49 protein-coding genes and 2 pseudogenes (2 of these 51 cut by a window edge) are annotated in these 56181 nt (G+C 74.1%); 27 read left to right on the top strand and 24 right to left on the bottom strand.

Annotation, left to right across the window (positions count from 1 at the left end; translation table 11 throughout):
* A protein-coding gene (locus OHA30_RS01245) for a transglutaminase-like domain-containing protein (RefSeq protein ID WP_328911889.1) crosses the window boundary here: on the top strand, positions 1-312 show its 3' portion. Its footprint begins 291 nt before the window's first position; only the last 312 of its 603 coding nucleotides appear in the window; the start codon falls outside the window, past its left edge; its stop codon occupies positions 310-312.
* 20 nt (positions 313-332) lie between these two features.
* Here the strand turns inward: OHA30_RS01245 and OHA30_RS01240 are convergent, their stop codons facing one another.
* Both OHA30_RS01240 and OHA30_RS01235 read right to left on the bottom strand, forming a co-directional pair.
* Positions 333-1079, bottom strand: a complete 747-nt coding sequence (locus tag OHA30_RS01240; RefSeq protein WP_328911888.1) for a lysophospholipid acyltransferase family protein — start codon at positions 1077-1079, stop codon at positions 333-335.
* A 208-nt stretch (positions 1080-1287) separates the two neighbouring features.
* Positions 1288-1695: a DUF4395 domain-containing protein gene (locus OHA30_RS01235; RefSeq protein ID WP_328911887.1), complete on the bottom strand. Its 408-nt coding sequence runs from the start codon at positions 1693-1695 to the stop codon at positions 1288-1290.
* Between the two features lie 139 nt (positions 1696-1834).
* On the opposite strand from OHA30_RS01235, the gene OHA30_RS01230 reads away from it, so the two are divergent.
* The 4 genes from OHA30_RS01230 to OHA30_RS01215 all read left to right on the top strand — a co-directional run bounded on the left by OHA30_RS01230 (position 1835) and on the right by OHA30_RS01215 (position 5309).
* Positions 1835-2248, top strand: a complete 414-nt coding sequence (locus OHA30_RS01230; protein WP_328911886.1) for a TlpA family protein disulfide reductase — start codon at positions 1835-1837, stop codon at positions 2246-2248.
* A gap of 214 nt (positions 2249-2462) precedes the next feature.
* Positions 2463-3038 (top strand): flavin reductase family protein, encoded by a 576-nt coding sequence (locus OHA30_RS01225; RefSeq protein ID WP_405785983.1) that lies wholly within the window; start codon positions 2463-2465, stop codon positions 3036-3038.
* 415 nt (positions 3039-3453) lie between these two features.
* Entirely contained in the window at positions 3454-4239 is a 786-nt protein-coding gene (locus tag OHA30_RS01220; protein ID WP_328911885.1) for an electron transfer flavoprotein subunit beta/FixA family protein, read from the top strand.
* 107 nt (positions 4240-4346) lie between these two features.
* Entirely contained in the window at positions 4347-5309 is a 963-nt protein-coding gene (locus OHA30_RS01215; RefSeq protein ID WP_328911884.1) for an electron transfer flavoprotein subunit alpha/FixB family protein, read from the top strand.
* A gap of 82 nt (positions 5310-5391) precedes the next feature.
* On the opposite strand, the gene OHA30_RS01210 is transcribed toward OHA30_RS01215, so the two are convergent.
* A complete protein-coding gene (locus OHA30_RS01210; RefSeq protein ID WP_328917686.1) occupies positions 5392-6378 on the bottom strand; it encodes a LacI family DNA-binding transcriptional regulator in 987 nt (328 codons plus the stop codon).
* A 153-nt stretch (positions 6379-6531) separates the two neighbouring features.
* Here OHA30_RS01210 and OHA30_RS01205 point away from each other — a divergent pair, with 153 nt between their 5' ends.
* The 3 genes from OHA30_RS01205 (at position 6532) to OHA30_RS01195 (ending at position 10586) form a co-directional block, all read left to right on the top strand.
* Positions 6532-7500: an ROK family protein gene (locus OHA30_RS01205; RefSeq protein WP_328911883.1), complete on the top strand. Its 969-nt coding sequence runs from the start codon at positions 6532-6534 to the stop codon at positions 7498-7500.
* A gap of 514 nt (positions 7501-8014) precedes the next feature.
* The gene (locus tag OHA30_RS01200; RefSeq protein ID WP_328911882.1) at positions 8015-9295 is read left to right on the top strand and encodes an ATP-binding protein; all 1281 of its coding nucleotides are present in this window, start codon (positions 8015-8017) and stop codon (positions 9293-9295) included.
* Between the two features lie 256 nt (positions 9296-9551).
* Positions 9552-10586, top strand: a complete 1035-nt coding sequence (locus OHA30_RS01195; RefSeq protein ID WP_328911881.1) for an NUDIX hydrolase — start codon at positions 9552-9554, stop codon at positions 10584-10586.
* A 95-nt stretch (positions 10587-10681) separates the two neighbouring features.
* Here the strand turns inward: OHA30_RS01195 and OHA30_RS01190 are convergent, their stop codons facing one another.
* Positions 10682-12055, bottom strand: a complete 1374-nt coding sequence (locus OHA30_RS01190) for a dipeptidase (RefSeq protein WP_328911880.1) — start codon at positions 12053-12055, stop codon at positions 10682-10684.
* A gap of 113 nt (positions 12056-12168) precedes the next feature.
* On the opposite strand from OHA30_RS01190, the gene OHA30_RS01185 reads away from it, so the two are divergent.
* Positions 12169-13473, top strand: a complete 1305-nt coding sequence (locus tag OHA30_RS01185) for a geranylgeranyl reductase family protein (RefSeq protein ID WP_405785984.1) — start codon at positions 12169-12171, stop codon at positions 13471-13473.
* Between the two features lie 23 nt (positions 13474-13496).
* Here the strand turns inward: OHA30_RS01185 and OHA30_RS01180 are convergent, their stop codons facing one another.
* A complete protein-coding gene (locus OHA30_RS01180; RefSeq protein WP_328911878.1) occupies positions 13497-13967 on the bottom strand; it encodes a nitroreductase family deazaflavin-dependent oxidoreductase in 471 nt (156 codons plus the stop codon).
* Between the two features lie 136 nt (positions 13968-14103).
* Between OHA30_RS01180 and OHA30_RS01175 the strand changes: the two genes are divergently transcribed.
* From OHA30_RS01175 to OHA30_RS01165, 3 genes are read left to right on the top strand one after another with little or no spacing between them, the layout of a single operon-like run.
* Positions 14104-14856 carry a TetR/AcrR family transcriptional regulator gene (locus tag OHA30_RS01175; RefSeq protein WP_328911877.1) on the top strand — a complete coding sequence of 251 codons (753 nt, stop codon included), beginning with the start codon at positions 14104-14106 and terminating at the stop codon, positions 14854-14856.
* A 58-nt stretch (positions 14857-14914) separates the two neighbouring features.
* Positions 14915-16228 carry a sensor histidine kinase gene (locus OHA30_RS01170; protein ID WP_328911876.1) on the top strand — a complete coding sequence of 438 codons (1314 nt, stop codon included), beginning with the start codon at positions 14915-14917 and terminating at the stop codon, positions 16226-16228.
* A complete protein-coding gene (locus OHA30_RS01165; RefSeq protein ID WP_328911875.1) occupies positions 16225-16890 on the top strand; it encodes a response regulator transcription factor in 666 nt (221 codons plus the stop codon). Before OHA30_RS01170 ends, OHA30_RS01165 begins: the two co-directional genes overlap by 4 nt.
* On the opposite strand, the gene OHA30_RS01160 is transcribed toward OHA30_RS01165, so the two are convergent.
* Both OHA30_RS01160 and OHA30_RS01155 read right to left on the bottom strand, forming a co-directional pair.
* The gene (locus OHA30_RS01160; RefSeq protein ID WP_328911874.1) at positions 16851-17159 is read right to left on the bottom strand and encodes a DUF6332 family protein; all 309 of its coding nucleotides are present in this window, start codon (positions 17157-17159) and stop codon (positions 16851-16853) included. The genes OHA30_RS01165 and OHA30_RS01160 overlap by 40 nt on opposite strands.
* Before the next feature lie 283 nt (positions 17160-17442).
* Complete coding sequence (locus OHA30_RS01155) at positions 17443-18954, bottom strand: MFS transporter (protein ID WP_328911873.1); 1512 nt, start codon at positions 18952-18954, stop codon at positions 17443-17445.
* Between the two features lie 86 nt (positions 18955-19040).
* Here OHA30_RS01155 and OHA30_RS01150 point away from each other — a divergent pair, with 86 nt between their 5' ends.
* Positions 19041-19454: a MarR family winged helix-turn-helix transcriptional regulator gene (locus tag OHA30_RS01150; protein WP_328911872.1), complete on the top strand. Its 414-nt coding sequence runs from the start codon at positions 19041-19043 to the stop codon at positions 19452-19454.
* 126 nt (positions 19455-19580) lie between these two features.
* Here OHA30_RS01150 and OHA30_RS01145 read toward each other — a convergent pair whose 3' ends face one another.
* Positions 19581-20858 carry an MFS transporter gene (locus tag OHA30_RS01145; RefSeq protein WP_405785985.1) on the bottom strand — a complete coding sequence of 426 codons (1278 nt, stop codon included), beginning with the start codon at positions 20856-20858 and terminating at the stop codon, positions 19581-19583.
* 17 nt (positions 20859-20875) lie between these two features.
* On the opposite strand from OHA30_RS01145, the gene OHA30_RS01140 reads away from it, so the two are divergent.
* Positions 20876-22096 carry an ROK family protein gene (locus tag OHA30_RS01140; protein WP_328911871.1) on the top strand — a complete coding sequence of 407 codons (1221 nt, stop codon included), beginning with the start codon at positions 20876-20878 and terminating at the stop codon, positions 22094-22096.
* A 43-nt stretch (positions 22097-22139) separates the two neighbouring features.
* On the opposite strand, the pseudogene OHA30_RS01135 reads toward OHA30_RS01140, so the two are convergent.
* Both OHA30_RS01135 and OHA30_RS01130 read right to left on the bottom strand, forming a co-directional pair.
* Positions 22140-23426, bottom strand: a pseudogene (locus OHA30_RS01135) (MFS transporter); the annotation flags it as partial.
* Positions 23423-23902 (bottom strand): MarR family winged helix-turn-helix transcriptional regulator, encoded by a 480-nt coding sequence (locus OHA30_RS01130; protein WP_328911870.1) that lies wholly within the window; start codon positions 23900-23902, stop codon positions 23423-23425. The gene OHA30_RS01130 and the pseudogene OHA30_RS01135, both read right to left, overlap by 4 nt.
* Before the next feature lie 103 nt (positions 23903-24005).
* Between OHA30_RS01130 and OHA30_RS01125 the strand changes: the two genes are divergently transcribed.
* Positions 24006-24455, top strand: a complete 450-nt coding sequence (locus OHA30_RS01125) for a MarR family winged helix-turn-helix transcriptional regulator (protein ID WP_328911869.1) — start codon at positions 24006-24008, stop codon at positions 24453-24455.
* Between the two features lie 76 nt (positions 24456-24531).
* On the opposite strand, the gene OHA30_RS01120 is transcribed toward OHA30_RS01125, so the two are convergent.
* Positions 24532-25428, bottom strand: coding sequence for a DUF2797 domain-containing protein (locus tag OHA30_RS01120; protein ID WP_328911868.1), 897 nt, complete (start codon positions 25426-25428; stop codon positions 24532-24534).
* Positions 25429-25600: 172 nt separating this feature from the next.
* Between OHA30_RS01120 and OHA30_RS01115 the strand changes: the two genes are divergently transcribed.
* From OHA30_RS01115 to OHA30_RS01105, 3 genes are read left to right on the top strand one after another with little or no spacing between them, the layout of a single operon-like run.
* Positions 25601-25906 carry an SHOCT domain-containing protein gene (locus OHA30_RS01115; protein ID WP_328911867.1) on the top strand — a complete coding sequence of 102 codons (306 nt, stop codon included), beginning with the start codon at positions 25601-25603 and terminating at the stop codon, positions 25904-25906.
* Positions 25903-26700: an ABC transporter ATP-binding protein gene (locus OHA30_RS01110; protein ID WP_328911866.1), complete on the top strand. Its 798-nt coding sequence runs from the start codon at positions 25903-25905 to the stop codon at positions 26698-26700. Before OHA30_RS01115 ends, OHA30_RS01110 begins: the two co-directional genes overlap by 4 nt.
* Positions 26697-29258 carry an ABC transporter permease gene (locus tag OHA30_RS01105; RefSeq protein ID WP_328911865.1) on the top strand — a complete coding sequence of 854 codons (2562 nt, stop codon included), beginning with the start codon at positions 26697-26699 and terminating at the stop codon, positions 29256-29258. The genes OHA30_RS01110 and OHA30_RS01105 overlap by 4 nt, the downstream gene beginning before the upstream one ends.
* A 285-nt stretch (positions 29259-29543) precedes the next feature.
* Here the strand turns inward: OHA30_RS01105 and OHA30_RS01100 are convergent, their stop codons facing one another.
* Both OHA30_RS01100 and OHA30_RS01095 read right to left on the bottom strand, forming a co-directional pair.
* On the bottom strand, positions 29544-30050 hold the full coding sequence (locus OHA30_RS01100; RefSeq protein ID WP_328917684.1) for an ATP-binding protein: 507 nt from the start codon (positions 30048-30050) through the stop codon (positions 29544-29546).
* 212 nt (positions 30051-30262) lie between these two features.
* Entirely contained in the window at positions 30263-31666 is a 1404-nt protein-coding gene (locus OHA30_RS01095) for an aminotransferase-like domain-containing protein (RefSeq protein WP_328911864.1), read from the bottom strand.
* Positions 31667-32922: 1256 nt separating this feature from the next.
* Between OHA30_RS01095 and OHA30_RS01090 the strand changes: the two genes are divergently transcribed.
* Positions 32923-33732 (top strand): alpha/beta fold hydrolase, encoded by an 810-nt coding sequence (locus tag OHA30_RS01090; RefSeq protein WP_328911863.1) that lies wholly within the window; start codon positions 32923-32925, stop codon positions 33730-33732.
* 63 nt (positions 33733-33795) lie between these two features.
* Here the strand turns inward: OHA30_RS01090 and OHA30_RS01085 are convergent, their stop codons facing one another.
* Positions 33796-34266 carry an SRPBCC family protein gene (locus OHA30_RS01085; protein WP_328911862.1) on the bottom strand — a complete coding sequence of 157 codons (471 nt, stop codon included), beginning with the start codon at positions 34264-34266 and terminating at the stop codon, positions 33796-33798.
* Positions 34267-34291: 25 nt separating this feature from the next.
* A complete protein-coding gene (locus tag OHA30_RS01080) occupies positions 34292-35128 on the bottom strand; it encodes a DeoR/GlpR family DNA-binding transcription regulator (RefSeq protein WP_328911861.1) in 837 nt (278 codons plus the stop codon).
* A gap of 157 nt (positions 35129-35285) precedes the next feature.
* On the opposite strand from OHA30_RS01080, the gene OHA30_RS01075 reads away from it, so the two are divergent.
* The gene (locus OHA30_RS01075) at positions 35286-37691 is read left to right on the top strand and encodes a hypothetical protein (protein WP_328911860.1); all 2406 of its coding nucleotides are present in this window, start codon (positions 35286-35288) and stop codon (positions 37689-37691) included.
* Here the strand turns inward: OHA30_RS01075 and OHA30_RS01070 are convergent.
* The 3 genes from OHA30_RS01070 to OHA30_RS01060 all read right to left on the bottom strand — a co-directional run bounded on the left by OHA30_RS01070 (position 37661) and on the right by OHA30_RS01060 (position 41921).
* Positions 37661-40057, bottom strand: a complete 2397-nt coding sequence (locus OHA30_RS01070; RefSeq protein WP_328911859.1) for a right-handed parallel beta-helix repeat-containing protein — start codon at positions 40055-40057, stop codon at positions 37661-37663. The genes OHA30_RS01075 and OHA30_RS01070 overlap by 31 nt on opposite strands.
* 128 nt (positions 40058-40185) lie before the next feature.
* Entirely contained in the window at positions 40186-40776 is a 591-nt protein-coding gene (locus OHA30_RS01065) for an Rv1733c family protein (protein WP_328911858.1), read from the bottom strand.
* Positions 40777-41378: 602 nt separating this feature from the next.
* Positions 41379-41921, bottom strand: a complete 543-nt coding sequence (locus tag OHA30_RS01060; protein ID WP_328911857.1) for a DUF6643 family protein — start codon at positions 41919-41921, stop codon at positions 41379-41381.
* A gap of 196 nt (positions 41922-42117) precedes the next feature.
* On the opposite strand from OHA30_RS01060, the gene OHA30_RS01055 reads away from it, so the two are divergent.
* Positions 42118-43182: a Tellurium resistance gene (locus tag OHA30_RS01055; RefSeq protein WP_328911856.1), complete on the top strand. Its 1065-nt coding sequence runs from the start codon at positions 42118-42120 to the stop codon at positions 43180-43182.
* A gap of 43 nt (positions 43183-43225) precedes the next feature.
* Here OHA30_RS01055 and OHA30_RS01050 read toward each other — a convergent pair whose 3' ends face one another.
* Positions 43226-44395: a glycosyltransferase gene (locus OHA30_RS01050; protein WP_328911855.1), complete on the bottom strand. Its 1170-nt coding sequence runs from the start codon at positions 44393-44395 to the stop codon at positions 43226-43228.
* Between the two features lie 975 nt (positions 44396-45370).
* On the opposite strand from OHA30_RS01050, the gene OHA30_RS01045 reads away from it, so the two are divergent.
* Positions 45371-46129 carry a glutamate racemase gene (locus tag OHA30_RS01045; protein WP_328911854.1) on the top strand — a complete coding sequence of 253 codons (759 nt, stop codon included), beginning with the start codon at positions 45371-45373 and terminating at the stop codon, positions 46127-46129.
* Positions 46130-46175: 46 nt separating this feature from the next.
* Complete coding sequence (locus OHA30_RS01040) at positions 46176-46721, top strand: hypothetical protein (RefSeq protein WP_328911853.1); 546 nt, start codon at positions 46176-46178, stop codon at positions 46719-46721.
* A gap of 73 nt (positions 46722-46794) precedes the next feature.
* On the opposite strand, the gene OHA30_RS01035 is transcribed toward OHA30_RS01040, so the two are convergent.
* Positions 46795-47871, bottom strand: a complete 1077-nt coding sequence (locus OHA30_RS01035; RefSeq protein WP_328911852.1) for an O-antigen ligase family protein — start codon at positions 47869-47871, stop codon at positions 46795-46797.
* Positions 47872-48062: 191 nt separating this feature from the next.
* On the opposite strand from OHA30_RS01035, the pseudogene OHA30_RS01030 reads away from it, so the two are divergent.
* The 3 genes and pseudogenes from OHA30_RS01030 to OHA30_RS01020 form a co-directional block, all read left to right on the top strand.
* Positions 48063-48527, top strand: a pseudogene (locus OHA30_RS01030) (NUDIX hydrolase); the annotation flags it as partial.
* Positions 48528-49178: 651 nt separating this feature from the next.
* Complete coding sequence (locus tag OHA30_RS01025) at positions 49179-51959, top strand: AfsR/SARP family transcriptional regulator (protein WP_328911851.1); 2781 nt, start codon at positions 49179-49181, stop codon at positions 51957-51959.
* A 164-nt stretch (positions 51960-52123) separates the two neighbouring features.
* Positions 52124-52414 carry a hypothetical protein gene (locus tag OHA30_RS01020; RefSeq protein WP_405785986.1) on the top strand — a complete coding sequence of 97 codons (291 nt, stop codon included), beginning with the start codon at positions 52124-52126 and terminating at the stop codon, positions 52412-52414.
* A 110-nt stretch (positions 52415-52524) separates the two neighbouring features.
* On the opposite strand, the gene OHA30_RS01015 is transcribed toward OHA30_RS01020, so the two are convergent.
* The 4 genes from OHA30_RS01015 to OHA30_RS01000 form a co-directional block, all read right to left on the bottom strand.
* Positions 52525-52950 (bottom strand): PTS-dependent dihydroxyacetone kinase phosphotransferase subunit DhaM, encoded by a 426-nt coding sequence (locus OHA30_RS01015; protein ID WP_328911849.1) that lies wholly within the window; start codon positions 52948-52950, stop codon positions 52525-52527.
* Positions 52947-53624, bottom strand: coding sequence for a dihydroxyacetone kinase subunit DhaL (gene dhaL, locus OHA30_RS01010; protein WP_328911848.1), 678 nt, complete (start codon positions 53622-53624; stop codon positions 52947-52949). The genes OHA30_RS01015 and dhaL overlap by 4 nt, the downstream gene beginning before the upstream one ends.
* A gap of 94 nt (positions 53625-53718) precedes the next feature.
* Complete coding sequence (gene dhaK, locus OHA30_RS01005) at positions 53719-54711, bottom strand: dihydroxyacetone kinase subunit DhaK (RefSeq protein WP_328911847.1); 993 nt, start codon at positions 54709-54711, stop codon at positions 53719-53721.
* Between the two features lie 296 nt (positions 54712-55007).
* Positions 55008-55997 carry a dienelactone hydrolase family protein gene (locus OHA30_RS01000; RefSeq protein WP_328911846.1) on the bottom strand — a complete coding sequence of 330 codons (990 nt, stop codon included), beginning with the start codon at positions 55995-55997 and terminating at the stop codon, positions 55008-55010.
* A gap of 99 nt (positions 55998-56096) precedes the next feature.
* Here OHA30_RS01000 and OHA30_RS00995 point away from each other — a divergent pair, with 99 nt between their 5' ends.
* Positions 56097-56181 carry the start of a GlxA family transcriptional regulator gene (locus tag OHA30_RS00995; RefSeq protein WP_328911845.1) on the top strand. Its footprint extends 926 nt past the window's final position, so 85 of the gene's 1011 nt are visible here — the first part of the coding sequence; the start codon lies at positions 56097-56099; its stop codon lies off the right edge, out of view.

Raw genomic sequence — 56181 nt, 5'->3', positions numbered from 1 at the left:
ATCCCGGCCGGGCTGTGCTACCAGCGGCTCACCGAGGACGACGGCTCGCACCCGGTCGTCCACGGCCTCGTCGCCCTGCTGCTGCCCGGCCACGACCGCTGGGCCCGCCAGGACCCGCGCGGCAACAAGCCCGGCGTGGACGCCCGGTTCTCGCTCGACGGCGAACGGCTGGCCTGGCCGGTGCGGCCCGAACTCGGCGAGGTGGACTACCCGCTGCTCTACGCCGCGCCGCCCGCGCCCGTACTGGCCGCGCTGCGGGCTGCCGCGACCCGTACCGAACTGGCCGTGACGCTGCCCGCGGGACTGGACTGAGCGCGAAGGCGCGAAGCCCGTCAGCTCGCCTGCGGCTGGCTCTCGCGGTCCCGCGCCGCCGCCTCCTCCGGCGTGGGCGCGGTGCCGCCCAGGTGCGCCGGGAGCCACCAGCGGTCGTCCGGGCCGGAGGGACGGCCGGGATACGCCCGCTGGGCGTCCTCCAGCAGCTCCTGGACCCGCTGGCGCAGCCGCCGGGTGAGCGCGCCGGCCCGCTCGTTCTGGTGCGGCCGCATCTGCTCGCCGATCCGTACCGTGATCGGCAGCTTGGTGCGGCCCAGGTTGCGCGGGTGGCCCTTGGTCCACAGCCGCTGGGTGCCCCACAGCGCCATCGGCAGCAGCGGCACCCCGGCCTCCATCGCCAGCCGCGCGGCACCGGACTTGAACGCCTTGAGGGTGAAGGACTGCGAGATCGTCGCCTCGGGGAAGACCCCGATGATCTCGCCGCCGCGCAGCGCGTCCAGCGCGTGCGCGTAAGCGTGCATACCCTCCGAGCGGTCCACCGGGATGTGCTTCATCGCCCGCATCAGCGGCCCCGACACCTTGTGCCGGAACACCGACTCCTTCGCCATGAAGCGCACCAGCCGCTTGGACGGGAGAGCGCTGAGACCGCAGAAGACGAAGTCCAGATAGCCGATGTGATTGCTCACCAGCAGCGCGCCGCCCTCACGCGGCACATGCTCGGTGCCCCGCATGTCGAAGCGCAGACCCTGCGCCTTGAACATGGTCCGGGCGAAGCCGACGACCGGCGGGTAGACGAGTTCGGCCATGACGGGGGCACCTGCTCTCTCCGGGGCGGCGCGCCCGGCGGAAGTTACGCGCCCGTACGGAGTCGGCCGCTGAGCGATGGTGCCCCGGCGGCGCCCCCCGTGTCATCCCGCGCGCCCGCGGCGCGGCGAGATTCTTCTCACGTCGCAGGTGGGACGGGGGATCGGCGTCATCGGGTCGACAAATCGGCTTCTCGACACAGGGCAGCTGTCAGGCGGTGGCCCGCTTGAGCAGCAGGTACATCTCGCAGCCGAGGCAGTACGCGAAGGCCGCGTTGAGGAAGGCGGCGGCCAGCGCGCACGCGGTCGCGGCCAGCCCCAGCCACTGCGGACCGACCGCGTAACCGATCACCCCGACGACCGAGAAGACCAGCCCCACCGCCTGGGCGAAGCGCGGCGGCGCCGCGTCCTCGGTGGCCGGCGGCGGACCGATCCTGGGCCGCACCACGCCGCGGAAGAGCCGGCCGTACGGCGAGTTCTGCACCCCCGCTGCCGCGCCGACCGCGAAGAAGGCCGCCTGAACGGCCAGCAGCCAGCCGCTCCCGGTGATCAGGACGACCGCGAGCACCAGCGTGGTGAGGGCGGCACCGAACCGGGGCCCTCGTACATCTATCTCCATGGCTGAAATGATGGCCGAAAGCCAAGCCGCCGGACCCGCGGGAATCATTGCGGTCGCATGAACGCTGCACAGATGAACTCCGGGACGACGCAACACGGCCCCGCCACACGCGGGCCGCGGAAGAGAAGTGAGGACGGCGATGACGGGACTGGTCGTGTGCCTGGCCGTGCTCGCCGCCGCGAGCGTCTACGGGGTCATCCACCGGCGCCGGGACGGGAGAGTGCGCGTGCGGGCCAAGGACGGCGAAGAACGGCTCACCGCCGCCGATCTCGGCGGGCCGCTGGGGGAGCGGGCCACCCTGGTCCAGTTCTCCAGCGCGTTCTGCGCGCCCTGCCGGGCCACCCGGCGGGTGCTGGGCGAGGTCGCGGACATGGTCGAGGGCGTACGGCACATCGAGATCGACGCCGAGGCGCACCTGGAACTCGTCCGCCGGCTGAACATACACAAGACCCCGACCGTACTGGTGCTTGCCGCCGACGGCTCGGTCGTGCGCAGGGCCGCCGGGCAGCCGCGCCGCGCCGACGTGATCGCGGCGCTGGGGTCGGCGGTCTGAGCGGAGAGGGGGCGATGTGACGACATATCCGCTGCCGACCGGGCTCTTGACGGACCGCGCCGTGAATCGTCACTCTGACGTGATGTCGCGCATCCCCCTGCTGTGGAAGCGGGCCGACATTGACTTCGGACGGCACTCCAGCGCGCGCTGTCCGGGCCACTGAGCGCCTTCTCCCCGTCCGCCGCTCATCCGCCCGTATCCGAAGGACGTCTCCGTGACCGCCACGAGCGACATCGGTTCCGCCCGCCCGGCCGTCCCCGCCTCCGACTCCGGCGCCCCCGCAGCGGGCGCCACCAGCGCCGTCGATCCCGCCCTGTTCCGCTCGGTCTTCCGCCGGCACGCCGCCGGTGTCGCGGTGATCACCGCGCCCGGGCCCGCCGGACCGGCCGGCTTCACTGCCACCTCGCTCGCCTCGGTGGCCGCCGACCCACCGCTGCTCTCCTTCGGCATCAGCTCCGGCTCCTCCAGTTGGCCCGCCGTGGTCGAGGCGCCCTATGTCGGCGTCCACATACTCGGCGAGCACCAGGAGGAGTTGGCGGCCCTGTTCGCCCGCAGCGGCGCCGACCGCTTCGGTCCCGCCACCGCCTGGGCCCCGGGCCCGCACGGGGTGCCGCTACTGGGCGGTGTCTCCGCCTGGGTCGTCGGCCGGGTCGTCGGCCAAGTGCCCGCGGGCGACCACCGGATAGTGGTCGCGCAGGCGGTGGCCGCCGAGTCCCGGGGACCGGGCGGCCCGCTGCTCTACCACGAGGGCGGCTTCCACCGGCTGCCCTCCAGGCCCGGACAGGACTGAACCCGGGCCCGCGTACGGATCTGCCTGCGTCAGGGTCCGTACGAGCCCCGGACCCGTCCCGACCGCGGGTCCCGCCGCGTCCGAATCCGGCGCGCCCGGCCGGGCCGTACCCGGGCCGCGGGCCGGCCGCCGACCGGGTCTGACGGCCCGGCAGGCCCGGACGCGCTCTTTCGTGCCCGTCCGCGCCCTTGCGCGCCCCGGCGTCGGGCACATCACATCGCGACGGCCTTGCGGAACGCCCGGCGACTCGGTCTACTGGCGAGTAATATCTCAGTCGGGGCAGTTGCTGCGTCCCGGAGCTGAGCCGCCGCCGCGGGCGCCTATGCTGCGGGTCAGGGGCACATTCCGGGTCGCCCCCGGGCCTGTCCGGGGCAGTTGACGAAGACGTGCAGGACAACGCAGTAGGAGAGCAGGCGTGAGCTTGAGGATCGTAGTCGCAGTGAAGTATGTGCCCGACGCCACGGGTGACCGTCACTTCGCCGAGGACCTGACCACCGACCGCGACGCGGTCGACGGCCTGCTGTCGGAGCTGGACGAGTACGCCGTCGAGCAGGCGCTGCAGATCGCGGACGCCGCCGACGACGCCGAGATCACGGTGCTGACGGTGGGTCCGGAGGACGCCAAGGACGCGCTGCGCAAGGCGCTTTCGATGGGCGCGGACAAGGCGATCCACGTCGAGGACGACGCGCTGCACGGCACCGACGTCATCGGTACGTCGCTGGTGCTCGCCAAGGCGATCGAGCACGCCGGATACGACCTGGTCGTCACCGGCATGGCGTCCACCGACGGCACCGCGGGCGTGGTGCCCGCGCTGCTCGCCGAGCGCCTGGGCATCCCGCAGGTCACCCTGCTGTCCGAGGTCTCGGTGGCCGACGGCAAGGTCACCGGCCGCCGTGACGGCGACGCCGCCAGCGAGCAGCTGGAGGCGTCCCTGCCCGCGCTGGTCTCCGTGACCGACCAGTCGGGCGAGGCGCGTTACCCGTCCTTCAAGGGCATCATGGCCGCGAAGAAGAAGCCGGTGGAGGCGCTCGACCTGGCCGACCTGGGCATCGACCCGGCCGATGTGGGTCTGGCCGGCGCCTGGACCGCCGTCGATGACGCCACGCAGCGGCCCGCCCGCACCGCGGGCACGATCGTCAAGGACGAGGGCGAGGGCGGCAAGCAACTGGCGGAATTCCTCGCTTCGCAGAAGTTCATCTGATGTCCCGATGATCTCCGGACATCCCTCTGAGAAGCGTTCCCCCGGCGGCCGTCACCGGCCGCCGCACCGCCCGCGCCCCGCAATCGAATCCGCAGGAGAGCAATCCCATGGCTGAAGTCCTCGTCTACGTCGACCACGTGGACGGTGCCGTCCGCAAGCCGACCCTCGAACTGCTCACGCTGGCCCGCCGTATCGGCGAGCCGGTCGCCGTCCACCTCGGCCCGGGCGCCGAGAGCGCCGCGCCGGTGCTCGCCGAGCACGGCGCGGTCCGGGTGCTCGCCGCCGACGCGCCGGAGTTCGCCGACTACCTCGTCGTACCGAAGGTGGACGCCCTCCAGGCCGCCGCCGCGGCCGTCGAGCCGGTCGCGGTCCTGGTGCCCTCCTCCGCCGAGGGCAAGGAGATCGCCGCCCGGCTCGCACTGCGGCTCGGCTCGGGCGTCATCACCGACGCCATCGACCTGGAGGCCGGCGACCAGGGCCCGGTCGCCACGCAGTCGGCGTTCGCCGCCGCCTTCACCACCCGCTCCCGGGTCAGCCGCGGCATCCCGGTCATCACCGTCAAGCCCAACTCCGCGCCCGTCGAGGCGGCGCCCGCGGCCGGCACCGTCGAGCCGCTGGAGGTGACCTTCGGCCCGCTGGCCACCGGCACCAAGGTCGTCGCCCGCACCCCGCGCGAGTCCACCGGCCGCCCCGAGCTGACCGAGGCCGCGATCGTGGTCTCCGGCGGCCGCGGGGTCAACGGCGCCGAGAACTTCTCGGTCATCGAGGCCCTGGCCGACGCCCTCGGCGCGGCCGTCGGCGCCTCGCGCGCCGCGGTGGACGCGGGCTGGTACCCGCACAGCAACCAGGTGGGCCAGACCGGCAAGTCGGTCTCCCCGCAGCTCTACATCGCCAACGGCATCTCCGGCGCCATCCAGCACCGGGCCGGCATGCAGACCTCGAAGACCATCGTGGCCGTCAACAAGGACGCCGAGGCCCCGATCTTCGACCTGGTCGACTACGGCGTGGTCGGCGACCTCTTCCAGGTCGTCCCGCAGCTCACCGAGGAGGTCAAGGCCCGCAAGGGCTGACCCGCCGCACGCTCCCGCCGGCCCCCGTACGCCCCCGCGCGTACGGGGGCCGGCGCGTCCCCGGGCCGGGCGCCGGGCGGTGTCACGACGGGGGGATCTCGCCGGAGCCGCGCGGGATCAGCCGGGCCGGGAGCTCGACCCGGCTGGGTTCGTCCGGGGTCAGGCCGTCCAGGCGCCGGAAGAGAAGCTGGGCGGCACTGCGGCCGAGTCCGGGGGCGTCCTGGGCGACCACGGTGACCGGGGGGTTCAGCAGATCGGCCAGCTCGAAGTCGTCGAAGCCGACCAGGGCGACCGGCCGGGGGTGGCCGGACAGGACGCGGACCGCCGTGACGGTGACGCGGTTGTTGCCCGCGAACAGGGCGGTGACCGGCTCCGGGCCGGACAGCATGGCCGCCAGCGAGGCCCGTACCCGATCCGGGGTGGTGGGACCCATCGCGTACCACTCGGGCCTGGTCGGCAGCCCGGCGTCGGCCATCGCCTCGCGGTAGCCGCGCAGGCGCTCGGCTGCGGTGTGGATGCCCGACTGGTCGCCGATGAAGCCGATCCTGCGGTGGCCGTGGGCGATCAGATGGGCCACGCCGTCACGGGTGCCGCCCGCGTTGTCGGTCAGGACGACATCCGCGTCCAGCTTGCCGGCCGGCCGGTCGACGAAGACGGTGGCCACGCCCGCCTCGATCTCCGGGCTCAGATAGCGGTGGTCGTCGCCGGCGGGGACGACCACCAGACCGTCCACCCGGCGGGCGCAGAACGCCAGCACCAGCTCCTGCTCGCGGCGCGGGTCCTCGGCGCTCGAACCGGTGAACAACAGGGCGCCGTGCGCCCGCGCCACATCCTCGACCGCGCGGCTGAGCGCCGCGTAGAAGGGGTCGGCGAGGTCTTCGAGGACCAGCCCGACGCTGGCGGTGCGCCGGGTGCGCAGCAGGCGCGCGCTGTCGTTGCGGCGGAAGCCGAGCGCGTCGATCGCGGACTGCACACGAGCGACGGTCTCGGGTGTGACACCCGGTTCCTCGTTCACCACGCGGGAGACGGTCTTGAGTCCCACGCCCGCTCGCGCGGCGACATCCTTCATGGTCGGCCGGGGGGTACGGCCAGGCGTTTGTGTCACGGTCGTAGTATTCCCTGCGGCAAGAGATGGACAACGTTGTCAGAGTCAGGCGAGACTACCCCCGGGGCCGCCGCCGCGGAACCCCGGTGTCATGTGACGAAGAGGAGCCCCCGAGCGATGCACCCCCACGGCGCCAACGGCCCACTCGTGGCCGCACTGGACATCGGCGGTACGAAGATCGCCGGGGCCCTCGTCGACGCGGAGGGGCGGTTGCCGGTACGGGCGCTGCGGCCGACGCCCGCCGCCGCGGACGGCGAGACCGTGCTCGGCGCGGTGACCGACGTACTCGACGAACTGCGGGCCTCCTCGTCGTGGCCCGCCGTGGTGGCCGTCGGCATCGGCAGCGCCGGCCCGGTGGACGCCGCGCACGGCACGGTCAGCCCCGTCAACGTGCCCGGCTGGCGCGACTTCCCACTGGTGCCCCGGGTGTCACGGGCGGCCGACGGGCTGCCGGTGGTCCTCACCGGCGACGGCGTCGCCATGACCGCGGCCGAGCACTGGCAGGGCGCGGCCCGCGGCTACGACAACGCGCTGTGCATGGTGGTCTCGACCGGAGTCGGCGGCGGTCTCGTCCTCGGCGGCGATCTGCTGCCCGGGCCGACGGGGAACGCCGGGCACATCGGGCACATCAGCGTCGACCTCGACGGCGACCTGTGCCCGTGCGGGTCGCGCGGCTGCGTGGAGCGGATCGCCAGCGGGCCGAACATCGCCCGCCGCGCGCTCGACGCGGGCTGGCGGCCGCCGGCCGGGGCCGAGGCCACGGCCGCGGCGGTCGCGGAGTCGGCCCGGGGCGGCGACCCCGTCGCGCTGGCGTCCTTCGACCGGGCGGCGCAGGCGCTGGCCGCGGGGATCGCGGCGACGGCGACGCTGGTCGAGATCCATGTCGCCGTGATCGGCGGCGGGGTCGCGGGGGCGGGGCCGGTGCTGTTCGATCCTCTGCGGGAGCATCTGACGCGGTACGCGACGCTGTCGTTCGCGGCGGGGGTGGAGGTGGTGCCGGCGAAGCTCGGGACCGACGCGGGGCTGGTGGGGGCGGCGGCCGCCGCGGGGCTGGCGTTGGGGGTGGAGGGGTTTCGAGCGCGGTAGCCTCGGGCTCCGTTGGGGGTGGTGGGCTCGCCTGAGCGCGGGGCGCGCGCTTGTGCGGGTGCGCGAGTGCGTGCGGCGTTGCGCCGGGGGTGGTGGGGGCGTGTTCGCCGTTGGCGGGTGGCGCGTTCGTCGTGGGGGTGTTTCCCGCCCGCACCACCCGTTTCGGTTCGTTGTCGGCTGACGGTCTTCCCGTGGGGGTACAGCACCGTCGGCGTCCGCACGCCCGCACGCTTGCACGCACGCCTGGAGGCCGCGCCTCTGCGCGCCTGCCGCCGCACGTCCGCACCCCAGCCCGCATGCCCGCTGCCCGCCCGGTGTGCGGGGAGGATGTCGGGCCGTCGCGGCTGCACGCCCGCCCCCCCTATCCGCCCGCCGCCCGCGCGCGGTCGTACGCCCGCCGTCCGTACGCGCCTGGATGGCGGGAGGTGGCTCGCTGTCCGGGAGCTGTGGGGCTGCATGGGCTGGTGGGGGTGGGGAGAATGGGTGGGGGGCCGGAATGGTGAGGCGGTGGGCGATGCCGACGTGGCGGCTGCGGGACTTCCGTGACGACGACCTGGACCGCGCGATCCAGATCTGGGACCAAGGCCAGCAGACGGACGACCCGCCCCCCGTGTTCCCGATCTCCGAGGTCATGGCCGTGGCCAGGAACGGCGGGCCCGCCGTGGTCGCGGTGGTGGGCGAGGAGATGGTGGGCATGGCCGTGGCCCGGGCCGAGGGCGAACGGGGGTGGATCACCCTGTTGGCCCTGGCCTCGATGTGGCGCAACCGCGGTATCGGCAGCGCCCTGATCGCCGAGCTGGAGCGGCGTCTGCGGGTGCACGGCGTACGCCGGATCGGCGCGCTGCTCGTCCCGGACGCCACCGGCACCGCCGCCCTGGAGAACTCCGGCTACCGGCCCCGCGACGGACTGACCTACTACGAGAAGGTCGAGCACCTCGGCGCGAGCGACGCGGGTCTGCTCGCGGAACTCGGCGGACGGGTGCTCCCGCAGGGCCTGTGGGGCGACCTCGCGGGCATGGTGCGGGAGAAGGAGGCCATCGAGCGCCGGATCGTACTGCCGCTGGCCGAGCCGACGCTCGCCGACCGGTACGGGGTGACGCCGCCGAAATCGGTGATCCTCTTCGGGCCGCCCGGCACCGGCAAGACCAGTTTCGCCAAGGCAGTCGCCTCCCGGCTCGACTGGCCGTTCGTGGAACTCTTCCCCTCCCGGCTCGCGGCCGGGGACGCCGCCGGGCTGGCCACCTCGCTGCGGGACACGTTCACCGACCTGGCCGAACTGGAGACCGTGCTGCTCTTCATCGACGAGGTCGAGGAGATCGCCGGCGTCCGGTCAGGGCTCGCCGCCGACCCCGGACACGGGGTCACCAATGAACTGCTCAAGCTGATTCCCGGGTTCCGCGACCACGACGACCGGCTGCTGATCTGCGCGACCAACTCCGTCCGCTCCCTCGACCCGGCCTTCCTGCGCCCCGGGCGATTCGACTACGTGATTCCGGTCGGTCCCCCCGACCCGGCCGCCCGGGCGGCGATCTGGCAGCGTTACCTCGGGCCCGTGGCCGACGGGGTGGAGCTCCAGCGGCTCGTGGCGGCCAGTGAGATGTTCACACCGGCCGATATCGAGTTCGCCGCCCGCAAGGGCGCCCACGCCGCCTTCGAACGCGAAGTCGTCGACCGCCAGGACGCGCCGGCCGGTACCGACGACTACCTCACCGCCATCGCCGACACCCGCCCCACCCTCACCGAGCAGGCGCTCACCGAGTTCCACGAGGACATCGAGCGCTACGTCCGTATGTGACGCTGCGTCGTCCTCGTCAACTCTCCGAACGCCCCCTGGCCCGGCGTGTCCTTCGCGCCGCGGGCCCGCCGTCGCACGGCCCGGCGCCCGGCTGTCCCGTATCCGGACCGGCCGCTCGGGGGCGCCCCGGTCTGCGCCCTCCTTGCGCCTTCCCGCGCCCCCCGTTACTGCCAGTACGCGCCGCCGCCCGGCTTGGCGCGTTTGCCGGGGCCGAGGAAACGGGCAATTCGTAGGGGTCAACGGAGAAGGGGGCACCGTGATCATCTGGGTGAACGGGGCGTTCGGCGCGGGAAAGACCAGCGCGGCACGTGAATTGCTGGACCTGATACCGGACAGCACTCTCTACGACCCCGAGGCGGTCGGCGGATGTCTGCGCCAACTGCTGCCCGAGAAGCGACTCCAGGAAGTGACCGACTACCAGGACCTTGCCATCTGGCGCCGTATGGTGGTCGAGACCGCCGCGGCGCTGCTCGACGAACTGGGCGGCGTGCTCGTCGCCCCGATGACCCTGCTGCACCAGGAGCACCGCGACGAGATCTTCGGCGGACTCGCCTCCCGGGGCATCGACGTCCGTCATGTGCTGCTCGATCCAGGAGAAACGATCCTGCGCGCATGGATCACCGCCCGGGCCGACAATCCGGACAACGCCGAGGTCAATGAGATCGCCCGCCGCTGGGCGCTCGACCGTATCGCCGACTACCGGGCCGCGCTGTCCTGGCTCGCGCAGGACGCGTACTCCCTGTGTACCGCCGGGCTGACACCCCGGGAGACCGCGCTGCGGATCGCCGAGGCGGTCGGCGCCGGGGAGGGGGCCTGCGGCATCGTACAGACCCCGGAGCCGCGCGGCGAGACCGTGGCCGCCGGGGTGCTGCTCTTCGACGACGACGACCGGGTGCTGCTGGTCGACCCCACGTACAAGCCCGGCTGGGAGTTCCCCGGCGGGGTGGTGGAACGCGGTGAGTCACCCGCCCGGGCCGGCCACCGCGAAGTCGCAGAAGAACTCGGCATCGAACTCACCGGCGGGCTCGAACTCCTCGTCGTGGACTGGGAACCCCCGCAGCCGCCCGGCCACGGCGGACTGCGGCTGCTCTTCGACGGCGGCCGGATGCCGTCCGCCGACCGGAGCCGGCTGCTGCTGCCCGACGCCGAACTGCGCGCATGGCGGTTCGTCACGGAGGACGAGGCCGCCGATCTGCTGCCGCCGGTCCGGCTGGACCGGCTGCGCTGGGCCCTGCGCGCCCGCGAACAGGGCCGCCCCCTCAACCTCGAAGCCGGTCACCCGGCGGAGTGAGCGGCCCCCGTCCGCCGTCCCCCCGGGGCTCCCGGGTGCCGCGTGCCCGGCACCCGGCGCGAGGCGGCGCGAGGCGGCGGGAGCGGCCCGGCCCGTCAGGCCCCGGCGGACGCGGGGTGGGAGGCCGCGTAACGCCGCAGGAAGAGCGCCTCCGTCAGCGACAGGCGCTCCAACTCCTGCGGCGAGACGCTTTCGTTGACCGCGTGGATCTGCGCGTCCGGCTCGCTCAGGCCGATCAGCAGGATCTCCGCCAACGGGTAGAGGGTGGCCAGCGTGTTGCACAGCGGGATCGAACCGCCCTGGCCCGCCACCGCCATGTCCTCGCCGTACGCCTCGCGCATCGCCGCCGCCATGGCCGTGTACGCCGGGCTCTCGGTGTCCGCGGCGAACGGCTGCCCGCTGCCCCGCTGCGTCACCTCGACCTTGGCACCCCAGGGCGCCGCCGCCCGCAGATGGGCCGTCAGCGCCTCGGCGCTCTTACCTGCGTCGAAGCCCGGCGGCACCCGGACGCTCACCAGGGCGCCGGCCGCCGCCTGTACGGACGGGGTGGCGCCGACCACCGCGGGCGCGTCGATGCCGAGAACGGTCACCGCCGGGCGGGCCCACAGCCGGTCCGAGATGCTGCCGGTGCCGACCAGCTCCACCCCGTCGAGAACTCTGGCGTCCCGCCGGAAGTCGTCCTCCTCGTAGCCGAGCCCGGTCCACTCACCGGTGTTGTCGAGGCCGTCGATCGTCGTGGCGCCGCTCTCGTCCCGCAGCGAGGAGAGCATGCGGATCAGCGCGGCCAGCGCGTCGGGGGCGGCACCGCCGAACTGCCCGGAGTGCAGATTGCCCTCCAGCGTCGCCACCCGCACCTCCATCAGCACCATGCCGCGCAGCGACGAGGTGACCGTGGGCAGGCCCAGCCGGAAGTTGCCCGCGTCACCGATCACGACGGCGTCGGCGGCCAGCAGCTCGGGGTGCAGCTCGGCGTACCGCTCCAGCCCGCCCGTGCCCTGCTCCTCGGAACCCTCCACGATCACCTTGATGTTCACCGGCACCCCGCCCTGCTCCGCCAGCGCCCGCAGCGCGGTGAGGTGCATCAGCAGCCCGCCCTTGCAGTCCGCCGCGCCGCGCCCGTACCAGCGGCCGTCCCGCTCGGTCAGCTCGAACGGCGGTGACAGCCACGCCGACTCGTCCAGCGGCGGCTGCACGTCGTAGTGCGCGTACAGCAGCACGGTCGGCGCGGTCGCCGGTCCGGGCAGGAAGCCGTAGACCGACTGGGTGCCGTCGGGCGTGTCGAGCAGAGCCACGTCCTGGAAGCCGTCCTGGCGCAGTGCCGCGGCCACCCAGTCGGCCGCCTTCTCGCACTCGCTCCTCGGGAACTGCCGCTCGTCGGCCACCGAGGCGAACGACACGAGTTCGGCCAGCTCGGCGCGGGCGCGGGGGATCAGCGCGGACACGGTCTCGGAGAGTGGAACGAGGGACATGCGGGCTCCTTGTAAGGAGAAGAAGGAATCGAACGCCGGCAGCGGTCGTTGGTGCAGCCAACGGCTCGCTGCCGATGGTGCCACAGCGAGTTGTTGGCGACAGGCGCAATAGGATGCGGCTGAACAGCGGAGACAGCCGAACGGGCCGAGCAGGAACGGAAACAGACGTGAGCGGTGAGCAGGCGGCGCAGGGCAGCGGTGCGGGGGACGACGAGGACCTCGCGGTCTGGGACGTCGTGGTGATCGGCGCGGGCCCCGCGGGCGCCTCGGCCGCCCACGCGGCGGCCGTCACAGGACGCAAGGTGCTGCTGCTGGAGAAGGCGGATCTTCCCCGGTACAAGACCTGCGGCGGTGGCATCATCGGGCCGTCCCGTGACGCGCTGCCCCCAGGGTTCGAACTGCCGTTGCGCGACCGGGTGCACGCGGTCACCTTCAGCCTCAACGGCAAGCTGACGCGCACCAAGCGCTCCCGGCAGATGCTCTTCGGCCTCATCAACCGGCCCGAGTTCGACGCCGGACTGGTCGACGCGGCCCGCGCGGCCGGAGCCGAGATCCGCACCGGGGTGACCGTCTCCCGGGTGGAGCAGCACGGCCCCGGTGTCCCCGACCGCCGTACGGTGGCGGTGATAGTGAGTGACAGCGGCGCCTCGGGCCAGCGGGACGAGGAGATCGTCTACGCCCGGTCGGTGGTCGGCGCCGACGGCAGCGCCAGCCGGATAGGAGCGCATGTCGGGGTCAAGCTCGACCAGGTCGACCTCGGTCTGGAGGCCGAGATCCCGGTGCCCGCCTCCGTGGCCGAGGACTGGGCCGGCCGGGTGCACATCGACTGGGGCCCGCTGCCCGGCAGTTACGGCTGGGTCTTCCCCAAGGGCGACTCCCTCACCGTGGGCGTCATCTCCGCCCGCGGCGACGGCGGCGCCACCAAGCGCTACCTGGACGACTTCATCGCCCGCCTCGGTCTGGCCGGTTTCGAGCCCAGCGTCTCCTCCGGTCATCTCACCCGCTGCCGCGCCGACGACTCGCCGCTGTCCCGCGGCCGGGTCCTGGTCTGCGGCGACGCGGCCGGACTGCTCGAACCCTGGACCCGCGAGGGCATCTCCTACGCCCTGCGCTCCGGACGGCTCGCGGGGGAGTGGGCGGTGCGCATCGCCGAGTCGCACGATGCCGTGGACGCCCGCCGCCAGGCCCTCAACTACGCCTTCGCGGTGAAGGCCGGGCTCGGCGTCGAGATGGGGGTCGGCCGCAGCATGCTGGCGCTCTTCGAGCGGCGTCCCGCGATGCTGCACGCGGTGCTCACCAGCTTCCCGCCCGCCTGGCGGGCCTTCGCCGGCATCACCCGGGGCAAGAGCTCGCTCGCCGAACTCGTCCGCACCCACCCGATGGCCCGGCGCGCGCTGGAGACCCTGGGCAGGCCGTAGCGCGGCACGGCGGCCACCGGCCGTCACTCGCCTTCGGCGGGGTGGATCCGGAACACCGGGTGCTTGGGCGCTATCGCGCGCAGCTCCTCCTGGGTGGAATCCGGGCCCACCCCGTCGAAGAAGGCGCCGACCTCCATCTTCCAGTGGGTCAGATAGGCGCGCAGGATCGCGGGCTTGTCGTCGTCGGCGACCTCGGTGACGGTGAACTCCTCCACGTGCTTGCCGAGGAGCAGCCGCCCGCCGCCCGCCGCCCTCATGTTGTGCGTCCACTGGACATGGCCGCGGGGCGCCACCAGATAGCGCTCGCCGTCGAGGGCCAGCGGATTGACCGGGGTGGTCCGCCACTGGCCGCTCTTGCGGCCGCGGACGGCCAGCACTCGCGAGCCGCGGACACTGATGCCGTGGCGGGTCAGCCAGCCGACGCTGCGGTTGGCGACGTTGACGGTGAACCAGCCGGGCTTGAGAACGTGTGTGGTCTGGGTCTGCTCCGACATGACGGGTCTCCGGTTCAACTGAGTTGATGTGTGAGCGGTGCTCTCGCTTGAGAACAGTGTGCCCCTGCTGGAGCGGGATTGCAAGAGCACTGATCTCTTTTTTGTCCGATGCTCTTTTCTGTGGCACAATGAGCCAATGAGTGTCATCCGAGGTGCCAGGGAACGGGCCAGGATCGAGGTCACGGCCGCCATCAAGGAAGAGGCGCGGCGCCAGCTCGCCGCCGAGGGGGCCGCCAAGCTGTCCCTGCGTGCCGTCGCCCGCGAGCTGGGCATGGTCTCCTCCGCGCTCTACCGCTACTTCCCCAGCCGCGACGACCTGCTCACCGCTCTCATCATCGACGCGTACGACGCGATCGGCAGCGCGGCGGAGCAGGCCCTCGCCGCGCATGAGGACGCCGCCCCCGTCGACCGCTGGACGGCCGTGTGCCGCGCGGCCCGGGACTGGGCGGTCGCCCACCCGCACGAGTACGCGCTGATCTACGGATCGCCCGTCCCCGGCTACTCCGCGCCGCAGGACACCGTCGGCCCCGCCTCCCGGGTCGGCCTCGCCCTGGTCGCCGTGGCCAGGGATGCCCAGCGGGCCGGGCTGCTCGGACCTCCCCAGGGCCGCCCGCTGTCCCGCCCGGTCCGCGCCGACGCCGGCCGCCTCGCCGCCGAGCTCGCCCCCGACCTGCCGATAGCCGCCATCGCCGCGCTCGTCGCCGCCTGGGCCCAGGTCTTCGGCATCGTCAGCTTCGAGGTCTTCGGCCAGTTCAACCACGTCGTCGAGGCACGCGCCGAGTTCTTCGACCAGGCCGCCGCCGCGCTGGCCGTCCAGATCGGCCTCGCGCCGCCCGACCGCATACCCGCGCCCGACGGCGGAGCGCTCCCCGTACTCCCGGCGAAGTAGCCGAGGGGCCCCCGGCCGGGGGACGCCGACCGGGCGGACGCCGTCTAGCGTGGGGCGCATGACCTACGAGGAGCCGCAGGGAGAGCCGCGCCGCGGACGGCCCGGCGTACGCCCCCTGTTGGTCCCCGTCGTCGGGATCGCGGTCCTCCAGGTCGTCGGCTCCGGTGTGGCCGGACGCCATCAGACCCACCGGCTCGCCCTGGACGCCCTGGGGTACGCGCTGCTGCTGGCCGGTCCCGCCCTGCTGCTGTTCCGCCGCCGTGTGCCGGTGGCCGTGGCCGCGGGGACCGCCGTGGTGACGCTGGTCTACATCGCCCTCGGCTACCCGTACGGGCCGATCTTCGCCAGCCTGGTCGTCGCCTTCTTCAGCGCGGTCGCCGCGGGCCACCGAAGAGCCGTGTCCGTCACCGCGGGCCTGGTATTCGCCGGGTACGCGCTGGTCGGCGAGTGGCTCTACCGCTGGCTGCCGCCCTCCGGCGACGGCCGCCTGTCCTGGGCGGAGCTGTCCGGCGCCGCGGCCTGGCTGCTCGCCGTGCTCGCGGCGGCCGAGCTCTACCGGGTCCGGCGCGAGCAGATCGCCCGCGACCGGCGGGAGCGCGCCGAGGCCGAGCGCCGCCAGGCCGACGAGGAACGGATGCGGATCGCCCGCGAACTGCACGACGTGCTCGCCCACAGCATCTCGCTGATCAATGTCCAGGCGGGTGTCGCGCTCGCCCTGATCGACGAGCGCCCCGAACAGGCGCGCACCGCGCTGACCACCATCAAGGCGGCCAGCAAGGAGGCGCTCGGCGATGTCAGACACGTGCTCAGCACCCTGCGCGCCCCCGGCGAGGCGCCGCGCTCGCCCGCGCCGGGCCTGGACCGGCTGCCCGAACTGGTCGGGCAGGCGGCCGCCGCCGGGCTGAGCGTCGACGTCACCGTGACGGGCGAGCCCGTGCCGCTGCCGGTCGGCACCGACCTGGCCGCCTTCCGTATCGTCCAGGAGGCCCTGACGAATGTCGTACGGCACTCCGGCTCCCGGACCGCCCGGGTGCGGCTGGCCCATGAGCCCGGCGGCATCGAGGTCCGGGTGGACGACGACGGACCGGCCGTCGCCGGCGGCGAGAGCGGCGGCGGCAACGGCCTGGTCGGCATGCGCGAGCGGGCCGCGGCCCTCGGCGGCACCGTCCGGACCGGCCCGCGCCCCGACGGCGGCTTCCGCGTACGGGCCCGGCTGCCCCACGGCCGGCCCGGTCGCCCGGACGCCGACGGGCACGGCGCCGCAGGCACCGCCGGGGGAGCGGCCGGAGGGCACACCGGCGAAGGCGACCGCGGCACCGGAGAAGGAACAGAAGGAACCGACCGCGCGACCCCCGCCGAGGAGCGCCCATGATCCGCGTCCTGCTGGCCGACGACCAGATGCTGGTCAGAGCCGGTTTCCGCGCGCTGCTCGACGCCCAGGGCGACATCGAGGTGGTCGGCGAGGCGTCGGACGGCGAGCAGGCGCTGCGCCTGGTACGCGAACTGACCCCCGACGCCGTGCTGATGGACATCAGGATGCCGCTCATGGACGGCCTCGCCGCCACTCGGCGGATTACAGGAGAACCGGCCCTGGCCCAGGTCAAGGTGGTCATCCTCACCACCTTCGAGCTGGACGAGTACGTCTTCGAGGCGATCCGGGCCGGCGCCTCCGGCTTTCTGGTCAAGGACACCGAGCCGGAGGAACTGCTGCGCGCGGTACGGGCGGTGGTGGACGGCGACGCGCTGCTGTCGCCCGGCGTGACCCGCCGCCTCATCGCCGAGTTCGCCGCCCGCTCCAAGGAACCGGCCGCCGCCGCGGATCTGGAACGGCTCACCGAACGCGAACGCGAGGTCATGGCCCTGGTCGGCATCGGCCTGTCGAACGAGGAGATCGCCCGCCGGCTCGTCGTCAGCCCGCTCACCGCCAAGACGCACGTCAGCCGCGCCATGGTGAAGCTCGGCGCCCGCGACCGGGCCCAACTGGTCGTACTGGCCTATGAGTCAGGGTTGGTACGGCCCGGCTGGCTGGGCTGATCCCGCGGTCGGTCGGCGAGGTCCCCCAGCCGGTTCCGCCGCTCGAAGCGGCGCAGCGTCAGCGCCACCCGGCCGCAGAAGAGCGCCGCCGCCACGATGACCGCCGCCGTGAAGCACCCCTTGGCGGCCGGTCCGTGCACGGCCCCGGCCAGCACCGGGCTGATCACCGCCACGAAGCCCCCGGCCGCCAGCAGGGCGCCGGTCACCGTCGCGTAGACCGTCTCCACGGTGGCGGCGTCGCGTTCGGATCGCGTACGGCCTCTGCGCATGCCCGTTCCTCCCCCCGGGGCCCGCACCGGCCGGTCGCCCGCGCGCCCTTCGCGGACGAAGACGCGAACCGGCCCGCGGACGTTGAGCGTTGCCCCGCACGCACGGATATTCGGACCGCCCTCCGGAGAGGTACGCGAACCCGACGGCCCAGCCCGTCGCGCCGACGAACCGCCCCCCCGCACACGGACGTGGACCGGCCCCGCGCGCTCCCTCGTCGCGCGGGACCGGTCCACCGCCGCCCGGGCCCCGGGGGACCGGAGCCGGAACGGCAGGCCAGGGGGCTCAGTCGCGTACCGCGACCTGCTCGGCGCGCTCGTCGGCCGCACCGGTCCGCGGCGCCGCGTCCTCGGAGGAGGCCACCAGAATCCCGTACGAGGGACGGCGGCGGCGCAGCCCGGACAGGGTGATCAGCAGCCCCGCGGCGCCGATGCCGGCCACGACCCACAGGCCGGGACGGTAGCTGTCGAGCACGGCCTGCTTGGTGGCCGCCCGGTCGCCCAGTCCCGCGGTGACCACCGCGGTGACGACGGCGAGGAAGATCGCGCCGCCGACCTGGAAGGAGGTGTTGAGCAGGCCGGAGACCATGCCCTGCTCCTCGTCCTTGACGCCGTTGGTGGCCTGGATGTTCAGGGACGGGAAGGCCAGCGCGAAGGCCGCGCCGAGCAGCAGCATCGAGGGCAGGATGTCGGTCGCGTAGCCCGGGTGGAGGCTGATCCGCAGGAAGAGCGCGTAGCCGATCACCAGGGAGGTGAAGCCGGCCGCGATCACCCGCGGTGTGCCGAAGCGGTCCACGATCGGCCCCATCCGGGTCGACAGGATGGCCACCAGCGAGCCCGCGGGCAGGAAGGCGAGCGCGGTCTGCATGGCGCTGTAGCCGAGCACATTCTGCAGATACTGCGTGACGAGGAACTGGAAGGCGACGTAGGAGCCGAAGAAGGTGGCGCCGCCGAGGTTGGCGCGGACCTGGCTGGACAGCCGCAGCACACCGAGCCGGATCAGCGGGTGGGACGACCGGTGCTCGATGAGGACGAACGAGGCGAGCAGCACGGCGACCGCGGCGAAGGAGCCCAGGGTGCGGGCCGAGGCCCAGCCGGCGCTGCTCGCGGAGACCACGGTGAAGACCAGCAGCAGCATCGCCCCGGTGCCCGTGACGGCGCCCGGCAGGTCGTAGCCGCGGCCCTCGCCGTTCTCGCGCGGGCTCTTCGGGATGAGCTTCAGACCGGCGACCAGGGCGATCACGGCGACGGGCGCGGGCAGCAGCATCGTCCAGCGCCAGCCGGCCTCGGTGAGGAAGCCGGACAGCACCAGGCCCATCGAGAAGCCGGTGGCGCCGCAGCTGGAGTAGATGGTGAGGGCGCGGTTGCGGACCGGGCCCTCGGCGAAGGTCGTGGTGATGATGGAAAGGCCGGCGGGCGCGGTGAACGCGGCGCTCAGGCCCTTGATGAAGCGGGTGGCGATCAGCAGCTCACCTGAGTCGACGAGCCCGCCGAGCAGCGAGGCGACGGCGAAGACGGCGAGGGCGATGAGGAAGACACGGCGCCTGCCCAGCAGGTCGGCCGCGCGGCCGCCGAGCAGCAGCAGGCCGCCGTAGCCGAGGATGTAGCCGCTGACCACCCATTGCAGCGAGGACGTCGACAGGTGGAGGTCGGAGCCGATCGAGGGAAGTGCCACCCCGACCATCGACACATCGAGGGCGTCGAGGAAGAGCGCGGCGCAGAGCACGAGCAGGGTGCCCCATTGCAGGGCGCTCCAGCGCTCTTCGGTACGGGGGACGGTGGTTGACGGAGAGGTCATGGGCGCCAGACTACATGCACGCGCATCCAATGCAAGCGCATTTAATTCCTGTGCATATGGGGTCCGTTTTCTGCTACCGTGGGGTCATGACCGGCGACAAGGGTGAGCGGGCGCTCGTGACGGAGTGGCGGGAGATCCTCGCCGTGCACGCGCGTACGGCCTGCGAGATCGACCGTGAACTGCACCAGTACGGGATCGGCGCCAGTGACTTCGAGGTCCTCGACGTCCTCGCCGGGACCGAGCCGCAGGACGGCGGCTGCTCCTTCCGCGTCCAGGAACTCGCCGACCGCGTGCATCTGAGCCAGAGCGCGCTGTCCCGGCTGGTCGCCCGGCTGGAGAAGGACGGCCTGGTCGACCGCGGCATCTGCGACGAGGACCGGCGCGGCGTACAGGTGGCCATCACCCCGGCCGGTCGTGAGCGGTACGAGCAGGCCCGCCCCGGGCACCTCGCCGTGCTGGAGCGGATGCTGACCAAGACCTCGGCCGCGGCGCCCAAGTAGCCCGGACGGCCGTGCGGGCCTGAAGGCTCAGCGGGCCCCGGCGCGTCGTCGCGTCAGCCGGACGGCCCAACCGAGCAGCACCGCGTCGAGCCCTGCCGAGCGCGGCCCCCGTCGGCTCCCGCCCCTTCACACCTCCTGGCGGACCCCGCCGCGCCTGGACGCGAACGCGATGCCGGCTGCGACCGCGGCCAGCGCGGAAACAGTGGTCAGGGCGGTCGGCAGGCCGAAGGCGTCGGCCAGGAAGCCGATCGAGGGCGGGCCGAGGAGCATGCCGCCGTAACCGAGGGTGGAGGCGGCGGCGACCCCGCTGGGGCCGGTCAGTTCGCCCGCCCTGGCGATGGCGGTCGGGAAGAGGTTCGCCAGGCCCAGGCCGGTCAGCGCGAAGCCGATCATGGTCAGCGGGACGGCGGGCGCCAGCGCGCCGAGCAGCATGCCGCCGCACGCGGTGAGCCCGCCGAGCACCAGGGCGCGGGTCTGGCCGAGCCGCAGGATCAGCGCGGTTCCGGAGAGCCGTCCCACCGCCATGGCGAGGGCGACGCAGGCGTATCCGGCCGCCGCGATACCGGGGCCGCCGTGCAGATCCTGCTGGATGTGCAGCGGACCCCACTCGGCGAGCGCGCCCTCGCCGTACGCCGTGCAGGCCGCGATCAGACCGAAGACGGCGACGAGCAGACCGGTGCGGGGGACGGGTTGACCCGCGGCGGGCCGGGTGGCCGGTTTCGCGCTCTTGACGTCAGGCTCGGTCCCGCCGGCCGCGCTGTCCTTGTCTGTCGTATGCGCGAGCGGGCGCAGGGGGTGGGCCACCAGGACGCGTCCGGCCAGCGCCACCGCGACCAGGCCGACCGGGGTGAGCAGCAGCAGATGGGTCGCGGGCGAGAGATGGGGTGCGAGCAGCCCGCCGATACCGGCGCCGAGCAGGCCGCCCAGGCTGTACGCGGCGTGGAAGCCGGACATCACCGGCCGGCGCAGCGCCGCGACCAGATCGACGGCGACACTGTTCGCGGCCACGTTGAGCCCGCCGTAAGCGATTCCGAAGCAGAGCAGCACGAGTCCGAGCGCGAGCGCCGAATGCGTCCTCGGCGGCAGGGCGATGCTGAACGACAGCAGAACGGCGGTCGCCACGCTCACCCGTTCGCTGCCGAATCTCCGGCACAGCCGCCCGGTCAGCACCATCGTGGCCACCGCGCCCGCCGAGACGCCGAGCAGCGCCAGCCCCAGCTGCCCGGCCGACGCCCCGACCTGGGCCTTGATGGCGGGGATACGGACCACCCAGCCCGCGAAGAGGAAGCCGTCCACGGCGAAGAAGACGGTCAGAGCCGTACGCAGGCGGCGGAGTTGGGGATCGGTGGCGGGAGTGTGGTGGGATCGGGCGAACGCCGTCCCTATTTTGTTTAGAGTCGGCACAAAGTGAGAATAGAGGGGTGACACAGATTCGGACAAGGCTTGAGCGAGGCCGGGGCGCGCTCGGACCGGCGCTTTCCCTCGTGCACACCGGCCGCGCGGCTACCCGCGCCCTGCTCACCGCCGAACTCGGGGTGACCAGGGCCACAGCCGGCGCGGTCGCCGCCGAACTGGAAGCGCTCGGGCTGATCCGGGTCGACACCCGGCCCAGCGGACCCTCGGGGGCCCAGGGGCGCCCCTCGCACCGGCTCGATGTCGCCCCCGAGGGCCCGGTCACCCTCGCGGCGCAGGTGCACTCCGACGGCTTCCGGGCCGCGCTCGTCGGGCTGGGCGGCGAGATCGTCGCGACGGCCCCGGGGAGCATGACCGTGCCCGCCGACCCGGCCCATGTGCTGGGCGCGGTGGTCGAGATGGGGGCGGGGCTGCTGCGGGACTCCGGACGGGTGTGCGTGGGCGCCGGGCTCGCGGTGCCCTCCGCCGTCGCCGAACCCGAGGGCACCGCGCTCAATCCGCTGCACCTCGCGTGGCCCGCGGGCGCACCGGTCCGCGCGGTCTTCGCCGCCCAGATCGCCCGGGTGGGCATCACCGGGCCCGACGGCCGGCCCGTCGCCTCCTTCGTCGGCAATGACGTCAATGTGGCGGCGCTCGCCGAGCACCGGCACGGTGCCGGGCGCGACGCCCAGCATCTGCTGGTCGTCGCCTCGGGGCACCGCGGGGTCGGCGGGGCGCTCGTCCTGGACGGGCGGCTGCACACCGGCAGTTCGGGGCTCGCGCTGGAGGTCGGGCACCTCACCGTCCTGCCGGACGGGCGGCCCTGTCACTGCGGCAGCCGGGGCTGTCTGGACGTCGAGGCCGACCCGCTGGCCTTCCTGGAGGCGGCCGGGCGGCCGCCGGGGCCGGAGGTCTCGCTGTTGCAGCAGTGCCGTGATCTGCTCCGCGAGGAGTACGCGGACCCCGCGGTACGGGGGGCCGCGCATGTGCTGATCGACCGGCTGGGACGGGGGCTGGCGGGGCTGGTGAACGTCCTCAATCCGGACCGGATTCTGCTGGGCGGGCTGCACCGGCATCTGCTGGACGCTGATCCGGAGCGGCTGCGGGCGGTGGTGGCGGACCGGAGTCTGTGGGGGAGGAGCGGAGGGGTGCCGGTGCTGGCCTGCGCGCTGGATCACAACAGTCTGGTGGGGGCGGGGGAGTTGGCCTGGCAGCCGGTGCTCGACGATCCCCTCGCCGTGCTGGGGTAGCGGGCGGCCGGGAGGGCCGTTCCGAAGTGCCGCCGGCCACGGGGTCCTCGCGGGCGGCACTTCCCGCGAGGGCCGCGCGGTCGAGGCGGAGGAAGGCGGGCAGCATCAGGGCGCCCAGCAGCACCGTGGGCGCGCCGCCGACGACCAGGGACCAGCGGCTGCCGAACTCCTCGGCGATCCACCCGGCCGCGGGCCCGCCGACGACGGTCGTGCCGCTCCACGCCATCGCCCACAGGGCCATCACCCGGCCCCGCATCGAGGGCTCAGCGGCGAGCTGCAACGCCGTCTTGGACAGCGAGTTGAACGTGATGCTGCCGTAGCCGACGAACAGCAGGGCCACGAGTTCCCACACCAGAGTCGGCGCGAGCGCGGCCCCCATGATCGCGGTGCCCCAGCCGATGGCCGCGAGCGCGAGTGTGCCCGGTTGCCGCCGGTTGCCGCGCGCGGCCACGACCAGTCCGCCGGTGACGGCGCCGACCGCCATCACCGTCGCCATGATCCCGTACGTCCCCGCGCCGCCATGGAAGGGGCCGCGGGCCATCAGCGGCAGCGTGACCGGGAACTCGTAGGCCAGCGTGCCGGTGACCGTCAGCATCACCAGCGGCAGCAGCAGCGCGGGCGTCCGGCGGGCGTAGCGCAGCCCGGCACGGACCTGGCCCTTCTCTCGCGGTGGACGGACCGCGGTGTGCATCTCGGCCTTGCGCATCAGCGCCAGGCTGATCAGGACGGCGACGAAGGAGACCGCGTTCAGCAGGAAGCAGGTCGTCAGGCCGACGGCGGCCACCAGCGCGCCGCCGGCCGCCGCGCCGAGCACCCGGGCCAGATTCACCGAGACGGAGTTCAGGGTGACCGCGTTGGCCAGCTGTTCGCGGGGGACCAGCTCCGCGATGAGGCTCTGCCGCGCCGGGTTGTCGAAGGCCGTCAGCACCCCCAGGGCCAGGGCCAGGACGAGGACGGCGGTGATGTTCACGGCGTGCAGCAGGGTGAGCAGGCCGAAGACCAGCGCGATCGCCGCCGAGGACGACTGCGTCACGTACAGCAGCCGCCGTTTGTCGTACCGGTCGGCGACCAGGCCGCCGAACGGGCCCAGGACCACGAAGGGCAGAAAACGCGCGGCGGTGGTCACGCCGAGGTCGGCGCCGCTGCCGGTCAGGTGCAGCACCAGGAAGGCGAGCGCCAGGCTCTGCATCCAGGTGCCCGCGACCGAGACCGAGTAGCCCCAGAAGTACAGGCGGTAGTTGCGCACCGACAGCGAGGACAGCGCCCGCGCGAGCGGCCGGGCGGGTGGCGGTCCGGGCGCCGGGGTCCCGGGGCCCTCGGGGGCGGTCACGGCGCGCTCTCGGCGGTCCCACCGCTCAGGGACGACCCGGCGGTGGGCCGGTCGAATTCGGCCAGGCGCTGCATGAGGGCTCCCGCGGCCAGCAGCGCGCGCTGTTCCTCGGGGTCCAGGAGCGCTTCCATCGCCCGGCCCAGCCAGGTGTCGCGCTCGTGGCGCACATCGGCCACCTCGGCGCGGCCCGGTTCGGTGGCGAGGACCAGCACCCGGCGGGCGTCGGTGACGTCCTTGCGGCGGCGGACGAATCCGGCCGCCTCCAGCTCGCGCAGCGCGGCGGCCACATTCGAGCTGGTCATCTGCAACTCCTCGGCGATCAGCCGGGGCTGCGGCCCCTCGGGCAGCCGGACGACGGCGGCCAGCACCTGCAACGCCGTCCTGGACACGCCGTGCACCGGACGCACCTCGTGACGCAGCCGCCGCTGGAGGAGCTTCATCTGCGTCCGGAACCTGCGGACCTCTTCATCGTCCATACAGCTATTCTATATAGCTATTTCACATAGGGGAAAATCCGGTCACAAGGAAGACCGACAGTTCAGGCTGGACGGTTTGAACCGCGGTACATAGCGTGGCGGCATGGACGAGAGCACCGAGGACGTCTCCGGGTCGGCCGCCCGCGCGGCGCGGGATCTGCGGGTGGTGTTCAGCCGGCTGCGCAGGCGGCTCCGCGAGGTGTACGACACCCGCCAGCTCACCCCGTCGCAGACCTCCGTGCTCAGCAGGCTCGGCAAGGACGGGGACGCCTCGACCAGTGATCTGGCCGCCGCCGAACGCGTCCGCCCGCAGTCCATGGCCGCCACGCTCGGCGCCCTGGACGAACGCGGTCTGATCACGCGCCGCCCCGACCCCGGCGACGGCCGCCGGCAGCTGGTCTCGCTCAGCGACGCCGGCCGCGCGTTCTTCGACGACAAGCGCCGGGCGGGTGAGGAGTGGCTGACCCGGGCCCTCCAGGACCGCTACACGGAGGACGAACGCCGTACGGTCATCGAGGCGATGGCCCTGCTGGAACGGCTCACCCAGCCGTAGCGGCCCCCGCCGTACACCCCTCCCGCCAGACCTGTGTGCAGGCCCTCGCCCCCCGGCGCCGTCCGTCCTCAGGGTGTCAGAAGAGCGGGGGCGGCGCCGTCTCCCGGGGGCGCAGCGGCGCGGTGGGCGGGCCGAAGGACGCCTGGCCGGGGGCGCGTTGGAGCGTCCAGCCCGCGGCGAGGCGGGCGTCCAGCAGGAGGTGGGCGCCCTCCGGCGTCACGACATGGACGTCGTGCCCCGCGACCGCGACCACCGTGCCCGTCAGGGCGCAGCCCGGCGGAAGGGCGGTCACCGCCGCGGCCGGCGCCGGGGGCTGCCCGGCCAGGCCGAAGAGGTCCGCGTGGTCCACGACCGCGAACGGCCGAAGGCGCAGCGACTCCGGCAGCCGGGCCTGGCGGTCCGTCACCTCGGCGTGCAGCGACCGCACTTCGGCCGCCCGCTCAGCGGCCGGCGGAAGGTCGTAGCGGGCCGCGCGCTTCGCCGCGTCCGTCACCCTGTCCGGAATCCGCAGCGCCGCGCCGAGCACCGCCTCCGTACGGCGGGCCGTCATCAGCGGGCCCTCGCCGAGGAAGGCGAAGCACACCGCGGCCTGCTCCAGCAGCCGGGCCCGGCCGCGGGCCACCGCCGTGATGCCCACCTTGTGCAGCCCGGGGCCGAAGTACGCCAGATAGACCGCGTACGGCCGCGGGTCGTCCGCCCGGGTGTCGGCCGCCACCGACGACGCGCGGTCCAGCGCCGCACACCCCTCGCACTGGTCGCGCCTGGCCTCGGGCCGCAGCTCGGCGCCGTAAGGACACGCCGTCCACCGGCCCGCCCGCCACACGCCGACGCAGCGCCGTACCGCCTCCGCGCCCACCGCCAGGGTCAGCGCGTCACCGACCCGCACCGGGCTCGCCCGCACCCCGTGCCCTGGGTGCCACCACGTCCACCGCGCACCCTCCTCCCGCCACCGCAGCCCCGTACAACGCCACATGCCCCCACCGTAGGCGCCGGCACCGACAACGCGGCGGGAGCAGACCGGGACCGGCCGCGTACTCCGCCCGGAGCAGACCGGGTGCCGCCGGCCGTACGACGACTTCGGGGGCCGCGGGGACCAGGCTCGAAGACGTGGGAGACGAGTGCGGCAACCGAGGAGACGAACGACGATGAACACCCTTGCATGGCACGACGGCGGGCCCGGCCCGTGGATTCTGTTCTTCCCGCTGATCTGGGTGTTCGCGGTGGCCCTCGTGATCACCCTGCTGCGGCGGACGGTGTGGCGAGGGCGCGGCGGACCCTGGCACCAGAGGGCCGCGAGCAGCGAGCACTCGCCCATCGCGGTGCTCGGACGGCGGTACGCCGCCGGTGAGATCGACGAGGACGAGTACCGGCAGCGGCTGGCCGTCCTGGACGAGCAGTTCGGCCGTGACGCGCGAGGCGGCCTTCGCGGCGGCAAGGGCGGCGCCGTATGAGCGGCCCCGGCGGACCGAGCCTGCTCGCCACCGCCACCGCCACCGCCACCGCCACCGCGGCCCGCGTCGTCGACGCCGAGAAGGTGTACGGCGCCGGCGACGCGGCCGTCCACGCGCTGGACGGGGTGACGGTCGGCTTCCCGGCCGGCCGTTTCACCGCGATCATGGGCCCCTCCGGCTCGGGGAAGTCGACGCTGATGCACTGCGCGGCCGGGCTGGACTCGCTCAGCGCCGGCGCCGCGTACATCGGCGAGACCGAACTCGGCACCCTCGGCGACCGGCAGTTGACACTGCTGCGCCGCGAACGCGTGGGCTTTGTCTTCCAGTCCTTCAATCTGCTGCCGACGCTCACCGTCGCCGAGAACATCACCCTCCCGCTCGACCTCGCCGGGCGCGCCCCGGACGCCGCGTGGGTGGACTCGCTGATCGACGTCGTCGGGCTCCGCGACCGGCTGCTGCACCGTCCGGGTGAACTCTCCGGCGGCCAGCAGCAGCGGGTCGCCGTGGCCCGGGCGCTGGCCGGCCGGCCCGAGGTCGTCTTCGCCGACGAGCCGACCGGCAACCTCGACTCCCGCTCCGGCGGCGAGGTGCTGGACCTGCTCGGCCGGGCCGTGCGCGAGATGGGCCGCACGGTGGTCATGGTCACCCACGACCCGGTCGCCGCCGCCTACGCCGACGAGGTGGTCTTCCTCGCCGACGGCAAGCTGGTCGACCGGATGGCGGAGCCGACGGCGGCCCGGGTGCTCGACCGCATGAAGGCACTCGACGGGCGCGGCGCGGGCGGTGGGTCATGACCACCGGCACCACCCGTACGGCACTGCGGCTCGGCCTGGCCGGGCTGCGCGCCCACAAACGCCGGTTCGCCGGCACCTTCGTGGCCGTCTTCCTGGGCGTGTCCTTCCTGGCCGGGACCATGGTCATGGGCGACACCATGCGGGCCAGCTTCGGCAAGCTCTTCGCCGACGCCAACAGCGGTACGGACACGGTCGTGCGCGGCGCCGACGAGATCAAGGCCGGCCGGGGCCCGGGCACCCGCGCGCCCGTGCCGACCGATCTGATCGCCGCCGTCCGGGCGGTCCCCGGCGTGGCCGCCGTCGCCCCCGACATCGAGGGCGCGGGCCAGCTCGTCGCGCACGACGGCACCTCGCTCGACACCAAGGGCCCGACCGTGGCGGGCAACTGGATCGACGACCCCGGACTCAACCCCTACCGGCTGGTCGCCGGACACGCGCCGAACGGCCCCGGCCAGGCCGTGATCAACCGCGACGCTGCCAAGGCGGCCAAGCTGAAGATCGGCGACACGACACTGCTGCGTACCCCCGATCCGGTGAAGATCACCATTGTGGGCGTGGCCACCTTCGGCGGTGAGGACGGCGAGGGGCAGACCACGTACACCGGGCTGACCCGGGCCGACGCCGAGCGGTATCTGATGCCGGCGCCGGGGGAGGCGACCACGCTCAAGGTACGGGCGCTGCCCGGGGTCGGGCAGGAGCAGCTGACCGAGCGGGTCGCGCACGTGCTGCCCACGCGGTACGAGGCGATCACCGGCGCGCAGGCAAGCGACGAGACCGAGCAGGCGACCGCCGGGGCCTTCCTGGACATCTTCACCACCCTGCTGGTGGTGTTCGCGGGCATCGCCCTGCTCGTCGCCACCTTCAGCATCCACAACACCTTCGCGATCGTCGTCGCCCAGCGGGCCCGGGAGAACGCGCTGCTGCGGGCGCTCGGCGCGACCAGCCGCCAGGTGCTCGGCTCGACGCTCGCCGAGGCCGCCGCGGTGGCCGTCGCCGCCTCCGCGACCGGGCTGCTCGGCGGGATCGGCGTCGCGGCCGGCCTCCAGGCGTTCTTCCCCGCCGTCGGCTTCCCCTTCCCCGACGGCTCCCTGGTGATCCACGCGGCCGCGCTGGCCGTGCCCCTGGCCGTCGGACTGCTGGTGTGCACCGGCTCCGCGGTGCTGCCGGCGGTCCGCGCGGGACGTACCGCGCCGCTGGCCGCGCTGCGGGAGAGCGCGACCGACACCTCCGGTGCCTCCCGGCGGCGGGCGCTGACCGGGGCGGTGACGGGCGCCGCCGGGGTCGCGCTCACCGTCACCGGCGTGGCGGGCCCGAACCTCACGCTCGCCGCGACCGGAGCCGTACTGACCCTGGCCGCCTTCGTGGTGCTCGGCCCGGTGGCCTCCTCGGTCGCGGTCCGCGTACTCGGCGCGCCGGTCGCCCGGCTGCGCGGGATCACCGGCTCGCTGGCCCGCCGCAACGCGCTGCGCAGCCCCCGTCGGACAGCCGCCACCGCGACCGCGCTGATGATCGGGGTCGCGGTGGTCTCGCTGTTCACCGTCCTCGGCGCGTCGATGAAGACCACGCTGGACCGTACGGTGAACCGTTCCTTCGCCGGGGACGTCGCCATCAGCGTGCCGGTGTACGGCGCGGGCGGCAGCGGGCTCAGCCCGCGGGTCGCGCCCGCCGTCGCGAAGCTGCCCGAGGTCGCGGAGGCCGTCGGGCTCGGCCGGGGCGTCGCCGACGTGGACGGCCGGGGGCGCGTGCTCACCGTCACCGACCCGGCGGCGCTGTCCCGGCTGCTCGACCTCGGCACGGTCGACGGCTCGCTGTCCGGACTGGGCACGCACGCCGTCGCGGTCTCCCGGTCGGAGGCCGGCACACACGGCTGGACCACCGGCAGCAAGGTGACGCTCTCCTTCTCCGACGGGCAGCGGCTGCCGTTCACCGTCGGCGCGGTCTACGGCCGGGCGGACCTCGCGGGCGACTACATCGTCACGCGCGCCGCCTGGGCCCCGCACCACGTCCAGGACAAGGACACACTGGTCGCGATCGGCTTCCGGCCCGGTGTCGGCACGGCCGCGGGCAAGGCCGCCGTCACCAAGGCGGTGGCACCCTTCGGCGCGCCCGAGGTGCAGACCAGGAGCGAGTTCGCCAAGTCGTCCGCGGCCGGCATCGACACCTTCCTCACCCTCGTCTACGCCCTGCTCGCGCTGGCCGTGCTGATCGCGCTGCTCGGCATCGCCAACACGCTCACCCTCGCGGTGCACGAGCGGACCCGGGAGCTCGGCCTGCTGCGCGCGGTCGGGCAGACCCGGGGACAGCTGCGGGCGATGGTCCGCTGGGAGTCGGTCGTGGTGGCCGCCTTCGGCACGGCGGGCGGACTGGGGCTCGGCGCGTTCCTCGGCTGGGCGCTGGTAAAGGCCACCGACAGCGATGGCGAGAGCGCGTTCTCGGTGCCGCCCGTCCAGCTGGCCGTGGTGCTGCTGGTCGGGGTCGCGGTGGGTGTCCTGGCCGGGTGGCGGCCCGCGCGGCGGGCGGCGCGGCTGGATGTGCTGCGGGCGATCGCGGCGGACTGAGGCCGCGGGGCCCTGGGGTCTTGGGGTCTTGGGGCGGTCCGGCCGGGGTGTGGGACCGGCCGGTGCGCGGGACCGGCCGCCGTCTCCTCCGCGCGGGGGAGACAGCGGCCGGTCCTCCGTGGTGGCCGTTCGGGAGGGGGTGCCCGTCGGGCGGTGGCCTGTCGGGCGGGTGACACCCGTCGGGGCGGGTGACGTCCTTCGGGAGGCGGCGCTTGGCCGGGCGGTGGCGTACTGCGGGCCGATGGCGTACCGCGGGAGCCCGGCGTCCCGCGGACGTGACGCCCGTCAGGCGACCGAGGCCGCGACGGCGAGGCGCTCCGGTACGACGGCCTTCTTGAACGGCACGTGGGCGGTTTTGAGCGGCACCAGCGTCGGCGCGGCCATCGGGGTGCGCAGGACGAACCACACCACTTTGCCGGTGTCGTCGGGCAGCAGATCGGTGCCCCAGCTGTCCGTCATCGCCTCGACCATGGCCAGGCCGCGGCCGGTGGTGGCGGTCGGCTCCATCGGCTGCGGATGCGGCAGCCGCGGATCATGGTCGGAGACGGCCACGGTGAGGCGGTCGGACACCAGGGTGAGTTTGACCGCGCACCGCTTGTCGGGCCTGGCGTGGCGGTGCACGTTGGCGAGCAGCTCGCTGATGCCGGTCGACGCCGCGTCGATGAGCGGGTCGAGGCGCCAGTAGCGCAGCTGGGCGGACACGATGCGCCGGATTTGCTGGATCCGGTACGGATGCGCTTCGAGTTCGAGCGCACACTCCCGGGCCGCTGGATCGAATTGGTCGGCTTGCATGATCACGGCTGCGACTCCCTCCGCGGCGGGGGCCGGTCAGCGCGTCCGCGTTGGCCGGACCGTACGCCGCTCCGATGGGAACACCTGAGCGAGAATGCGTAGAGTGACTGCTTCAGCACTCCGTGATGCGTAATCAGGTTCACCCGATGTGGCGCATGGCGCAACTCCGCTGGGCGCGGGGCCGTCGGCGTCGTGCCGGACGGGCCGGTCGGTCAGTCCGGTGATACGTCGTCCGGGGCGGTGCGGGCGAGGGCTGCCAGCGTGGCCAGCGCCCGGTCGAGCACGGCCGGCGGGGGCGAGGCCAGGCCCAGCCGTACGGCCCCGGGGGCGCGGTGCGGGCCCGCGGCGAAGGACGCGGCCGGGGTCACCGCGATGCCGCGGCGGGCGGCGGCCGCCACGAAGGTGTCGGCCCGCCAGGGCTCGGGCAGATTCCACCAGCAGAAGTACGCGCGCGGGTCCGTGCGCAGGTCAAAGCCGTCCAGGGCGCGCACGGCGAGGCGTACGCGGTGCGCCGCGTCCGCACGTTTGGCCGCGCGGATCGTGTCCGCGGTGCCGTCGGTGAGCCAGCCGGTCGCCGCCTCCAGGGCGTAGCCGGTGGTCGTCCACGCGCCCGAGCGCAGCGCCGCGGTCAGCCGGTCGGCGAGCGCGGGCGGGGTCACCGCGAAGCCCAGGGTCAGGCCGGGGGCCAGCCGCTTGGACAGGCTGTCGGCGAGGATCACGCGTTCCGGGGCGTACGCGGCCAGCGGGGGTGGGGTGTTGGGTGTGTGCGGGGCGTTCGGCGTTTCCGGCGCGTCGGGTGCGTCGGGTGCGTCGGGCGCGTCGGGTGCCAGGAAGGACCAGATCGCGTCCTCGACCGCGACGGTGTCTATCTGCCGCAGTACGGCGGCGAGTTCGGCGCGGCGCCGGTCCGGCATGGTGACGGTCAGCGGGTTGTGCAGCGTCGGCTGCGCGTACACCGCGCCGAGCGGGCCGTCCCGGTGCGCGGCGAGAAGCGCGTCGGGCCGCAGACCGTCCTCGTCGCAGGCCAGCGGTACGAGGGTGATGCCCAGGCGCGCGGCGAGCGACTTCACCACGGGATACGTGAACTCCTCGACGCCGAGGCGGCCGCCGGTCGGGACGAGGGCGGACAGCGCGGCGGCGATCGCCTGGCGGCCGTTCCCGGCGAACAGGACGGTGGCCGGGTCGGGGGCCCACCCCGGGCGGGTGAGCAGCGCGGCGGCGGCCTCGCGGGCGGCCGCCGTACCGGTCGCGCCCGCGGGACGCAGCGCGGCGGCGAGGACGTCGGGCCTGGACAGGCGGGCGAGGCCCGCGCCGAGCAGCGCGGACTGGCCTTCCACGACGGGGTAGTTCAGCTCCAGGTCCACCCGGGCGGGGCTGGGCTCCGCCAGCGCGGGACCCTCGGCGGGGGCGGTCGCCCGTACGAACGTGCCGCGGCCGACCTCGCCGACGGTCAGTCCGCGCCGCGCCAACTCGGCGTACACGCGGCTCGCCGTCGAGTCGGCGATCGCGTGGCGGCGGGCGAAGGCGCGCTGCGTCGGCAGCCGGTCGCCGGGGCGCAGGCGCCCCGCCGCGATCTGGGCGGCCACGCGGTTCGCGACGCGGCGGAAGTCGTCCACGGTACTGTGCCCTTTCTGCTGCTCTGACGTGTCATCGCGTCCCGCACGGACGGCCGGCCGCCGGGGCTCGGACGTCGGCGCGGGTGAAGGCATTCTCCCAGGCGCAGGCCCCCACGGGGCTGGCTGGCACCGCCGGGTCGCGCCGTTTCGGTTGCGCGCCGTCGCGGCGGGGTGTTGGGGGACTTGCCCCTTGCCCGCACGCGCGGGTCCGGTGCGATCGGCCTACGCGGCCTCCGGCCCCACCGCTCCCGTGGCCCCTGGGCCCAAGCACCCAGGGGGCCGGTTTGGCACCGCTGGGCCGCGCCGTCGCGGCGGGGTGTTGGGGGGCCTTGCCCCCGGCCTGTACGTGTGAGTCCGGTGCGATCGGCCTACGCGGCCTCTGGCCCCACCGCTTCCGTGGCCCTGGGCACAGGCCCCCACGGAGGCTGGTTCGGCACCGCCGGTCCGCGCCGTCTCGGTTTCGCGCCGTCGCGGCGGGGATTGGGGGAGGCGTGCCCCAAGGGCCTCGCGTGCGGGTGACCGTGCCGTCGGCCGACACGGCTGTTGGCGCCGCCGGAGCCCGGGCGTTCGCACGGAGGTCGCAGGCGCGCGGCCGTCGCAAGCGCGTTGCGCTCTCGTGCGGTGCGGCACGCGGGCCGCCTTCCGGGAAGGCCGGCCCCCGATCGGGCTCGGGACGCTGCCACCCCAACCGCCCGCGTGGTCGGCAGACCCCTACGGGCCCGGCTGGCACCGCCGGTCTGCGCCGCCTCGGTGCGCGCCGTTGCGGCGGGGTGTTGGGGGCCTTGCCCCCGGCCCGTACGTGTGAGTCCGGTGCGATCGGCCTACGCGGCCTCTGGCCCCACCGAGCCCGTGGCCCCTGGGCCCGAGCCCCCACGGAGGCTGGTTCGGCACCGCCGGGTCGCGCCGTTTCGGTTTCGCGCCGTCGCGGCGGGGTGTTGGGGGACTTGCCCCTTGCCCGCACGCGCGGGTCCGGTGCGATCGGACTACGCGGCCTCCGGCCCCACCGCTCCCGTGGCCCCTGGGCCCAAGCACCCAGGGGGCCGGTTTGGCACCGCTGGGCCGCGCCGTTGCGGCGGGGTGTTGGGGGCCTTGCCCCCGGCCTGTACGTGTGAGTCCGGTGCTCTGGCCTCACCGGGGGCCTGCGCGTTCGCAGGGGCGGGGGCTCGGGATTGCTCCGAGATCAATGGGAAGGATTGCCCTCCGGGGAGGGCGTTCATAGCATCGGGGTAATTGGTCTCGTCGGAGGGAAAACGCTGGTGGGCAGGCTAGAGGTGCGCGGGGTCAGCGTGGGGTACGACGACATCGGCGGCCGCGGCAGCGGCGGCGTGCCGTTGGTGTTGGTGCACGGGCACCCCTTCGACCGGACGATGTGGCGGCCGCAGACCCACGCCTTTCCCGGGCAGCGGGTGATCGCACCCGACCTGCGCGGGTACGGCGCGACCACCGTCGTGCCCGGCGTCACCCCGCTGGACGCCTTCGCCCACGACCTCGCCGCCCTCCTCGACCGACTCGGCGTCGCCCGCGCCACGTTGTGCGGCCTGTCGATGGGCGGGCAGATCGTCCTGGAGTTCCACCGGCTGTTCCCCGAGCGCGTCGCCGGGCTCGTACTCGCCGACACCTTCGCCCAGGCGGATACCCCGCAGGGCCGGAAGGAACGCAACGACCGGGCGGACACGCTGCTGCGCGACGGCATGGCCGGATACGCCCACGCCGTACTGGACTCGATGGTCGCGCCCGCCACCGTACGCGACCTGCCCGAAGTCGCCGCGCACGTACTGGACATGATGCTCGCCGCACCCCCCGAGGGCGCCGCCGCGGCCCTGCGCGGACGGGCCGAACGACCCGACTACACCCCCACGCTCGCCGGAATCACCGTACCGACCCTGGTCGTCGTCGGCCGCGACGACACCTTCACCCCGGTCGCCGACGCGCGCTTCCTGTACGAGCGGATCCCCGGCGCCCGGCTCGCCGTGATCGAGGGCGCGGGCCACCTCCCCAACCTGGAACGCCCGGCCGACTTCAACCGGGCGCTGGCCGGTCTGCTGGCCGAGGTGAACGGAGACTGAGCGCCCGGAAAAGCCCTGGAAAGCCCCGGAAAGCCGCGCAAACCCCCGGAAACGGCCCCCGCCTCACACGCTCCGCAGGTCCAGCCGGTGCATCGCCCGCCGGAAGGACGCCCGCAGCACCGGGGTGAACGCCCGCAGGAACACGGCCGCGGGCGCGGCCGGTTCGACGGCGATCGTCCACTGCACCAGGCTGCCCCGCGCCAGCGGCTCCACCCGCCACTCCTCAAGGACCGCCCGGACCCCTGGGCGGTTGGTGGCGTCGCCGCGGTAGGCGTACCGCCGGGGCGACTCGGCGGCGAGGACCGTCTCGTCGAAGCGCAGGCCGCCGGACAGGACGACGTGCCGCCCGTTCTCCGTCGGCCGGGCGGACCTGACCGCGCCGAACCACTCGGACCAGCCCGCCGTGTCCTCCGCGAGCGCGTGGTAAGCGGCCCGCGGGGGCGCGGCGATCGCGGCGGAGAAGACCAGCCGCACCGGAGCCGCGTCGAGGAAGTCCAGCTCGACCGGGCGCAGTCGGCGGTTGAGGCGGGCCATGGCCCGAAGGCTACGCCACCGCGGGTCAGTTGTCGGCGGGGCCGGCGGGCTCGCCGGCCACCACGAGGTCCGACAGATGCTCGGCGATCTCCGCGCGCAGCACCTCGGGGATGCCCGCGTCCGTCACCAGGGTGTCCACGTCCTCCAGCGACGCGAACGAACTCAGGCCCACCGTCCCCCACTTGGTGTGGTCGGCGATCACCACCACCCGCCGGGCCGAGCGGACGAACTGCCGGTTGGTCTCGGCCTCCGCGAGGTTCGGCGTGGACAGGCCCGCCTCCACCGAGATGCCGTGCACCCCCAGGAACAGCAGGTCGAAGTGGAGCGAACTGATCGCCCGGTCCGCGACCGGACCGACCAGCGTCTCGGACGGTGTGCGCACCCCGCCGGTGATCACCACGGTCGCCGACCCCTCGCCGTGGTGCGCGCCGGGCCGCCGCTGGCCGGACTGGAAGACGTCCGCGACCCGTACCGAGTTGGTCACCACGGTCAAGTCCGGTACGTCCAGCAGGTGGTGGGCCAGGGCGAAGGTGGTGGTGCCGCCCGCCAGCGCGATGGCGCTGCCCGGGGAGACGAGGGTCGCCGCGGCCCTGGCGATCGCCTCCTTGGCCCCCAGTTCGAGGCTCGACTTGGCCTCGAAGCCCGGCTCGTGGCTGCTCGCCTCGACCACCGGCACCGCGCCGCCGTGCACCTTCTCCACGACGCCCTGCCGGGCCAGCGCGTCCAGGTCGCGGCGCACGGTCATGTCGGAGACGTTGAGCCGCCGGGTGAGTTCGTTGACCCGCACACCGCCGCGCCGCCGCACCTCGTCCAGGATCAGGGCCCGCCGCTGCTCCGCGAGGAGGTTCTGGTTGTCGCTCACCCGTGACCTCGTCCTGTTCATGTCGTTGACCAACGTGCCGACCGTCGATGTGCTGGGCTCATCCTTCCACGGGCGGTGTCGCCGGATGTACGGCGGATGGGCCGCGGCTCCGGTCCGTGACCGTTCCGTCACGATCGCGCCACAAAATGGCGTGGACATGTCTCGCCACCCCGGGGCGCGGGCACCACCCGGAGGAGAGCGCGAGGATCGGGGGTCCCTGGTGACCGCGGAATTACACACCTCAACAGACACCACCGGCCAACCGCTCGCGCTGGAACTGCTGGTGCACGGCGTCGGCGGCACCACCCCCGAGCAGATGCTCGACGACCCCCGGACCGTACGCCTGGCCGGGGACGACACGGCCGGGATCTACCGCAGGGCCCGCGACGCGGACGCCGAGGCGCACCCCGCGGAACACCGCGCCGAACCGGTCCCCGAGGCGTACTGCTGGGCCAACCTCACCTCCGGCAACGCCGGGCGCGCCTGGTGGCTGCTCCTGCTGCCGTTCATGATCGTGAATCTGGCGCACTGGATGCGGCCGCCCTCGGTGCGCACCCGCCTGGCCCGCGGCTACGAGATGCTGGTCCGGCTGCTCGCGCTCACCCTCACCGTGCTGCTGGTCGCCGCCGCCTGCGAGGTGGCGCTCGACATAGTGGCCTGGCAGTGCGCCGGACAGGCCGGCTGCGCCCGGGGGACGTCGTGGCTGGGCTTCGCCTCGGCCGCGCGCGGCGGCTGGTGGAGCGAGCCGGGCCGCAGGCTCGCCCTGGCCGCCCCCGCGCCCCTCGCTCTCGTCGCTCTCCTGTGGTGGCTGTCGCACCGCACCTGGTACGCGTACGAGTCGCAGCGCCCCGCCACCAGGTCGGCCCCGCCCACCCCCGGCACCCCCGCGCTGGCCCTGCCCGGCTTCTGGTACGGCCGCAGGTCCGTGGCCCGGCTGCGCACCGCCCACACCGCGGCCGGCCTGCTCACCGTGGCCGCCGCCCTGTGCGTACCGGCGCTGCGCCAGGACACCGGCAGCCCCGGCGAGGCGCTGCCCGCGCTCGGCTGGACGCTCACCGCCGTCACCGTACTGCTGGCGGCGGGCGCGGTCGGCGTGGTCTGCCGGGCGGACCGTACGGAGAGCGGCCTGGACGACACCACCGACTTCGTCGTCACCCGGGTGCTGCTCGCGGGCTCCGGGGCCGTCCTCACCGCCGCCGCGGTCTACGGCTGCTGGCACCGGCCCTCCTGGGTGTCGGCCGGACGGCTGCCGTCCGCGCAGGTCTTCACCGCGCTCACCCTCGTCCAGGGCGCCCTGATCGCCGCCCTCGCCGGGTCCGCGCTGCTGCTCCACCGCAGCCCGCCCGCCGAGTTCGAGGACGGCCCGACGGCGCTGCGCGGCCTGGCCGGGCCCGCCGTCGCCCTGCTGGCCTGCGCGCTGGGCGGTGTGCTGACCGGCGGCGCGGCCCAGCGCTGCGCGGACTGGCTGGACCGGGGCCGCACCCCGGGCCAGGACGGCAGTCCGCTGGCCGGGCCGCCCGCCGTGCTCACCTGGGAGTCGGCCGTGATCCCCGCCCTGCTCGCGGTGCTCGTACTGGTCGCGGCGGCGGTGATGTGGCGGCTGCGGCGCACCGAACGCGCCCTGTGCCCCGAGGTCGAGACGACATATCCGCACGCCACCCACCACCGCGGCAGGACCCGGCAGATAGCCGGGGCCGTCGCCCGCGCCGGGCTGACCGACACCGCGCCCGTGCTGATCGCCGTCTTCTGCGCGACCGGCTTCGCGCTCGGCGCGGCCGCCGTCGGCGCCGCCTGGGCGGGCGGCGGCACCCCCGGCGAGGAGGCCGCGCACGCGCCCGCCGCGGTGTCCGCGCTCGCCGACACCGCCCAGGCGCTGGGCTCCTGGCTGGTCGGCGCGGGCGTCGTCGCCCTGGTCGCGCTCGGCCGCCGCGCCTACCGGGACACCTCCGCCCGCCGTACGGTCGGCATCCTGTGGGACGTCGGCACCTTCTGGCCGCGCGCCGCCCACCCCTTCGCCCCGCCCTGCTACGCCGAGCGCGCGGTGCCCGACCTCAGCTGGCGGATGGCCACCTGGACCGAGGCCACCGGCGGCCGGATCGTGCTGTCGGGCCACTCCCAGGGCAGCGTGCTGTCCGCCGCGGCGGTCTGGCAGCTCGACCCCGCCGTTCGCGGCCGGGTCGCCCTGCTCACCTACGGCTGCCCGCTCGCCCGGCTCTACGGCCGCTGGTTCCCCGCGCACTTCGGGCCCGCCCGATTACGCGACCTCCACCGGGACATGCACACCTGGTCCAATCTCTGGCGGAGCACCGACCCCATCGGCGGCCCGGTGCACGTGCCCTCCGACGGCGTCCCCGTCGACCACGGGCCGCTGCTCGACCCGGCCGCCTACGGGCGCGACGCGGCCCACCCGCTGCCCGAACCGGTCCTGGGGCACTCCGACTTCCAGGCCGACCCGGCGTTCGCCGGGCAACGGGCCGCCCTGCTCGACCGGTTGGCGACCGCCGGGAGCGGCACCACCGGGACCGTACCCGCTCAGAGCAGCGCGGGCAGATCCTCCGGGTAGAGCAACTGGAGCTCGTCGTGCGTCGCTTCGTCCACATGCGCCAGCCGGACCGCGTGCCGCTCGACCATCGCCTCGAAGGTCTGCCGCGCGGTCCGGCCGTTGCCGAACGCCGGGCCCTTCGGGATCGCGGTGAAGTACTTCAGCAGCGCCTCGCCGGTGTCCTCGCCGAGCCGGTACTGGTGCTCGACCACCTGCGACTCCACGATCCGCACCAGCTCCTCGGCGGTGTAGTCGCCGAAGGTGATGGTCCGTGAGAAACGCGACGCCACACCGGGGTTGGAGGCCAGGAAGCGCTCCATCTCGGCGGTGTAACCCGCCACGATCACCACCACCGCGTCCCGGTGGTCCTCCATCAGCTTCACCAGCGTGTCGATCGCCTCGCGCCCGAAGTCCCGTCCCGCGTCCTCCGGCGCGAGCGCGTACGCCTCGTCGATGAACAGCACACCGCCGCGCGCCCGTTCGAACGCCTCCTGGGTGCGGATTGCGGTCGACCCGATGTGCTCGCCCACCAGGTCGACCCGGGCCACCTCCACCAGATGGCCGCGCTGCAGCACGCCCACCGACGCCAGGATCTCGCCGTAGAGCCGGGCCACGGTGGTCTTTCCGGTGCCGGGGGAGCCGGTGAAGACCAGATGGCGGCGCGGCGAGGGGGCCTTGAGCCCGGCCTGCTCACGGCGGCGGCCCACCGAGATCATGTCGATCAGCGTGCGCACCTCGCGCTTGACGCCGTCCAGGCCCACCAGGCCGTCGAGTTCGCCCAGCACGTCGTCGCTCGGCCTGGCCTGCGGCTGCGGCTCCTCCTCGGGCGGCCGTTGCGCGGGGACACCGCCGAGCAGGCCGTACGACTGGGCCGCGGTCTGCCGCAGCGGCGCCGCCGGTACGGGGACGGGCGGCTCCTCGGTGGCCGTACGGTCGCTGGTGCACTCCTCGGTGACCGGGCCCGGCTCCGCGAACTCGTAACCGCCGCGCTCGCAGCGCTCGGTGCGGCAGCGGGTCAGGGTGGACCGGCAGCCGTCGATGATGTGGAAGCCGTAGCCCTTGCTGCCCGTCACCCGGCAGCCGGTGAAGGTGCCGCGGCCCTCCGCCGACACGTAGATCCCGGCCTCGGAGGGGTTGGTGATCGTGCAGCGCTCCAGGGCCGGATCGGCGCCCTTGGTGACGATCACCCCGGTCGCCGTGCCGTCGATAGTGACCTGCGCGAGGGTGCCGCCGCTGCCGTGGTCGCGGAACCAGGCGCCGGTCGCGGCCTCCCTGATCCGGCAGTCGTCCAGCTGGATGTTGGCCCCGTCGCTCACCGAGACCGCGGTGTTGCGGATCTGCGAGAAGTCGCTGTCCACCACGTCCGCGCGCGAACCCCGGTCCAGCACGAACAGCGCGTCGGGCACGTCGTGCACCCGGCAGGCGTCCAGTATGGCCACGGCCCCGTCGCTCACCCACACCGCCGGGTAGTCACCCGTGCTGTCGTGGATCTCGCACTGGTCGGCGTCCGCGCGGGTGCCCGGGTCCCACACCGACAGACCGTTGCGGCCGAAGCGGCGCACCGCGCAGCGGGTCAGGGTGAGCACCGAACGGGCCCGCAGATCAATGGCGTTCTCGGGGATGTCGTGGATGTCGCAGTCGGCGAGCGCCAGGACGGCGTCCGTGTCCAGCGCGATGCCGTCGCCCGTGGTGCGGTGCACCTGGCAGTCGGTGAGATTGCCGGTCGCGCGGGACGAGACCTGCACCCCGGTGCCGCGGATCTCGAACACCTCGCAGCCGACCGCTTCGAGCGAACTGCCCTCGCCGGTCACCGAAAGGCCCGCGCCCGAGGCGTGGTGGACCCGGCAGCGCTCCAGCCGGGGCCCGGCGCCGCCGCGCACCGAGATGCCGCTCTGGCCCGCGGCGACCACCTCGCACTCCTCGTACAGGCCGCCGGCGCCGTCCAGCACACTGATGCCGAGCCCGGCCGGGTTGTCCACGGTGCACCGCCGCACGGTGGGCCGGGCGCCCTCCCGCACCTCGATGCCGACCGCCGAACGGGTGCTGACGCGCAGCCCCGACAGCTCGGGCGCGCACGCCTCGACCAGCAGCGCGGGGGCCGAGATGTCCTGCCCCTCCACGAGCAGGTCCTGTACGGAGGCGGCGGCCCGTACGGTCAGCGCGACGCCCGCCGTCGGGGCGATCCGCACGGTGCCGGGGCCGTCCGCGCAGCGCAGTGTCACCGCGCTGTCCACCACCAGATTCTCCCGGTAAGTGCCGGAAGCCACCGACAACACGTCACCGTCGCTCGCCGCCTGGAGCGCGGCGGCGAGCGTCTCGTACTCGCCTGTGCGGCGGCGCCACCGCGAACTGCTCGGGTTGGTCACCTGCACCACGCCATGTGCCATCGGGCTGCTCTGCCCCCACCTCTTGCGTCTGCCGACCGGGGATCAACCGTAGCGCGCGCGGAGGGCAGTTGTTGACGACCGACTGTCCCGGTGGCCTGGGCACAGGTGCCCCGAGAGCCCCTCCGGAGTCAACCACCGGCGCCCGTACGCCCCCAATCACCGCCCGCTCTGGCCCACTCCCGCTCCCACGAAACCATCCGGCGGTTCATCAGCCGCCACATCAGCACTTTGCGCGAAATCAGCAGCAGGCAGCCCGCGCCCGCGGCGGACGCGACGCCCGCGAGCACGGCGTGGGTGTTCGCGGTCGCGGAGTCCAGCGGCGGCGGTACGAGCACGCCGTCGTGGTTCGTCCACACCTTGACCTCGCCCGCATGCCGCACCTCCACCTCGGCGGAGACGGCCGCGGTGTGCACGGACCCGTCGGGGCCCCTCCAGCGCAGCACGTCGGTGCCGCCCGGTCCGGCGGATCCGGACTCGGGGGCGGGGGTGGAGCCGGTCTTCTGCGTGCTCGCGGGCTGTACGGTGGCCGTCACCAGCGTGCGCTCGGCGTGCTCGGCGCGGACGACCTGCCGGAGGCCGTGGTCGACCTCGTGGCCGGCCCACCAGCCGAGAGCGGGCAGGGCGCACAGCAGTACGGCGGTGATCAGCCCGAGCCACGCCTCGATGACATCGGTGCGCCGGCGCAGTGGGTTGCGCCGCCACCGCCATCCGAGCTGCACGGGCTTTCCAGGCTTTCCGGGCTTCCTGCGACGACTCATCGACCTCATGGCGGCCACCCCCTTCACCCGTTCCACTACCGCACACGGCGCGATTCATGCATGCCCGTTCGCGCGGGGCGCAGACGTGCTCGGCGCGGCGCTGCTCTCACGGCGGTGAACGGGCCGCCGGCGCACGGGGTTCCGGACGGTGGAAGGCGGCTCGGGGCGGTCGCGTGGTTTGCGTGAGTTCACGCGGTTCGCGTGGATCGGCGCTTCGGGCGTGTCGGGAGCGGGCGCGCGGGTATACGGCGGCGGGCGGTCCGGGCGTGCGCCGGGGAACGGGCCCGGGCGGGCACGGGGTGGCCGCCGCACGGACCGCCACCCCCGGCGGGCCCTGCGCTGCCACCCGTGGCCGGGCGCGGCTTCTCACGCCGGGTGACGGATACGCGTCCCCGGGCGTCGTTCAGTGTCGCGGTGGTCCCCCGTGAGCCCCCACGGCTCCATGACCGCCCCCGCGCGCCGCTGATCCCGCGCGGGTGCTCGACCGGACACGTACGCGGTGCGACGACCGCGGGCGCGCGCGGCGGCCGCCCCCCTGGCAGCCGCCCGCGTCAAGCCTGTGATCAGCCCTGGTAGTACCCCTGACCGAGGTTCCGGCGCGGGTACTGGTCCTCCGGGTGTCCGGCGGGCGCCTGGCGGGGCGCCATGGGACGCGGCGGCACCGGGCGCGCGGCCTCGTACCCGGACGGCGACGGCTGCGGCGGCTGGGCCGGGTAGCCCGCGCCGTTCGCGTTCCCGTTGCCGTAACCGCTGTAGTTGCCGCGCGGGGCCGCCGCCTGCTGCGGGATGTACGGCGCCGGCGGCTGCTGGTATCCGTTCGTCGGATAGGCGTTCTGCGCCGGCGGCTGCTGGTACTGCTGCTGGGCCGACGGCCCGGACGGCAGGGCCGGGAGCGCGGCGGGCAGCGCGGGCAGATTGCTGCCGCCGTAGGAGTTGTAGCTTCCCGAGTCGTACCCGGAGTAGGCGGAGGGCACGCGGATGGGGGCGATCTGCGGCGTGCCTCGTTCAGCGACGAGGCTGTCGTAGATCGGGGTGTCCGGAAAGGACGCAGACGAGGGGTAGTAGCCGCCGTAGCCGCCACCGTACGAACCGCGGGGGGTGGTCATGAGCCATAAGTTAAGCCCACGATGTGGTCATTGGGGAGCCCGATCGGAAGGTTGTTTTGCGTGCGGGGAGTGACCTCCGGTCATCAATATGAGCGAATCCTCGGAAAACGGTCAGCGGATTATGGTGTGATCAGGTAAAAGGTGCGCGTCGGAGGGTGTTACCGGGGGTCGCGGCGCGCCGGGGAGAGGAAGCCGGATGGCACTGCGCGAAGGGGAGTACGTGAAGCTCCCGACGGCCCCCGTACGGCTGGAGTTGGGGCGGCCGGCGGGCGAGGGACTGCCGCGGGCCGAGGTACGCGCGCTGCTGAACGGAAAGGTCGGCGAAAACGCGGTGCGTCACGAAGACGGTGGCGTCAACGACGGGTTCGCGGTCGACACTCTCACGGTTGATCTCGCCTCACTCGAAAGTGCGGTCAACTCCGTGCGGGTGGTGCTCGCGACGGAAGCCGGGCCGGCGGGAGATCTCGCCGAGGGCGGCGCCGGGGAATCGGCCGGGAAGGCGGCCGGGATACGTCTGCGGGTGCTCGTCGAGGGCGCGGACGGGCCGGTCGAGTTCGCGCGCGTCGACTGGGCGGGGGCGGCCGGCGGCGGCGAGTACGTACTCGGCGAGTGCTACCGGGAAGGCGGCGGCTGGCACTTCCGGGCGGTGGTCAGGCCCCTTCCGGCGCGGCGTGCCGAGGCCGCCGCGGCGATCACCCTCACCGCGGCCGCGCCCGCCGTCTCGCTCACCCGGCAGGGCGCCACCTCCGGCACGCTGCGGATCGGCCCGCTCTGGCAGGGGGCGCCCGAAGGACTCGGCATCGACCTGTGCGCGCTGTTCGAACTCTCCGACGGCAGCAAGGGCGTCGTCCAGTCGCTCGGCGGCGCCTACGGTTCGCTCGACCGCCCGCCCTTCCTGCTGCTCGGCGGTGACGAACACACCGGCGAACAGCTCACCGTCAACCTCGACCGAGGCGCCTACTTCCGTCGGGTCCTGGTCTTCGCCGCCGTCTTCGAGGACCCCCTCGGCTTCGAGGACCTGCACGGCACGGTCACGCTGCGCCCCGAGCACGGCGCCGCCGTGGACTTCGCCCTCGACGTCTGCGAAGTCCCTTCCACCGTCTGCGCGTTGGCCCTGCTCGCCCGCGACGGCGCCGAACTCGTCGTACGCCGCGAGGCCCGCTATCTGCTGCCGAGGCCCGGAGTCAGCCCGCAGCGGACCGTCGACTACGCGTACGGCTGGGGGCTGAACTGGACGCCGGACCGGGCGGCCCGCAAGTAGCCGCCGCGGCACGGGCGTCGGGCTGTCTTTCGGCTGCCGCCGGTCACATCGAGGCGTCGGGACGGGCGTAGGTACGGCCCTTCCACGCCGCGCCCCGGCCCCGGTAGTGCTCGACCGCCGAGTCCACGGTCATCAGCAGATACAGCGCGGCCGTGTACGGCAGCGTCGGGGCCAGCCACAGCGGCTGTTCGTAGTACCGCAGCATCGGCAGATACGTGCAGGTCATCACCGCCCACGCGGCCAGCCCCAGCGCGCACAGCGGCCACGCGCCCGCCAGCGCGCCGCCGATCGCGGCGACCGGCGGCACGAGGTAGATCAGCGCGAGCCCGACGACCGTACCGGCCAACACGGCCGGGTTGTGGCGCAGTTGGGCGTACGCGCTGCGGGCGACCATCTGCCACAGCTCGGACAGCCGCGGATACGGGCGGACGCTGTCGACCTGGTCGGCCAGGCCCAGCCAGACGCGGCCGCCGGAGCGTTTCACGGCCCGGGCGAGGGCGACGTCGTCGATCACGGACTGCCGGATCGCGTCCGGTACGTCGGCGGCGGTGGCCGCGGCGGAACTCAGCAGGACGCAGCCGCCGGCCGCGGCGGCGGTGCGGGTGCGGGGGCGGTTGATCCAGCGGAACGGGTAGAGCTGCGCGAAGAAGTACACGAACGCGGGCACGATGAGGCGTTCCCAGCCGGTCTGTACGCGCAGCTTCGCCATCTGCGAGACCAGGTCCAGGTCGTGGCCGACCGCGGCGGCGGTCAGCGCGCGCAGGTTGTCCGGGCGGTGCGCGATGTCGGCGTCGGTGAGCAGGAGGTACCGCGCGTCGGTGTGTTCGCGGGCCAGCGTGATGCCGTGGCGTACGGCCCACAGCTTGCCGGTCCACCCGGCGGGGGGTTCGCCGGGCGACGTCACGGTCAGCGGCAGGCCGCCGTGCGTCTCGTGCAGGCGGCGGGCGAGGTCGCCGGTGCCGTCCGTGCTGCCGTCGTCCACGAGGAAGATCTCGGCGCGGCCGGGGTAGTTCTGCGCGAGCAGCGAGGGCAGGCTCACGCCGAGCACTTCGGCTTCGTCCCTGGCGGGTACGACGATGGCGACGTCGGGCCATGTGTCGGCGTCCGCCGCGGGGTTCGGGGCGGGGAGCCGGACGTCGGTCCGCCAGAAGCCGCCCTGGCCGAGCAGCAGCCACACCCATGCGGCGAGGGACACTCCTGCGATTAGCGTCATCACGATCACCCCCGCAGTCTCCCCTACGGGGAGTTCCCCACCCCGCCGCGCCACCCTTTTCCGCCCCGGCGGCGTGCGGCCTCCGGCCGGGGCGGTCGGGCACCGCCGGTCGCCGCCGCGGCGGGAGCGAGGGAACCTCAGGCCGTTCCCCGGCCTGGCCCGCCCGGATGGGCCTGCCCGGGCAGGTCTGGGCGGCGCGCCGCGCCCACCACTTCTCCGCCGCGGCGGTGCTCAGCCGGGATGGCGCGGTCCGGCGGTGCCGGACGCCTCCGGCTGGGGTGGTTTGGGCACCGCCGGTCGCCGCCGTCGTGCGTCCCGCCGTTGCGGCGGGAGATTGGGGGAACGTGGAGCCGTTCCCCAGGCCCAGGCCCGAGCCAGGCGAGATCGGATCGGGTGGGTCTCGTGCATGGCGGGAGGCGACCACCGTCCTTCCGCCGCGGCGGTGCTCAGCCGGGATGGAGCGGTTCGGCGGTGTCGAGCCGATGGTGTGCCCACCGTTTCCGTTGTGGCGGCGTACGGCCCCCGGCCGGGGCGGTCGGGCACCGCCGGTCGCCGCCGTTGGGCGTCCCGATGTTGCGGCGGGAGATTGGGGGAACGTGGAGCCGATCCCCGGGCCCAGGCCCGAGCCAGGCGAGGTCGGATCGGGTGGGTCTCGTGCGTGGCGGGAGGCGACCACCGTCCTTCCGCCGCGGCGGTGCTCAGCCGGGATGGAGCGGTTCGGCGGTGTCGAGCCGATGGTGCGCCCACCGGTTTTCGGCGCGACGGCGTACGGCCCCCGGCTGGGGTGGTTTGGGCACCGCCGGTCGCCGCTGTTGGGCGTCCCGATGTTGCGGCGGGAGTGAGGGGGCCTCAGGTTGTTCCCGGGCCTGGGCCGCGCGGGTAGGTCTGGGCGGTGCGGCGCGCGTGCCGCTTCTTCGGCGTGGGGGCGGTCAGCCGGGATGGAGTGGGCCGGCGCGGAGCGCATATTGTGGGGGCGTGAAGATCGCGCTCCTCGACTCGGGTATCGGGCTGCTCGCCGCCGCCGCGGCCGTACGAAAGACGCGGCCGGACGCCGACCTCGTCCTCACGTCGGACCCCGAGGGCATGCCCTGGGGCCCCCGCACCCCCGAGGACGTGACCCGCCGCGCCCTGGAGTGCGCGCGGGCCGCGGCGTCGTACGGCCTCGACGGTCTGATCATCGCGTGCAACACCGCCTCCGTGCACGCGCTGCCCGCGCTGCGGGCCGCGTTCGAGCCGGACCTCCCGATCGTCGGCACCGTACCCGCGATCAAACCGGCCGCGGCCGCCCACCGCACCGTCGCGATCTGGGCCACCCCGGCCACGACCGGCAGCGCGTACCAGCGCGGACTGATCGCCGAGTTCGGCAACGGCGCCGACGTCACCGAGGTGCCCTGCCCGGGCCTCGCGGACGCCGTCCAGGCCGGTGACGCCGACGCCGTGACCGCCGCCGTCGCGGCCGCCGCCGCGCTGACCCCGCCCGGCGTCGGCGCCGTCGTGCTGGGCTGCACGCACTACGAACTGGTCGGCGACCGGATCGCCGCGGCCGTACCGGGCGCGGCCCTGTACCGCTCGGCCGACGCCGTCGCCGCCCAGGCCCTGCGCAGAATCCCCGTGGAATCCGCAGGTCAGGGCCGCCTCGACGTGCTCCTCAACGGCAAGGCGTCCGCCCTGCCCGCCGCCGCGCTGGCCTACGCCGAGGGCGCGCTGCTGGCGACCACGCCGGCCACCGCGTGACACGCGACTCATGCCGGAATGCCGCCGGCTGGGTACGCTGCTTGACATGACGCACGCCCCCCGGCCACAGACCGGCGCGTCCCAGGTGTGGACGGGCCGGGCCAGTAACCGTATGCAGTGGGTGCTCGCCGCCGCGGGCGCCGCTTGCCTGGCGCTCGGCATCGAGCTGGCCGTCGACGGCCCGGGCGCCTCGGGTCTCGTCCCTCTCGTGATGTCCGTGGTGGGCTGTCTCGCCGTGGGACTGCTCGTGCTGTTCGGCACGATCGCGTTCACCCATGTGCATGTCCGGGTCGACCGCGAGGCCGTGCACGTGCGGTGCGGCCACATCGGCGTGCCCCGGCGCCGTATCCCGCTGGACCAGGTCAGCGGCGCGCACCTCGCCCCGCTGGTCAGCCCGCGCACCTGGGGCGGGTGGGGCTACCGCTGGCGGCCGGAGAAGGGCACCGCCGTGGTGGTGCGGCGCGGTCCGGGCGTCGAGATCGACCTGGGCGGCGGCCGCCGCTTCACCGTCACCGTGGACGACGCGGAGGGCGCGGTGCAGGCCATCCGCGACTCGCTGCGCCTGCGCACCCGCCCGGCCGGCGGGGCCTGAGCGCTCCGGCCGTACGTACGCCCGATCCCGTCGCGGACGCGCCGCCGTACGCCGCGGCCGCGTACGCCGTACCTCACCCCGCCCCCTCGTCCGCGAGCGGCCGGGCCGTCGCCACGCCCGCAAGGAACCCCGCGCCCGCCGTCACGACGGCGTAGCTCAGCACGTGGTCGACACTCGCCAGCAGGGCCAGCCCGGTGAGCGCGGCCCCGGCGGTGAGCACCACCGCGGTGGGCCGGGGCGAGCGCCACAGCGCGCACAGCACCCACCCGTAGGCCGCCGCGAGCAGCGCCACGCCGGGAACGCCCTGCTCCGCGGCCAGCTGGAGCGGCGCGGACTGGGGCGACTCGTCGGCCGGCGTGTCCGAGGGCAGCGGCGTGCTCTCCTCGGCGAAGCGCTCGGGTCCGACCCCGCGCAGCGGATGGTCCTGGGCCAGGTCCACCGCCTCGTGCCACAGCGCCACCCGCTGCTGGGTGAGCTGCCCGGTGAGGGACTGCGCCAGACCCGACGGCAGCGCGTCCACCGCGACCGCGTAGCTCCCGCCGACCGCGAGTGCCGCGACCAGCGCCAGCGCGGCGAGCCCGAGTGCCCGGCGCCGCCAGCGGGCGGCGGCCAGTGAGCACAGGGTGACGGCCACGCCCGCGGCGAACCCCGCGGCCGACCCCAGGGCCAGCGCCGTCACCGCCGCGCCCGCGCCCACCAGCCGCAGCGCCGTACGCCGGACCGGGCCCGGCGCGCCCCACGCGGCGCAGCAGGCCGCCCCGACCGCCAGGACCAGCAGCGCGGCGTCCGCGTTGGTGTAACCGAGCGGCGGAGTGCCGGGGTGGTCGGACAGCCGGGAGGGCGGGATCAGGATCAGCGCGAGTACCGCCGCGGCGGCGGCCGCGGGCGCGAGCACCGGGAGCAGCGCGCCGAGGATCCGGCCGGCCGCGTACCCGGCGGTGACCGCGAGCAGCGCCAGCAGCGAGCCCTCCGGTCTGGCCTCCCGGCCGCCCGCCGCGACCAGCGCCCAGACGGCGCAGCAGACCAGGACGGCGATGCCCACCGCGTCGGTGATCCCGGCGGCCGGCCGGGCCGCGGGCAGCGCGGTCACCGGCCCGCCCGTCCGGTCCGCCTGCGCGGCCTCCGGTGTCCCGCCGGCCGTCGTGTCCATCCTCCGCTCCCCCTGCCGCCACCCGGGCGCGACGGAGTGCCGCCGGGCCCGCGTTCCCCGCGTGGGCGTCTGCTGTCCGGTCACCGTAACGGGTGAGTGCCCACGCTGTGGATATGTCGCACAGGAACCGTCCTCGCTTGTGAAACCTGGTGCTGATGTGGCGTTCACCCTTCTTCTCGTAGGCTCTGGGCATGGCGACTCCCCGATTCATCCAGGACATCCGTGCGAAGGCGGGCGACACCCTGCTGTTCCTGCCCGGCGTCGTGATGGTGGTGTTCGACGACCGCGGGCGGATTCTGCTCAATCAGCGCTCCGACTCCGGGAAGTGGGCGCTGATCAGCGGCATCCCCGACCCCGGCGAGCAGCCGGCCGAGGCCGCGGTCCGCGAGATCGCGGAGGAGACCGGGGTCTCGGCGGTGGTGGAGCGGGTGCTGAGCGTCTTCACCAACAAGCCCGTGATCTACGGCAACGGCGACCGCGCCCAGTACGTCGACATCGTGCTGCGCTGCCGGGCGATCGGCGGCCGGGCGCGGGTGAACGACGACGAGTCCCTCGATGTGCGCTGGTTCGCCCTGGACGAGCTGCCGGCGCTGGGGCCGATCGCACGCGGGCGGATCGAACTGGCGCTGCGGGACGATCCGACATGGTTCGCGCCTGCGGAGCCGCCGCCCGTTGATCAGCTGGCGCCGACGCCGACGCCGACGCCGACGCCGACGGCCGCGGAACCCGCGTCGGCCGACGCGTCCGGTCCGTCGGCCGGGGGACCGCACCGCCCGTAGTCAGGAAGTGACGTCAAGTTTCATTGTTAAGTCAAAGAGTTGCGTTAATTGGTCTTGTAATTGCGCATGGCCTACGTCTATGGTGGGACAACTGTGCTCCGGCGCGTCCTGACCCGCGCCGGAGCACATCCACGCGCACACCCGTACGTCCGGGCCCGCGCATGCGACGAGGCCCGAGGCCCGAGGCCCGCGGCCTCCCGGCGAAGGGGCCGCACACCATCGAGGGCCGGCGGTGATTCCCCCCGCCACCGCCGGCCGGGTGACGCGCACCCCCGTACCACGTCACCCGCGGGGCCATCGAGAACTGCTCGGGGAAGGCCCTGCCGCACCAGCGTCTGGCATGCCGACCTCATTTCGTCCCCGGTCGGTCCTCACGCGAACTCCGGCGCCCCGCCAAGCCGTTGACCGTCGGCCGCGAAACGCCAGCCGCGACGCCCTGTCCGGGCCGCGCGCCGCGGCTATGATGCGTGCTCCGGCCGCGGCGAGGCGGCCGGCGGTGGCCGACCACGCCTGCTGAGAGGGGACGGGGTGGAGTTCCGGGTGCTGGGCGCGCTGGAGGTCTGGTCCGGCCCGGTTCGGCTTCGGCTCGGCGGACCGCGGGAGCGCAAAGTCCTCGCACTGCTGCTCCTGGAGGCCAACCGCACGGTCTCCCTGGGCCACTTGGTCGACGCGCTCTGGGACGAAGCGCCGCCCGCCACCGCCGACAAGCAGATCCGCAACGCCGTCTCCCGGCTGCGCGCGATCCTCGGCGCCGGGCCGGGCGAGAACGGCGACCTGACCGCCGTCGGCGACGCCGGATACCGGATGACGGTGACAGAAGGCGCCCTGGACGCGGCCGAGTTCGACCGCGAGGTGGCCGCGGCCGAAAGGGCGGCGGCCGCGAACGACCTGGCCGGAGCCGCCGACCTGCTGCGTACGGCGCTCGACCGCTGGCGCGGACCCGCGCTCGCGGGCATGTCCGGGCGGCTGATCGAGGCGGGCGCCGCGGCCTGGGACGAACGGCGGCTCGCGGTCCAGGAGACCTGGACCGACCACCAGTTGGCGCTCGGACGGCACACGCGGGTCGTCGCCGGACTGTCGGCCACGGTCGCCGCGCATCCGCTGCGCGAGAAGCCCGTCGGACAGCTGATGCTCGCGCTCCACCGCGGCGGCAGGTCGGGCGACGCGCTGGGCGCGTACCAGGAGTTACGGACCCGGCTCGCCGAGGAGATGGGGCTCGACCCCGGGCCCGGCCTGCGCGAACTGCACCAGCGGATACTGACCAACGACCCCGCGATCGCCGCCCCGCGGGCCAGGGCCCAGGACGGGGGGTCCGCCACCGAGGCCCGTATACCCCGCCAACTGCCTGCCGCCGTACGGCACTTCACCGGCCGCCGCAGACACCTCAAAGCCCTGGACGAACTCCTCGACCAGACCGCCGACTTCGGCGGCGGCACCGCGGTGATCTCCGCGATCGACGGGACCGCCGGCATCGGCAAGACCTCGCTCGCCCTGCACTGGGCCCAGCGCAACGCCGACCGCTTCCCCGACGGCCAACTCCATGTGAATCTGCGCGGATTCGCCCCCGGCGCCCGCCCGATGGCCCCCACCGAGGCCGTCCGCTGCTTCCTCGAAGCGCTCGGCGTGCCCACCGGGAGCGTCCCGCAGGACCTGGACGCCCGTACCGCCCTCTACCGCAGCCTGGTCGCGGGCCGCCGGATGCTGGTCGTCCTCGACAACGCCCGTGACACCGACCAGGTACGGCCGCTGCTGCCCGGCACCCCCTCCTGCGTCGTGGTGGTCACCAGCCGCAACCAACTCGCCGGCCTGGTCGCCGCCGAAGGAGCCGTCCCGGTCACCCTCGACCTGCTCAGCGACTGCGAGTCCCACGACCTGCTCGCCCGCAGGCTCGGCCCCGAGCGCACGGCCGCCGAACCCGAGGCGACCGCCGCGCTCGTCGACCTGTGCGCCCGATTACCGCTCGCCCTGAGCATCGCCGCCGCCCGCGCCGTCCTCGCCCCGCGGCTGTCGCTCGCCGACCTGGTCACCGCGCTGCACGACGTACGCGGCCGGCTCGACACCCTCGACATCGGCGATCCCACCACCGATCTGCGGGCCGTCTTCTCCTGGTCGTACGCGCATCTGGCCCCGGCCGCCGCGCGGATGTTCCGGCTGCTGTCCACCCACCCCGGACCCGACATCACCGCGCCCGCGGCCGCCAGCCTCACCGGGGTCCCCGCCACCGACGCCCGCCGCGCCCTCGGCGACCTGATCAGGGCCCGTCTCGTCGTCGAGCACACCCCCGGCCGCTACACCTTCCACGACCTGCTGCGCGCCTACGCCGCCGAACTGGCCGCCACCTACGACACCGACGAGCAGCGCAAGGCCGCCGTACTGCGGGTGCTCGACCACTATCTGCACACCTCCTACGCGGCCGAACGCCTGCTCAACCCCGACCCGATCGTCCTCGACCTGGGCCCGCCGCAGCCCGGCACCACCCCGGAAGCGCTCAACGACGCACGGCGGGCGAGCCATTGGATGGAGACCGAGTACCAGGTCATCATCGGTGTGCTGTCCCAGGGCGACATCTACGACCTCGACGCGAAGTCCAGCCGGCTGGCCTGGACCGTGATGAGCTTCATCGACCGGCGCGGCCCGCGTCCGGCGCCCACCACCCCGCGCGAGCCGTATCCCTCCGGCCGGATCCGCGCCCAACTCGGCCTCGGGCCCTACTACTCCTGGCTGGTCGGCTACCCCGCCGCGCTCACCCACCTCCAGCGGTTCGCCGCCGTCTACCGCGAACTGGACGACGACACCGGGCTGTCGCACATCAGCTTCGGCCTCAGCTCGATCCTCGAACACCAGGGGCGGTACGACGAGGCGCTTGAACAGGCCCTGCTCTCCCTGGAGTTGTTCACCCGCATCGGCCACCGCCCCGGGCGGGCCAGGGCCACCAATGCCGTCGGCTGGCTGCTGGGCGCCATGGGCGACCACCGGGCCGCCCTGCCGTACTGCGAGCGGGCGCTCGACCAGTACCGGGAGCTGGACGACCGGCCCATGCAGGTGATCGCCCGGGAGAACACCGGCCGCGCCCACCACGGCCTGGGCGGGTACGAGGAGGCCGTCGCCGCCTTCACCGCGGCGCTCGCCCTGGCCCGCGAGGTGGGCGACCCCTACGAGGAGGCCGTTGTCCTCGGCCACCTCGTCGCCTCCCACTGGGCCGCCGGCGACAGCGCGGCGGCGGACCGGGCGCGCGCCCTGGCGCTCGACCTCATCGCCGGGCTGGACGGCGAAGAGGCCGCGGCGCTGCGCGAGTCGACCGGGCTGTAGGAGGGCGGCCGCGAACCCCGGACGCACGGGCCCTGGACGCGCGAGCCGGCAGTCGGCCGGGAAGCGGCCGGAAAGTGTCCCAACCCCCCTCTGGCCAGCGGACTTTGTCAGTGCCGGGCGGTAAAATCGAAAGTGTTCGAGAGGGTTGCCCGACGCCCGAGGGGATGCCGATGGCCGCTGCCGTACTGCCTCTGAAGACACCCGCACCGAAGACCCCGCTCACCCCGCTGCCCAGGAAACCGCTGCCCGCCGGACGCCCGCGCGAGTGGTACGTCGCGCACAACCGCAGGCTCAAGACCATGCGTCTGGTGATCGCCCTGCTCGACTCCGGGGTGTACGAGCCGGCCCAGGCCGGCAACCCCGCGATCCGCCGTGTCGCCGAGCGGATCGGCGTCCACCCGCCGTCCGACATCACCTGCCGGATGGTCCGCGCCCTGCTCGGCTACGGGCGCTGATCTCCTGCTCTCCCGGGCGCCGGACTCCGGTGTCCCCGGCCCTCTTTGCCGCTCTCCCGCGGCGAAGGGGGCCGGTTTCGCACGTACCGCGAGAACTCGGGCCGCACGCCTCACGCCTTGCGGTAGGTGTACGCCTCCGTCGCCGCCGCCTCGACCGCGTCCAGGTCCGCGCCCGTCGAGGCGGTGACCACCGCGGCGACCGTGCCCTCCAGGAAGGGCGCGTCCACCAGCCGTGTCCCCGGCGGGAGTTCGTCGTCGGCCAGCAGCGCCTGCACGGTCAGTACGGCGCTGCCCAGGTCCGCGAGCACCGCCACACCCATGCCCTGGTCCACCGACCGGGCGGCCGTGACGATCAGGTCGGAACTCGTACCGAGGCCGCCGTCGGGCCCACCGCCCGCCGGAGCCACCCGTACGTCCGCGGAACCCCCGGTGATCTCCCCGGCCAGCTCCGCGACGGCGCGCGCGACCGCGGCGCTGTGCGAGACCAGGACGATGCCCACGAGCGGGTCGGGTTGCGAGGACATGGTGTCGGTCATACGGCGGCCTCCCGTGCGGTGTCCGCGAGCGCGGTGATCAGCAGGGCCGCCGAAGTGGCGCCCGGGTCCTGGTGGCCGACGCTGCGCTCGCCGAGGTAACTGGCCCGGCCCTTGCGGGCCCGCAGCGGCACGGTGGCCGCCGCGCCCTGGTCGGCGGCCTCGGCCGCGGCCCCCAGCGCCCCGGCCGTGGAACCGCCCTTGTCCAGCGCGCCGGACAGCGCGTCCACGGCCGGGAACAGCGCGTCCAGCATCGTCTTGTCGCCGGGCGCCGCGCCGCCGAGCCGCGCCACGCCCTCGACCCCGGCCCGCAGCGCGTCTCGCAGCCGGGCGGTCGTCACCGCGGAGTCGTCGCCGAGTTCCTTGCCCGCGCGCCGCAGCAGCGTGCCGTACAGCGGGCCGGACGCGCCGCCGACCGTACTGATCAACTGCCGTCCCACCGCGACCAGTACGCCTCCGGGGGTGTCCGGCGGCTCCTGGCCGACGGAGGAGCGGGCGGCGAGGAAGCCGCGGCGCATATTGCTGCCGTGGTCGGCGTCGCCGATGGGGGAGTCGAGGTCGGTGAGGTGGTCGGCCTCGCGGTCGACGGCCGAGGCGGCCGTGTCCAGCCAGCGCAGCAGGAAGGCCGCGTCTATCGGGGAGTCGGCGGGTGCGCGGGAGTCGGGGGAGTCGGTCATACCGTGCCTTTCCTCAGAACGGGAGGGCGGGGCGGGACGGGCATGGCGGTCCGGGCGGCCGGTGAGAACAAGGGCCGTCCTGGGTCCGGAGGGGTCAGCAGCCCCAGCGCAGGGCCGCCGTCGAGACCGGCGCGTCCCACAGCCGCAGCAGTTCCTCGTCGACCTGGCAGATCGTCACCGAGGCGCCCGCCATGTCGAGCGAGGTCACGTAGTTGCCGACGAGCGTCCTGGCCACCGGGACCCGCCGCTCGGCCAGCGCGCGGTGCACCTCGGCGGCGAAACCGTAGAGTTCCAGCAGCGGGGTGCCGCCCATGCCGTTGACCAGCAGGAGTACGGGCGCGTCCGGCCGCAGGTCCTCCACCACCGCGTCCACGGAGACATCGGCGATCTCGCCCGAGGTCATCATCGCCCGCCGCTCACGGCCCGGCTCGCCGTGGATGCCGACGCCCAACTCCAGTTCGCCGCTGGGAAGATCGAAGGTCGGGCCGCCCTTGGCGGGAGTGCTGCACGCGCTGAGCGCGACGCCGAAACTGCGGGACGACTCGTTGACCCGGTGGGCGATCCCGGCCACCCGGTCCAGCGGCGCGCCCTCCTCGGCGGCGGCGCCCGCCAGCTTCTCCACGAAGAGGGTCGCACCCGTGCCCCGGCGGCCGGCCGTATAGGTGCTGTCGATAACCGCCACGTCATCGTTGACCAGCACTTTGGCGACCTGGACGCCCTCGTCCTCGGCCAGCTCGGCGGCCATGTCGAAGTTCAGTACGTCGCCGGTGTAGTTCTTCACGATGAACAGCACGCCCGCTCCGCTGTCCACGGCGGCCGCGGCTCGCACTATCTGGTCCGGGACCGGCGAGGTGAAGACCTCGCCCGGACAGGCGGCGTCCAGCATGCCCCGGCCGACGAATCCGCCGTGCAGCGGTTCGTGCCCCGACCCGCCGCCGGACACCAGTCCGACCTTTCCCTCGTACGGGGCGCCCCGCCGCACTATCACCCGGCGCTCGACGTCCACCGTCAGCTCTGGATGCGCCACCGCCACTCCGCGCAGCGCGTCGGCGACGACGGTCTCGGGTACGTTGATCAGCATCTTCATGGGTGCCTCCTGATCATTTTACCAGCCAAGCTGATGAGCTGCGTTTGTGCAGGTCAGCGCGTGTGCCCACGATCGACGATCTCGGCCTTTTCCGGTGCGCGGCGGCGCCGGGTGCGGGGGCTCGGGCTGGTGTGCCGGTGAGGGGATATCAGGTCTGCGAGAGCCTGGGGGACGCTCCGGAAGCGGTACATACTTCCAGTATCGACCGGCGGGCGGGCTGAGTCAGGAATACGCGGCACTCTGTGGACCCGGGTGGGTTCAGCGCCCCCGGGGCCGGCCCACGCGGGCGGATTCGGTCACGCTCCGCGCCCGGGTTCGCGCCGGTGCCGCACGATCGTGGCCTCGTCCGCGCCGTGGTCACCGGCCGCGCGGAAGACGGCGGCGGCCGTGGTGAGGGCGGTGGCGGCTTCGTCGGATCGACCGACATCGTGCGGGACGGCGCCGGGGGCCGGGTCCAGGGGCTGTTCCGGCCGCGTCCCGAGGCGTTCGGCCAGGAAGGCGAGGATCTCGTCCCGGGCCCGCATCGTGGGGTGGCCCTCCTGGTCGACGAGGTGCGCCGTGACGACGCTGTGGGCGCAGCCGACGACGTCACGGAAGAAGGGCGGAGGGTCGGTGTTCGCCGTCTCGGCCTTGAGCACGCGGCCGTCGAACGCGTCGCCGAGCAGCGCCCGGTAGGCCGCGAACCGCCGGCCGGTGCACCACTTGTCGTTGTCGAAGCGGTAGGCGAGCACCGTCAATCCGTCGCGCGCCACCCGTTCGGCCACGGCGGCGGCGTCCTCGTCGCTGATCTCCAGACCGCCGGGGTCGTCGAGCGGAAGCGACGGATGGTTGACCACCGGGGCGATGACAGCGGGTTCGAGCGCCATGGTCAGGGCGAAGTTGCCGGTGAAACACAGACCGACGGCGCCGACACCGGGCCCGCCGCACTCGGCGTGCGCCAGGCGGGCGAGGCCGCGCAGCCAGGTGACGACGGGGCTGGTGCCGCCGCCGGCGAACGCGCGGAACTCGGCGCTGACGCACGCGCGTCGCATGACCGTCTCGTGTGCCTCGGCGAGCGGATAGGCGCCGTCGACGCCGAAGAGGGACGGCAGGTACACGGAGAAGCCGGCGTCGCGCACCCAGCGCGCGAACCGCGCGACATCGGGGCTGATGCCAGGCATCTCGGGCATGAGGACGACGGCCGGTCCCGACCCGGCCACGTACACGGTCTTGTCGACGTCGTCGACGCTCACGGTTCTCCGTGAGAAGTCGTCCAGGGGGTCGTTCTGTCCTCGCTCGATGGTCATGACCGAGATGATGACGAGTGGCCGCCCTCCCCGGAAGCGGCGGCATCGCCATGTGTCCCGGTAATATCGCCATCCGATTCCAGGCGTGAAAGGGGCCGTATGAGTCCGCTGCGCGTCGGTGTGCTGGCCTACCCCGGGTGCTTCGCGTCGGAGGTGTTCGGAGTCCCCGACCTCCTGGCCATGG

Source organism: Streptomyces sp. NBC_00223 (assembly GCF_036199905.1).
Lineage (GTDB): Bacteria > Actinomycetota > Actinomycetes > Streptomycetales > Streptomycetaceae > Actinacidiphila.
Note: the sequence above shows the minus strand (reverse complement) of the source record. Positions and strands in the feature narration are given on the sequence as shown.

Excerpts from the sequence above, each read along its gene's own strand:
- OHA30_RS01240 (WP_328911888.1), bottom strand. The coding sequence starts at position 1,079 with ATGGCCGAACTCGTCTACCCGCCGGTCGTCGGCTTCGCCCGGACCATG.
- OHA30_RS01235 (WP_328911887.1), bottom strand. The coding sequence starts at position 1,695 with ATGGAGATAGATGTACGAGGGCCCCGGTTCGGTGCCGCCCTCACCACG.
- OHA30_RS01230 (WP_328911886.1), top strand. The coding sequence starts at position 1,835 with ATGACGGGACTGGTCGTGTGCCTGGCCGTGCTCGCCGCCGCGAGCGTC.
- OHA30_RS01215 (WP_328911884.1), top strand. The coding sequence starts at position 4,347 with ATGGCTGAAGTCCTCGTCTACGTCGACCACGTGGACGGTGCCGTCCGC.
- OHA30_RS01210 (WP_328917686.1), bottom strand. The coding sequence starts at position 6,378 with ATGAAGGATGTCGCCGCGCGAGCGGGCGTGGGACTCAAGACCGTCTCC.
- OHA30_RS01205 (WP_328911883.1), top strand. The coding sequence starts at position 6,532 with ATGCACCCCCACGGCGCCAACGGCCCACTCGTGGCCGCACTGGACATC.
- OHA30_RS01200 (WP_328911882.1), top strand. The coding sequence starts at position 8,015 with ATGCCGACGTGGCGGCTGCGGGACTTCCGTGACGACGACCTGGACCGC.
- OHA30_RS01190 (WP_328911880.1), bottom strand. The coding sequence starts at position 12,055 with ATGTCCCTCGTTCCACTCTCCGAGACCGTGTCCGCGCTGATCCCCCGC.
- OHA30_RS01185 (WP_405785984.1), top strand. The coding sequence starts at position 12,169 with ATGCGGCTGAACAGCGGAGACAGCCGAACGGGCCGAGCAGGAACGGAA.
- OHA30_RS01180 (WP_328911878.1), bottom strand. The coding sequence starts at position 13,967 with ATGTCGGAGCAGACCCAGACCACACACGTTCTCAAGCCCGGCTGGTTC.
- OHA30_RS01175 (WP_328911877.1), top strand. The coding sequence starts at position 14,104 with ATGAGTGTCATCCGAGGTGCCAGGGAACGGGCCAGGATCGAGGTCACG.
- OHA30_RS01170 (WP_328911876.1), top strand. The coding sequence starts at position 14,915 with ATGACCTACGAGGAGCCGCAGGGAGAGCCGCGCCGCGGACGGCCCGGC.
- OHA30_RS01165 (WP_328911875.1), top strand. The coding sequence starts at position 16,225 with ATGATCCGCGTCCTGCTGGCCGACGACCAGATGCTGGTCAGAGCCGGT.
- OHA30_RS01160 (WP_328911874.1), bottom strand. The coding sequence starts at position 17,159 with ATGCGCAGAGGCCGTACGCGATCCGAACGCGACGCCGCCACCGTGGAG.
- OHA30_RS01155 (WP_328911873.1), bottom strand. The coding sequence starts at position 18,954 with ATGACCTCTCCGTCAACCACCGTCCCCCGTACCGAAGAGCGCTGGAGC.
- OHA30_RS01150 (WP_328911872.1), top strand. The coding sequence starts at position 19,041 with ATGACCGGCGACAAGGGTGAGCGGGCGCTCGTGACGGAGTGGCGGGAG.
- OHA30_RS01130 (WP_328911870.1), bottom strand. The coding sequence starts at position 23,902 with ATGGACGATGAAGAGGTCCGCAGGTTCCGGACGCAGATGAAGCTCCTC.
- OHA30_RS01125 (WP_328911869.1), top strand. The coding sequence starts at position 24,006 with ATGGACGAGAGCACCGAGGACGTCTCCGGGTCGGCCGCCCGCGCGGCG.
- OHA30_RS01120 (WP_328911868.1), bottom strand. The coding sequence starts at position 25,428 with ATGTGGCGTTGTACGGGGCTGCGGTGGCGGGAGGAGGGTGCGCGGTGG.
- OHA30_RS01115 (WP_328911867.1), top strand. The coding sequence starts at position 25,601 with ATGAACACCCTTGCATGGCACGACGGCGGGCCCGGCCCGTGGATTCTG.
- OHA30_RS01110 (WP_328911866.1), top strand. The coding sequence starts at position 25,903 with ATGAGCGGCCCCGGCGGACCGAGCCTGCTCGCCACCGCCACCGCCACC.
- OHA30_RS01105 (WP_328911865.1), top strand. The coding sequence starts at position 26,697 with ATGACCACCGGCACCACCCGTACGGCACTGCGGCTCGGCCTGGCCGGG.
- OHA30_RS01100 (WP_328917684.1), bottom strand. The coding sequence starts at position 30,050 with ATGCAAGCCGACCAATTCGATCCAGCGGCCCGGGAGTGTGCGCTCGAA.
- OHA30_RS01085 (WP_328911862.1), bottom strand. The coding sequence starts at position 34,266 with ATGGCCCGCCTCAACCGCCGACTGCGCCCGGTCGAGCTGGACTTCCTC.
- OHA30_RS01075 (WP_328911860.1), top strand. The coding sequence starts at position 35,286 with ATGTCTCGCCACCCCGGGGCGCGGGCACCACCCGGAGGAGAGCGCGAG.
- OHA30_RS01070 (WP_328911859.1), bottom strand. The coding sequence starts at position 40,057 with ATGGCACATGGCGTGGTGCAGGTGACCAACCCGAGCAGTTCGCGGTGG.
- OHA30_RS01060 (WP_328911857.1), bottom strand. The coding sequence starts at position 41,921 with ATGACCACCCCCCGCGGTTCGTACGGTGGCGGCTACGGCGGCTACTAC.
- OHA30_RS01055 (WP_328911856.1), top strand. The coding sequence starts at position 42,118 with ATGGCACTGCGCGAAGGGGAGTACGTGAAGCTCCCGACGGCCCCCGTA.
- OHA30_RS01050 (WP_328911855.1), bottom strand. The coding sequence starts at position 44,395 with ATGACGCTAATCGCAGGAGTGTCCCTCGCCGCATGGGTGTGGCTGCTG.
- OHA30_RS01040 (WP_328911853.1), top strand. The coding sequence starts at position 46,176 with ATGACGCACGCCCCCCGGCCACAGACCGGCGCGTCCCAGGTGTGGACG.
- OHA30_RS01035 (WP_328911852.1), bottom strand. The coding sequence starts at position 47,871 with ATGGACACGACGGCCGGCGGGACACCGGAGGCCGCGCAGGCGGACCGG.
- OHA30_RS01020 (WP_405785986.1), top strand. The coding sequence starts at position 52,124 with ATGCCGATGGCCGCTGCCGTACTGCCTCTGAAGACACCCGCACCGAAG.
- OHA30_RS01015 (WP_328911849.1), bottom strand. The coding sequence starts at position 52,950 with ATGACCGACACCATGTCCTCGCAACCCGACCCGCTCGTGGGCATCGTC.
- dhaL (WP_328911848.1), bottom strand. The coding sequence starts at position 53,624 with ATGACCGACTCCCCCGACTCCCGCGCACCCGCCGACTCCCCGATAGAC.
- dhaK (WP_328911847.1), bottom strand. The coding sequence starts at position 54,711 with ATGAAGATGCTGATCAACGTACCCGAGACCGTCGTCGCCGACGCGCTG.
- OHA30_RS01000 (WP_328911846.1), bottom strand. The coding sequence starts at position 55,997 with ATGACCATCGAGCGAGGACAGAACGACCCCCTGGACGACTTCTCACGG.